This window comes from Streptomyces sp. NPDC058246 (assembly GCF_042881985.1).
Classification (GTDB): domain Bacteria; phylum Actinomycetota; class Actinomycetes; order Streptomycetales; family Streptomycetaceae; genus Streptomyces.
On sequence record NZ_JBHVWZ010000005.1, the window covers coordinates 287,474 to 345,144 of the forward strand.

The 57,671-nt window shown below is 70.2% G+C and carries 42 protein-coding genes (2 of these 42 running past the window's edge); 11 read left to right on the plus strand and 31 right to left on the minus strand.

Annotated features, from left to right (window positions below):
• Positions 1-1,672 carry the 3' portion of an ATP-binding protein gene (locus tag ACFVXA_RS10360; protein ID WP_390024601.1) on the plus strand. Its footprint begins 260 nt before the window's first position, so only the last 1,672 of its 1,932 coding nucleotides appear in the window; its start codon lies beyond the left edge, outside the window; the stop codon is at positions 1,670-1,672.
• Complete coding sequence (locus ACFVXA_RS10365; RefSeq protein WP_390024603.1) at positions 1,669-2,349, plus strand: response regulator; 681 nt, start codon at positions 1,669-1,671, stop codon at positions 2,347-2,349. Before ACFVXA_RS10360 ends, ACFVXA_RS10365 begins: the two co-directional genes overlap by 4 nt.
• 51 nt (positions 2,350-2,400) lie before the next feature.
• Here the strand turns inward: ACFVXA_RS10365 and ACFVXA_RS10370 are convergent, their stop codons facing one another.
• Genes ACFVXA_RS10370 through ACFVXA_RS10380 form a run of 3 tightly spaced genes read right to left on the minus strand, consistent with a single transcriptional unit; the run spans position 2,401 to position 5,194 of the window.
• A complete protein-coding gene (locus tag ACFVXA_RS10370; RefSeq protein WP_383740316.1) occupies positions 2,401-3,465 on the minus strand; it encodes an ABC transporter substrate-binding protein in 1,065 nt (354 codons plus the stop codon).
• A 48-nt stretch (positions 3,466-3,513) separates the two neighbouring features.
• Entirely contained in the window at positions 3,514-4,389 is an 876-nt protein-coding gene (locus ACFVXA_RS10375) for an ABC transporter permease (RefSeq protein ID WP_389751705.1), read from the minus strand.
• Positions 4,379-5,194 (minus strand): ABC transporter ATP-binding protein, encoded by an 816-nt coding sequence (locus ACFVXA_RS10380; protein WP_362017087.1) that lies wholly within the window; start codon positions 5,192-5,194, stop codon positions 4,379-4,381. Before ACFVXA_RS10380 ends, ACFVXA_RS10375 begins: the two co-directional genes overlap by 11 nt.
• Positions 5,195-5,354: 160 nt before the next feature.
• Here ACFVXA_RS10380 and ACFVXA_RS10385 point away from each other — a divergent pair, with 160 nt between their 5' ends.
• On the plus strand, positions 5,355-6,047 hold the full coding sequence (locus ACFVXA_RS10385; RefSeq protein ID WP_383740322.1) for a response regulator: 693 nt from the start codon (positions 5,355-5,357) through the stop codon (positions 6,045-6,047).
• Positions 6,048-6,121: 74 nt separating this feature from the next.
• On the opposite strand, the gene ACFVXA_RS10390 is transcribed toward ACFVXA_RS10385, so the two are convergent.
• From ACFVXA_RS10390 to ACFVXA_RS10415, 6 genes are all read right to left on the minus strand, one after another.
• A complete protein-coding gene (locus ACFVXA_RS10390) occupies positions 6,122-7,714 on the minus strand; it encodes a cation acetate symporter (RefSeq protein ID WP_383740324.1) in 1,593 nt (530 codons plus the stop codon).
• Entirely contained in the window at positions 7,711-8,199 is a 489-nt protein-coding gene (locus ACFVXA_RS10395; protein WP_362017081.1) for a DUF485 domain-containing protein, read from the minus strand. The genes ACFVXA_RS10390 and ACFVXA_RS10395 overlap by 4 nt, the downstream gene beginning before the upstream one ends.
• A 104-nt stretch (positions 8,200-8,303) precedes the next feature.
• Positions 8,304-8,993, minus strand: a complete 690-nt coding sequence (locus ACFVXA_RS10400) for a response regulator (protein WP_383906568.1) — start codon at positions 8,991-8,993, stop codon at positions 8,304-8,306.
• On the minus strand, positions 8,990-10,141 hold the full coding sequence (locus ACFVXA_RS10405) for a histidine kinase (protein WP_383906565.1): 1,152 nt from the start codon (positions 10,139-10,141) through the stop codon (positions 8,990-8,992). The genes ACFVXA_RS10400 and ACFVXA_RS10405 overlap by 4 nt, the downstream gene beginning before the upstream one ends.
• Entirely contained in the window at positions 10,138-10,680 is a 543-nt protein-coding gene (locus tag ACFVXA_RS10410) for a DUF1453 domain-containing protein (RefSeq protein ID WP_383906561.1), read from the minus strand. The genes ACFVXA_RS10405 and ACFVXA_RS10410 overlap by 4 nt, the downstream gene beginning before the upstream one ends.
• Before the next feature lie 307 nt (positions 10,681-10,987).
• Positions 10,988-13,111: a type IIA DNA topoisomerase subunit B gene (locus tag ACFVXA_RS10415; RefSeq protein WP_383906558.1), complete on the minus strand. Its 2,124-nt coding sequence runs from the start codon at positions 13,109-13,111 to the stop codon at positions 10,988-10,990.
• A gap of 440 nt (positions 13,112-13,551) precedes the next feature.
• Between ACFVXA_RS10415 and ACFVXA_RS10420 the strand changes: the two genes are divergently transcribed.
• Entirely contained in the window at positions 13,552-13,782 is a 231-nt protein-coding gene (locus ACFVXA_RS10420; RefSeq protein WP_121406526.1) for a hypothetical protein, read from the plus strand.
• Between the two features lie 326 nt (positions 13,783-14,108).
• Here the strand turns inward: ACFVXA_RS10420 and ACFVXA_RS10425 are convergent, their stop codons facing one another.
• The 7 genes from ACFVXA_RS10425 to ACFVXA_RS10455 form a co-directional block, all read right to left on the minus strand.
• The gene (locus ACFVXA_RS10425; protein ID WP_362017070.1) at positions 14,109-15,014 is read right to left on the minus strand and encodes a serine protease; all 906 of its coding nucleotides are present in this window, start codon (positions 15,012-15,014) and stop codon (positions 14,109-14,111) included.
• A 131-nt stretch (positions 15,015-15,145) separates the two neighbouring features.
• The gene (locus ACFVXA_RS10430; protein WP_362017068.1) at positions 15,146-16,681 is read right to left on the minus strand and encodes an RNA polymerase sigma factor; all 1,536 of its coding nucleotides are present in this window, start codon (positions 16,679-16,681) and stop codon (positions 15,146-15,148) included.
• 418 nt (positions 16,682-17,099) lie between these two features.
• Positions 17,100-17,987, minus strand: coding sequence for an FCD domain-containing protein (locus ACFVXA_RS10435; RefSeq protein ID WP_362017066.1), 888 nt, complete (start codon positions 17,985-17,987; stop codon positions 17,100-17,102).
• A 162-nt stretch (positions 17,988-18,149) separates the two neighbouring features.
• Complete coding sequence (locus tag ACFVXA_RS10440; RefSeq protein WP_383740336.1) at positions 18,150-19,910, minus strand: ATP-binding cassette domain-containing protein; 1,761 nt, start codon at positions 19,908-19,910, stop codon at positions 18,150-18,152.
• A 122-nt stretch (positions 19,911-20,032) separates the two neighbouring features.
• The gene (locus ACFVXA_RS10445) at positions 20,033-20,791 is read right to left on the minus strand and encodes an NUDIX hydrolase (RefSeq protein WP_362017062.1); all 759 of its coding nucleotides are present in this window, start codon (positions 20,789-20,791) and stop codon (positions 20,033-20,035) included.
• 140 nt (positions 20,792-20,931) lie between these two features.
• Positions 20,932-23,091, minus strand: a complete 2,160-nt coding sequence (locus ACFVXA_RS10450; protein WP_390024606.1) for a glycogen debranching N-terminal domain-containing protein — start codon at positions 23,089-23,091, stop codon at positions 20,932-20,934.
• A gap of 501 nt (positions 23,092-23,592) precedes the next feature.
• Positions 23,593-25,266 (minus strand): DUF4192 domain-containing protein, encoded by a 1,674-nt coding sequence (locus ACFVXA_RS10455; protein WP_390024608.1) that lies wholly within the window; start codon positions 25,264-25,266, stop codon positions 23,593-23,595.
• Positions 25,267-25,409: 143 nt separating this feature from the next.
• Here ACFVXA_RS10455 and ACFVXA_RS10460 point away from each other — a divergent pair, with 143 nt between their 5' ends.
• The gene (locus ACFVXA_RS10460) at positions 25,410-27,614 is read left to right on the plus strand and encodes a RecQ family ATP-dependent DNA helicase (RefSeq protein ID WP_384024507.1); all 2,205 of its coding nucleotides are present in this window, start codon (positions 25,410-25,412) and stop codon (positions 27,612-27,614) included.
• A 221-nt stretch (positions 27,615-27,835) separates the two neighbouring features.
• Entirely contained in the window at positions 27,836-28,471 is a 636-nt protein-coding gene (locus ACFVXA_RS10465; protein ID WP_390024610.1) for a hypothetical protein, read from the plus strand.
• Positions 28,472-29,145: 674 nt separating this feature from the next.
• On the opposite strand, the gene ACFVXA_RS10470 is transcribed toward ACFVXA_RS10465, so the two are convergent.
• The 3 genes from ACFVXA_RS10470 to ACFVXA_RS10480 form a co-directional block, all read right to left on the minus strand.
• On the minus strand, positions 29,146-29,772 hold the full coding sequence (locus tag ACFVXA_RS10470; protein ID WP_383740350.1) for a hypothetical protein: 627 nt from the start codon (positions 29,770-29,772) through the stop codon (positions 29,146-29,148).
• Positions 29,773-29,840: 68 nt separating this feature from the next.
• Complete coding sequence (locus ACFVXA_RS10475; RefSeq protein WP_383906547.1) at positions 29,841-30,542, minus strand: ribonuclease HII; 702 nt, start codon at positions 30,540-30,542, stop codon at positions 29,841-29,843.
• Between the two features lie 81 nt (positions 30,543-30,623).
• Complete coding sequence (locus tag ACFVXA_RS10480; protein WP_390024612.1) at positions 30,624-31,247, minus strand: TetR/AcrR family transcriptional regulator; 624 nt, start codon at positions 31,245-31,247, stop codon at positions 30,624-30,626.
• Positions 31,248-31,421: 174 nt separating this feature from the next.
• On the opposite strand from ACFVXA_RS10480, the gene ACFVXA_RS10485 reads away from it, so the two are divergent.
• The gene (locus tag ACFVXA_RS10485; protein WP_383740357.1) at positions 31,422-32,978 is read left to right on the plus strand and encodes an MFS transporter; all 1,557 of its coding nucleotides are present in this window, start codon (positions 31,422-31,424) and stop codon (positions 32,976-32,978) included.
• A gap of 126 nt (positions 32,979-33,104) precedes the next feature.
• Here the strand turns inward: ACFVXA_RS10485 and ACFVXA_RS10490 are convergent, their stop codons facing one another.
• From ACFVXA_RS10490 to ACFVXA_RS10505, 4 genes are all read right to left on the minus strand, one after another.
• Positions 33,105-34,577 carry a DUF4153 domain-containing protein gene (locus ACFVXA_RS10490; RefSeq protein WP_390024656.1) on the minus strand — a complete coding sequence of 491 codons (1,473 nt, stop codon included), beginning with the start codon at positions 34,575-34,577 and terminating at the stop codon, positions 33,105-33,107.
• 565 nt (positions 34,578-35,142) lie between these two features.
• A complete protein-coding gene (locus ACFVXA_RS10495) occupies positions 35,143-36,072 on the minus strand; it encodes an ADP-ribosylglycohydrolase family protein (RefSeq protein WP_390024614.1) in 930 nt (309 codons plus the stop codon).
• Positions 36,073-36,084: 12 nt separating this feature from the next.
• Positions 36,085-36,744, minus strand: a complete 660-nt coding sequence (locus ACFVXA_RS10500) for a histidine phosphatase family protein (RefSeq protein WP_383740366.1) — start codon at positions 36,742-36,744, stop codon at positions 36,085-36,087.
• Between the two features lie 227 nt (positions 36,745-36,971).
• Positions 36,972-37,577 (minus strand): DUF4937 domain-containing protein, encoded by a 606-nt coding sequence (locus tag ACFVXA_RS10505; protein ID WP_362017042.1) that lies wholly within the window; start codon positions 37,575-37,577, stop codon positions 36,972-36,974.
• A 155-nt stretch (positions 37,578-37,732) separates the two neighbouring features.
• Here ACFVXA_RS10505 and ACFVXA_RS10510 point away from each other — a divergent pair, with 155 nt between their 5' ends.
• Positions 37,733-38,266 (plus strand): TerD family protein, encoded by a 534-nt coding sequence (locus ACFVXA_RS10510; RefSeq protein WP_362017040.1) that lies wholly within the window; start codon positions 37,733-37,735, stop codon positions 38,264-38,266.
• Between the two features lie 390 nt (positions 38,267-38,656).
• Here ACFVXA_RS10510 and ACFVXA_RS10515 read toward each other — a convergent pair whose 3' ends face one another.
• Positions 38,657-41,551 carry a vitamin B12-dependent ribonucleotide reductase gene (locus ACFVXA_RS10515; RefSeq protein WP_362017038.1) on the minus strand — a complete coding sequence of 965 codons (2,895 nt, stop codon included), beginning with the start codon at positions 41,549-41,551 and terminating at the stop codon, positions 38,657-38,659.
• Between the two features lie 150 nt (positions 41,552-41,701).
• Complete coding sequence (gene nrdR / locus ACFVXA_RS10520) at positions 41,702-42,265, minus strand: transcriptional regulator NrdR (RefSeq protein ID WP_362017035.1); 564 nt, start codon at positions 42,263-42,265, stop codon at positions 41,702-41,704.
• Between the two features lie 519 nt (positions 42,266-42,784).
• On the opposite strand from nrdR, the gene lexA reads away from it, so the two are divergent.
• On the plus strand, positions 42,785-43,561 hold the full coding sequence (lexA, locus tag ACFVXA_RS10525) for a transcriptional repressor LexA (RefSeq protein WP_189188217.1): 777 nt from the start codon (positions 42,785-42,787) through the stop codon (positions 43,559-43,561).
• A gap of 591 nt (positions 43,562-44,152) precedes the next feature.
• Here the strand turns inward: lexA and ACFVXA_RS10530 are convergent.
• The 5 genes from ACFVXA_RS10530 to ACFVXA_RS10550 all read right to left on the minus strand — a co-directional run bounded on the left by ACFVXA_RS10530 (position 44,153) and on the right by ACFVXA_RS10550 (position 53,080).
• Entirely contained in the window at positions 44,153-46,129 is a 1,977-nt protein-coding gene (locus tag ACFVXA_RS10530) for an ATP-dependent DNA helicase (RefSeq protein WP_384024516.1), read from the minus strand.
• A gap of 88 nt (positions 46,130-46,217) precedes the next feature.
• The gene (locus tag ACFVXA_RS10535; protein ID WP_390024616.1) at positions 46,218-48,284 is read right to left on the minus strand and encodes an IucA/IucC family protein; all 2,067 of its coding nucleotides are present in this window, start codon (positions 48,282-48,284) and stop codon (positions 46,218-46,220) included.
• 57 nt (positions 48,285-48,341) lie between these two features.
• Positions 48,342-49,127, minus strand: a complete 786-nt coding sequence (locus tag ACFVXA_RS10540) for a GNAT family N-acetyltransferase (protein ID WP_383740379.1) — start codon at positions 49,125-49,127, stop codon at positions 48,342-48,344.
• A 39-nt stretch (positions 49,128-49,166) separates the two neighbouring features.
• On the minus strand, positions 49,167-51,140 hold the full coding sequence (locus tag ACFVXA_RS10545) for an IucA/IucC family protein (RefSeq protein WP_390024618.1): 1,974 nt from the start codon (positions 51,138-51,140) through the stop codon (positions 49,167-49,169).
• A 389-nt stretch (positions 51,141-51,529) separates the two neighbouring features.
• On the minus strand, positions 51,530-53,080 hold the full coding sequence (locus tag ACFVXA_RS10550) for a diaminobutyrate--2-oxoglutarate transaminase family protein (RefSeq protein ID WP_390024620.1): 1,551 nt from the start codon (positions 53,078-53,080) through the stop codon (positions 51,530-51,532).
• A gap of 407 nt (positions 53,081-53,487) precedes the next feature.
• On the opposite strand from ACFVXA_RS10550, the gene ACFVXA_RS10555 reads away from it, so the two are divergent.
• Together ACFVXA_RS10555 and ACFVXA_RS10560 are read left to right on the plus strand one after the other, a co-directional pair.
• Positions 53,488-54,717, plus strand: a complete 1,230-nt coding sequence (locus tag ACFVXA_RS10555; protein WP_362017028.1) for a hypothetical protein — start codon at positions 53,488-53,490, stop codon at positions 54,715-54,717.
• Between the two features lie 376 nt (positions 54,718-55,093).
• On the plus strand, positions 55,094-56,278 hold the full coding sequence (locus tag ACFVXA_RS10560; protein WP_390024622.1) for a trypsin-like serine peptidase: 1,185 nt from the start codon (positions 55,094-55,096) through the stop codon (positions 56,276-56,278).
• 115 nt (positions 56,279-56,393) lie between these two features.
• Here the strand turns inward: ACFVXA_RS10560 and hflX are convergent, their stop codons facing one another.
• Positions 56,394-57,671, minus strand: partial view of a GTPase HflX gene (gene hflX / locus ACFVXA_RS10565; RefSeq protein WP_383906531.1) — the 3' portion only. The gene runs 225 nt beyond the window's last position; only the last 1,278 of its 1,503 coding nucleotides appear in the window; its start codon lies off the right edge, out of view; its stop codon occupies positions 56,394-56,396.

Genomic DNA, 57,671 nt, shown 5'->3' on the forward strand with positions numbered 1-57,671 from the left:
CGAGGCGGAGCGGATTCGGAAGGCCACCAAAGCCGAGTACATCGTGGTCATGAACATGAAGTGGATCCGCTGGTCGCACACCGATCCGACGCAGATCGGCAAGAAGGTCTCGACCGACCCCCGTCAGGCCCTGGCAGGCGACGAGGTCATGGAGATCGACAACGGCACTCTCGGCCGCTCGGCCCGTGGCAAGGTACCGCTGCGCGACGCCGACAACCGGATCGTCGGTGCGGTCTCGGTCGGCATCAAGTACGACAGTGTGCGCGCCCGGCTGATCGATGCCATACCGGGCCTCCTCGGATACGCGGGCGGGGCCATGGCCGTCGGTGCGCTGGCCGCGTATCTGATCTCCCGAAGAGTGCAGCGACAGACCCGTGACCTGGCCTTCTCCGATATCTCGGCGCTGCTAGCGGAGCGCGAGGCGATGCTGCACGGCATCCGCGAGGGCGTCGTAGCTCTGGACCGCGGCGGCCGTGTGCGCCTCCTCAACGACGAGGCGCAACGTCTGCTGGGCGTCGACGCCGAGGCCATCGGGCAGCCGCTCGACGACGCGCTCGGCCCGGGCCGTACGACCGATGTGCTGGCCGGGCGCGTCACCGGCACCGACCTGCTCACCGTCCGCGGACAGCGGGTCCTGGTCGCCAACCGCATGCCCACCGACGACGGCGGCGCCGTCGCCACCCTGCGCGACCGCACCGAGCTGGAGCAGCTCGGCCGCGAACTCGACTCCACGCGCGGCCTGATCGACGCGCTGCGCGCCCAGGACCATGAGCACGCCAACCGCATGCACACGCTTCTGGGACTGCTCGAACTGGAGATGTACGACGACGCCGTGGAGTTCGTCGGCGAGGTCGTCGGGGACCACAGGGTGACGGCGGAACAGGTCACCGAGAAGATCCACGATCCGCTGCTCGCCGCCCTGCTGGTCGGCAAGGCGACCGTCGCCGCCGAGCGCGGAGTGGCTCTGTGGATCTCGGACCGGACCCTGTTGCCGGACCGGTTGATCGACCCCCGGGGGCTGGTGACCGTCGTCGGGAACCTCGTCGACAACGCGCTCGACGCCGTCGCGGGCACGCCGCACGCGCGCGTGGAGGTCGAATTGCGGGTTGATGGGCGAACCGCCGTACTGCGGGTACGCGACACCGGGCCCGGAATCCCGGAGGAGCGGCGCGAGTTGATCTTCACCGATGGGTGGACCACCAAGAAGCCACCGGCCCACGGCAAGCGCGGAATCGGCCTCTCCTTGGTGCGCCGCCTCGCCGAACGGCAGGGCGGCAGCGCGGAGGTGGCCGAGGCGGACGGCGGGGGCGCCGAGTTCACGGTCGTACTGCCGGAGGCCCTGACGGAACCCGAGCTCATCCCAGAACCCGAGCTCACCCCGGAGCCGCGGCGCGCGCCGGAGCAGGAGCGCGCGCCGGAGCAGGAGCGCGCGCCTCATCCCGAGGATCCGATCACTCCGGCACCGGGCCTGGCGCCACACTCGGAGGGTCCGATCACTCCGGCACCGGCCCTCGCGCCACGCTCGGACGATCCGGCGGCTCCGGAATCGGGCCTGGCGCCGGAGCACGACCGCCCCCAGCGCGTGCCGAAGCCGACGCCTGCACCACAGACACCCGCCACCCCCGTCACCCCCGCCACAGACGCCGAGCACGACAAGGAGCAGTCGCGATGATCGAGGTCCTGGTCGTGGACGACGACACCCGGGTCGCGCGGGTCAACGCCGCCTACGTGGAGAAGGTGCCGGGCTTCCACGTCGCGGGCGAGGCACACAGCGCGGCCGAAGCGCTGCACCGAATGGAGTCGCTGCCGCATCTGGACCTGGTCCTCATGGACCACTATCTGCCGGACGAGACGGGCCTCGCGGTCGTCCAGGAGATGCGTCGGCGCGGCCATCAGACCGACGTGATCATGGTGACCGCGGCGCGTGACATCTCGACCGTCCAGGCGGCGATGCGGCAGGGCGCGCTTCAGTACCTGGTCAAGCCGTTCGCGTTCGCGGGACTGCGCGCCAAGCTGGAGGCGTACGCGGGTCTGCGCCGCACCCTCGACGGCGGCGGGGAGGCCGAACAGTCCGAGGTGGACCGGATCTTCGGCGCCCTGTCGGCGAGCGCGGAACCCGATCTGCCCAAGGGCCACTCCCCCAGCACCGCGGAGCTCGTACGCCGTGCCCTGGTGAACGCCGAGGGCCCGCTGTCGGCCCAGGAGATCGCGGAGGAGACCGGACTGAGCCGGCAGACCGCCCAGCGCTATCTGAAGCTCCTGGAGCGCACGGGGAGGGCCAGGCTGACCCTCAAATACGGCGACGCGGGCCGCCCGGAGCATCGCTACGTCTGGGCGACCCGCGTCTGAGGGCACGGCTGAGGAGGCGGCCACCCACCGTGAAGGCGGCTGCCGTCGTACTCAGCCCGTGGCCGCCTTCTTCACGAACTCCGTGGTGTACGTCTTGCTCAGGTCCACCTTGGCATTCTTGATGTTGGGGTTGAACGCCTTGAGGACCTTCTCGACGGTCTCGGGCCCGTCCTGGGGCATCACGCCGTCGTTGGTGAACATCGGCAGCGTGGCCTTGATCGCCCCGGCGTAGAGCGTCTTGTCGCCCTGGGAGTAGTCGGCGGGCATCTTGGCGGCGATGTCGGACGCGGTGTGCGTGGACATCCACTTGAGGGTCTTGACGAAAGCGTTGACCAGCTTCTGGACCGTCTCCTTGTGGCCGTTCACCCAGTCCGTCTGCATGTAGAGGCTGGACGAGGGGTACGGTCCGCCGAGCGCTTCCTGCGACCCCTGCGGCGTACGCATGTCGATGAGGACCTTGCCGAGGTTCTTCTGGAGAACCGTGGCGACGGTCGGATCGGTCGTCATACCGCCGTCGATGGCCCCCTTCTGGAGGGCGGAGACGAACGTCGGTCCGGCGCCGACGGCGACCGGCGTGAACTCGCTGACCTTCACACCGTTCTTGACCGCGAGGTACTTGGTGAGGAAGTCGGTCGAGGAGCCGAGGCCGGTGATGCCGAGCTTCCTGCCCTTGAAGTCCTTGGGCGAAGTGATGTCCCCCGCACGCTTGTTGGAGACGATCTCCACCTCGCCGGGCGCGTGCGAGAACTGGACGACGGACTCCACGGACTTGCCCTTGGTCTGCAGGTCCAGGGTGTGGTCGTAGAAGCCGACGGCTCCTTGGACCTGCCCGGAGACCAGGGCGGTCTCGGCCTGGACACCGGCCGGCTCGCTCAGGAGTTGGACATCCAAACCCTCGTCATTGAAGTAGCCGAGCCGCTGCGTCAGCATCGCGGGCAGATAGATGACCTTGTCCAGGCCGCCGACCATGATCTTGACGTGTTCACCCTTGCCGCCACCCCCGTTGCTTCCGGAGTCGGCCGTCGAACTGGCCGCGTCGTTGGCGCAGGCGGTGAGCGAGGTGAGAGCGAGCAGACCGGCGGCTGCCAGCGCGGAGTATCTGGCGGTCTTGCGCATGGTGGGTCACGTCCTTGTGAGAGAGAAGAGTGGGTGCGTACGACGGGATCAGCGGTCGGAGTCCGACGGCTTCCACCGGAAGATGCGGCTCTCGGCGAAGGTCAGCAGCCCCTCGGCGAGCAGGGCGACGACCGCGAGGATGACCATCGCGGCGTACACGCCGGCCGCGTTGAAGGTCCCCTGCGACTGCGCGACGAGCAGGCCGATGCCCTTGGTCGCCCCGATGTACTCGCCGACGATGGCGCCGATGAGCGCGAAACCGAAGCTGACGTGCAGGCTGGTGAAGATCCACGAGGTGGCGGACGGGATGACGACCTGAAGCGTCACCCGGCGGTCGCTCGCACCGAGGATGCGAGCGTTGGCCACGAGGTTGCGGTCCACTTCCCGGGCGCCCTGGAAGGCGTTGAAGAACACTGGGAAGAAGACGAGCACCACGGCCGACGCGACCTTGGAGGCCGGTCCGAGCCCGAACCAGATCACGAAGATCGGTGCGAGGACGATCCTGGGTATGGAGTTGAGCACCTTGATGTATGGACCAAGGACATCGGCGAGAAAGGCGATACGCCCGAGCGCGATACCGAAGACCACACCGGCGATCACACCGATGACCCAGCCGAGCAGCGCCTCATGGAGCGTGTACCAGATCTGCTCGCCGAGCGAGCCGAGCGCGGTCCCATGCATCACCCACGTGTAGATCTGGTCCCAGATCTTCGACGGCATGGAGAAGTTGAACGGGTCGATGACCTTGGCCCGTGAGAGCACCTCCCACAGGCCGAGCACCGCGACCAGGAGCAGCGCACGGGCGGTGCCCACCACGATCTTGCGTCGGCGCGCGGCGCGGGCGCGGGAGTGCGCGCGGTCCGTCTTGGCAGGCTCGGACACGGTCGGGGCGACGACGGCCTCGGGCAGGGTCTCAGGCGACATGGGCCGCACCTCTCTCGCGGGTGATGCGGACCTCTTCGCCGAGGGACTCCCAGATCTCGCGGTAGATCTCGATGAACCGCGGCTCCAGACGCACCGATTCGACCTTGCGCGGCCGCGGCAGATCGATGTCGAAGACCTGCTTCACGGTGGCGGGGCCGGCGGTCATCACGACGACCTTGTCGGCGAGCGCGATGGACTCTTCCAGGTCGTGGGTGACGAAGACGACCGAGGCGCCCGTGCCTTCCCACAGTTCGAGCAGCTCGTCCGACATCAGGGCCCTGGTCTGTACGTCGAGCGCCGAGAAGGGCTCGTCCATCAGCAGGATCTCGGGGTCGTTGACGAAGGTCGCGGCGAGGGCGACACGCTTGCGCTGGCCGCCGGAGAGCTGGTGCGGGTAGCGGTCCTCGAAGGCCGAGAGCCCGACCCGGGCCAGCCATTCACGAGCCCGCCGCTTCGCCTCGGCCTTGGGCACGCCACGGAAGCGGGGCCCCGCCATCACATTCGACAGGACCGTACGCCAGGGGAAGGTGGCGTCCTGCTGGAAGACGAAGCCGACCTTGTCACCGACGCCGGCGACCGGCTCACCGGCGACCAGGACGTCGCCCTCGGTGGGCTCTTCTAGGCCGCTCACCAGGGTCAGCGTCGTCGACTTCCCGCACCCGGTGGGGCCGACGACGGCCACGAACTCGCCCCGGCCGACGGTCAGGTCCAGTTCCCTGACCGCCGTGTGCAAACCCCCTGACGGGGTCTTGAAGATCTTGCTCGCGCCCCGCAGCTCGATGGCGGGGCTGGTGTCTGCGCTCATGGCCCGGGAACGTAGATGTGGCGGGGCCACAGCATCAGTCTTCTGGGCGCATGGAGTTCTTTTGCTTGCAACAGCCTGTTGTGCTCATTTTGCTCGCGCTACAACAGCGGAGCCGAAACACGGGCTTAACGCTCGCCAGGGCTTGAGGGAAAGAGGCCCGATGATTGACGTCCTGGTCGTGGACGACGATTTCCGCGTCGCCGAGATCAACGCCAAGTACGTGGGTAAGGTTCCCGGCTTCCGGGTGGCCGCCCGCGCGCACAGTGCTGCCCAGGCCCTGGCAGCCGTCGAGCGCGCACCCATCGACCTGGTGCTGCTCGACCACTATCTGCCCGACCGGACGGGCCTCGAACTGGTCCACCGGATGCGCGAACGCGGCCATGGCACCGACGTGATCATGATCACCGCGGCCAGTGACGTGACGACCGTCCAGGCCGCGATGCGCCTGGGCGCCCTGCACTATCTGGTCAAGCCGTTCACCTTCGCCGCCCTGCGCACCCGACTCGACTCGTATGCCGCCCTGCGCCGCACCGTCGACCGGGTGGGCGGCCGCGGCGTGGCCGGCCAGGAGCAGGTCGACCGGATCTTCGGCGCTCTGCGCACCGCGCCCGTGCCCTCGTCACCGGGGCTGCCCACCGGTCACTCGGAGCCGACCACGGACCTCATCTGCGATGTCCTGCACCGCGCGAGACACCCGCTGTCGGCCCACGAAGTCGCCGCCGAGACCGGCCTCAGCCGCTCCACCGCCCAGCGCTATCTGCGCCACCTCGAACAGGCGGGCCGCCTGCGCCTCTCGCTCAAGTACGGCGACACGGGACGCCCGGAGCACCGGTACGCCTGGGTGGCCCCTTAGCCCCTCGCGTACGACTGTTCCGTACGTACCTGGTGGGCTTCCCCGGTTCGCCGCTCACACCGCCGGAGGCGGCCTCACACGGCCCCGGCGCCCGTGAGCGCGCGCACCTCGATCTCGGCGTGCTTGGCCTCGTCCGGCGGCTCCGCGGAGGTGACCGTGCCGAGCCAGCCGGCGAGGAAGCCCAGAGGGATCGAGACGAGGCCCGGGTTCTGCAGCGGGAAGTACTGGATGTCCACGCTCGGGAACAGCGATTCGGGGCTGCCCGACACCACGGGTGAAAGGAGCACGAGCAGCAGCGCGGGTACCAGGCCGCCGTATACGGCCCACACCGCGCCGCGCGTCGTGAAGGACCGCCAGAACAGTGAGTACAGCAGCACGGGCAGGTTCGCGGACGCGGCGACCGCGAAGGCGAGGCCCACCAGGAAGGCCACGTTGAGATCGCGGGCGAGCAGCCCTAGCGCGATCGCGACGACACCGATCCCGACGGCCGCCGCTCGCGCCACGGCCACCTCGCTGCGCGGCTTCGCGTGCCGCCGGCGCAACGACGCGTACAGGTCGTGGGCCACCGACGCCGAGGAGGCGAGCGTGATTCCGGCGACGACCGCCAGGATGGTGGCGAAGGCGATCGCGGCGACGATCGCGAAGAGAACCGTTCCTCCCGTGGAGTTCACGCCGCCGCCCAGATCGAGTGCCAGCAGCGGGACCGCCGTGTTCCCGGCCGCGTTCGACCCGCGTACCGCCTCGGGGCCGACGAGCGCGGCCGCGCCGAAGCCCAGCACGATCGTCATGAGGTAGAAGCCCCCGATGAGCCCGACCGACCAGACCACCGAGCGGCGCGCGGCCCTCGCCGTCGGCACCGTGTAGAACCGGGACAGGATATGCGGCAGCCCGCCCGTGCCGAGCACGAGTGCGAGACCCAGGCTGATGAAGTCGAAGCGCGCGGTCCAGCTCCCGCCGTACTTCAGCCCGGGCGCCAGGAACGCCGCACCGTGTCCGCTGCGCTCCGCCGCCGCATGCAGCAGCTGGTTGAAGTCCCCGTGGAAACGCACCAGGACGAGCACGGTCAGCGCCATGGACCCGCTCAGGAGCAGCACCGCCTTGACGATCTGGATCCATGTGGTGGCCCGCATCCCTCCCAGCGACACGTAGATCACCATGAGCGCGCCGACGCCGATCACCGTCCAGTTCCGCGCGGCCTCGCTCGTGCCCCCGAGAAGCAGCGCGACCAGGCTGCCCGCTCCCACCATCTGCGCCACCAGATACAGAACGGACACGGTCACCGAGGACGTTCCCGCCGCGATCCGCACCGGCCGCTCGCTCATCCGCGCCGCTACCACGTCGGCGAGCGTGAACCGCCCGCAGTTGCGCACCAGTTCGGCCACCAGGAACAGGACCACGAGCCACGCGACAAGGAACCCCACGACGTACAACAACCCGTCGTAGCCATAGAGCGAGATGAGTCCGGTGACGCCCAGGAAGGAAGCCGCCGACATGTAGTCGCCGGAGATGGCAAAACCATTCTCCATCGGCGAGAACAACCGCCCTCCGGCGTAGAACTCCTCCGCCGAACCATGCCGATTGCGGCTCACCCACGTCGTGATCGCCAGCGTCACCGCCACAAACGCGCTGAACAGCAGCAGGGCGAGCGTCTGATGGTTGCCGGTCACCGCTCATCCCCTCGGACGTTCCGCGTCAGCTCCTGGGTGTCCCAACGCAGGTCGAGCGCGGCCCGGTCCCTGCGCAGCCGCGCATGCCGCGCGTAGGCCCAGGTGAACAGGAACGTCGTGAGGAACTGCCCGAGCCCCGCGACCAGCGCCACGTTCACCGAGCCGGCGACGGGCCGGGCCATGAAGCCGGGCGCCGTCGTCGCGGTCACCACATAGCCCACATACCAGGTGAAGAACACGGCCGTGCCCGGCACCACGAACCTCCGGTACCGGCTGCGCACTTCCTGGAAGGCGGCGCTGCGCTGCACCTCCAGATAGACGTCGGCCGCCCCGCCCGTCCGTCCTTCGTGCTCCGGGCGCGCGGGCGGCACGGCGGGAGCGGGCGCACCCGTGCCGTCCAACTCACCCCAGCCGGAGGCGAGCGCGTCGTACCAGGGGTCGTCGAACCGGACCTTCCCGGTGTCGCCGCCGTCGTGCTTCTCCACCGAACTCTCCTTGTCCGCGGCCCGTTTCGACCGCGTGCCCAAGGATGTGCAGATCGGGAAGATCCCGGACTCTTCTCCCCGTGGTCTTCACCCCATCAGGTGACTCAATCCGCCGGTGGCCGTACCAGACCCTTCCCATACGCGTAACGGACTGCCTGAGCCCGGTCCTTGAGACCGGCCTTGGCGAAGAGGTTGTTGATGTGGGTCTTCACGGTGGCCGTTGAGACATGCAGCTTCCGGGCGATCTCATGGTTGCTGAGCCCCTCGGCGATCAGCAGAAGTACCTCTGTCTCGCGCGTGGTCAGCCCGTCCGGCGCCTCCGCGGGCGGGGCCGGATCGCGTTCCGGCTCCGACAGCCGCTCCAGCAGCCGCCGTTGGACGCTCGGCGAGAGCCCCGCGTCCCCGGACAACACGCTCTCCACCGCCCGTACGATCTCGTCGCCTCCCGCGTCCTTGGTGAGATAACCGCGGGCTCCCGCTCTGAGCGCGGGAAACAGTGACTCGTCGTCCGCGTACGTGGTGAGCACCACGACCTGCGTCCCGGGGTGCTCGGCTCGGATGCGCCTAGTGGCCTCGACACCATCGCAACGGGGCATGCGCAGGTCCATCAGCACGACGTCCGGTGCGAGTTCGGCGACCAGCGCCACGGCCTCGTCCCCGTCACCGGCCGCTCCGACGACCTCGATCCCGGGCAACAACCCCAGCAGCATCACAATGCCCTCGCGCACCACGGTCTGGTCGTCCGCCACCACGACCCGCGCCGGCTTCCTGCCCACCCCCTCGGTCTCCGTCATACAGGCACCTTCAGCGTCACCGCGAACCCCTCCTCGTCCGGCCCGGCCTCCAACGAGCCACCCAGCAGCTCGGCACGCTCCCGCATGCCCAGCAGACCGTACCCGGCTCCCGAGCCGCTGAGTTCGCCCGGCGGGCCGCCCGAGTCCCGTACGTCCAGCGTCACTTCGCGCTCGCCGTAGTCCAGCCGTACGTGGACCTTGGCGCCCGGAGCGTGCTTGCGTACGTTCGTCAGTGCCTCCTGCGCGACTCTGCGGACGGCCTGCGAGGCCTCGGCGCGCAGCGCCTGCCGTGCGCCTGTCACGGTGACGTCGGCGCCGTCGGCCGTGGCGACGAGTTCGCTGAGGAAGTCCTCGAGCGGGGACATGTCTCCCCGCAGCGCGGAAAGTGCCTGCCGCGTCTCCGCGAGCCCCTCCCGGGCCATCCCCCGCGCCGCCACCACCCGTTCGAGGATCGTCTCCCGGTCCGCGCCCCGCTCGATGAGCAGCCGGGCCGCCTCCAGATGCACGAGCTGCGCGGAGAGGCTGTGGGCCAGCACATCGTGGATATCCCGCGCGATCCTGGCCCGCTCGGCGAGAGCCGCCGACTCCGCCTCGGCCGCACGCGCCGCGCGCTCCTGGGCGAGCAGCCGATGGGCACTGCCCCGAGCCTCGGCGTCCAGGCGCAACACGTATCCGCCCAGGATGAGGCCCGCCGTCGTGGCCACGGTGGTCAGCCAGACATCGTTGTTGACCGCCGCGTACGCGCCCATCGCCACGGAGGTGACGGGCAGGGCTGCTGCAAGAGGCAGCCGCTCGATGGCGCTGATGGCGCACCCGCACCACAGGACCAGCGCAGGCACCCGGAAGCCCGCACCCTGTCCCACCGTCGCAATCGTGAGAAGGAGTGTGAGCAGTGCCAGAGACGGCAGCAGACGGTGTTCGAGCGTAGTCCGCCAGAAGCCCCATGCGGCGACCGCGCACACGAGGATTCCCACAACGCCCGCGGCCGCACCCCAACCGTCCAGGTGACTGTTGGCGAAGGTCGTCCCGATGAGCGCGCCGAGGGCGATGGCCCGCGTGGTCCAGGCGAGCGCGCGCCGCGCCCTGGGCACTCCCTCTCGGGAGAGTGCCTCGCGGGAGGGCCACCGCTTCCAGGCGTTCTCGGTCACACACGCTCCTTCCACGCGCCCTGCGGGACGTCGTCACCGTACGCCGGGCTCTGCTCGTACGCCGGGCTCTGCTCGTACGCCGGGGCCAGGGACTGAGACCTCCAGACCAGCAGACCGGAACGGACGAGCAGGGTGGCCGCGAGCGCGAGCAGCAGAGCGGAGGAGCCCTGGTGCACACCGAGCAGGGCGCCGATGCCGAACAGCCCCACGCGCAGGCCTATGCCCACGATCCAGACGGCCACGCTGGCCTTGGTGCTCTTGCTCCACACCGAGCCGTCCGGTTCTGCCCATATCCGCGTGGTCCACGCCCAGCCGGCGCCGGTGGCCAGCCCTATGAGCAGCTCCGCACCCAGTAGCACGATGGCCTCGGTGCGATGGTGGGCGTCGATCATCCCGGGCTCACGCGCCGCGATGAAGACCAGGACGGCGGGCACGACCCACCAGCGCTTGTCCGTGCCGACCCGGCTCGTGCGGAACTGGCGCGCGATCACCAACACGACAACAGCGCAGATCACCAATGCATTGACGAGCCCGGACATCACGGCCTCCGTGGGCGAGGAAGAGCGGTAGCGGCAGCGGGAGCTGTCGACGCCTTCGACGCTACGGAAATCGGCTGGTCAGCAGATCGGAGCCAGGGTGGATCACGGGTGGATCCCAGACCACCCCGACCCTCCACCCAGGGGTGGAGGCCTCCGCCGACTTCCGGCGCCCGGGACCGGGGGCCCGGGCAAGGCACCGCCCCGGGCAGGGGGCCGGGGCAGAGGCAGGGGGAAGTCTCTTCGCCCCTGCCCCTGCCCACCTCGTAGATCACACCGGCAGGCGAACCACCCAGTCCAGCGGCAGCGTCTACGCGTCGATACGCGACCGGTCCAACGTCGCCGCCGAACTGGAGATGAACTCCTTGCGCGGAGCCACGTCGTTCCCCATCAGCAGATCGAACACCTGCTCCGACGCCTCAAGATCGGAGATGTTGATCCGACGCAGCGTCCGGTGCCGGGGGTCCATCGTCGTCTCGGCCAGCTGGTCGGCGTCCATCTCGCCCAGACCCTTGTAGCGCTGGATCGAGTCCTTGTACCGCACGTTCTTGCGCTGCAGCTCCAGCAGCGTCTCGCGCAGCTCACGGTCCGAATACGTGTAGACGTACTTGTCCTGCCCCTTCTTGGGCTGACTGAGCTCGATCCGATGCAGCGGCGGCACCGCCGCGAACACCCGCCCCGCCTCGACCATCGGCCGCATGTACCGCTGGAACAGCGTCAGCAGCAGAATCCGGATGTGCGCGCCGTCGACATCGGCGTCGACGAGAAGGATGATCTTCCCGTAGCGCGCCGCGTCGATGTCGAAGGTCCGGCCGGACCCCGCCCCTATGACCTGGATGATCGCCCCGCACTCGGCGTTCTTCAGCATGTCCGTCACGGACGCCTTCTGAACGTTGAGGATCTTGCCGCGGATCGGCAGCAGCGCCTGGAACTCTGAGTTCCGGGCGAGCTTGGCCGTGCCGAGCGCGGAGTCGCCCTCGACGATGAAGAGCTCGCTGCGCTCCACGTCGTCACTGCGGCAGTCAGCGAGCTTGGCGGGCAGCGAGGAGGACTCCAGGGCCGTCTTCCGGCGCTGCGCGTCCTTGTGCTGGCGGGCCGCGATCCGCGTACGGGCGGCGGCGACGGCCTTCTCCATGACGACGCGCGCCTGTGCGGCGGCGTCCCGCTTCGTGGAGGTCAGGAACGCCTTGAGCTCCTTGGAGACCACATTGGTCACGATGCGGCGGGCCGCCGAGGTGCCGAGCACCTCCTTGGTCTGGCCCTCGAACTGCGGCTCGGCGAGCCGCACGGTGACGACCGCGGTCAGGCCCTCCAGGGCGTCGTCCTTGACGATGTCGTCCTCGGCGACGCGCAGCAGCTTCTTGGCACGCAGTACCTCGAGCATCGTCTTGGTGACGGCCTGCTCGAAGCCGGCGACGTGGGTGCCGCCCTTGGGGGTGGCGATGATGTTCACGAACGACTTGAGGGTCGTGTCGTAGCCGGTGCCCCAGCGCAGGGCCACGTCGACGCCCAGCTCCCGGGTGACCTCGGTCGGTGTCATCTGTCCGTGGTCGTCCAGGACCGGGACGGTCTCCTTGAAGGAGCCCTGCCCGGAGAAGCGGAGGATGTCGCAGACCGGCTTGTCACTGGCCAGGTACTCGCAGAATTCGCTGATGCCTCCGTCGAAGCGGAAGGACTCCTCGCCCTTGCTGCCCCCTTCACCGAGTCCGTACTCGTCGCGGACGACGATGGTCAGGCCCGGCACCAGGAAGGCCGTCTGGCGGGCGCGCTGGTGCAGGTTCTCCAGCGAGAGCTTGGCGTCCTTGAGGAAGATCTGGCGGTCGGCCCAGTAGCGCACGCGCGTGCCGGTGCGGGTCTTGGGGATCCGCTTGATCTTGCGCATCCCGCTGGTCGCCTCGAAGGCCGCCTCGGGGCCGTCCGCCTTGAACACCCCGGGAGTACCCCGCCGGAAGCTCACCGCATGGGTCTGGCCGCTGCGGTCCACCTCGATGTCCAGGCGGGCGGAGAGCGCGTTCACCACGGAGGCGCCCACGCCGTGCAGGCCGCCGGAGGCCGCGTACGAGCCGCCGCCGAACTTGCCGCCGGCGTGCAGCTTGGTCATCACGACCTCGACGCCGGACAGACCGGTCTTGGGTTCCACGTCGACCGGGATGCCGCGGCCGTTGTCCCGCACCTCCACCGAGCCGTCGTCGTGCAGGATGACGTCGATGTGGTCGCAGTAGCCGCCGAGGGCCTCGTCCACGGCGTTGTCGATGATCTCCCACAGGCAGTGCATCAGGCCGCGACTGTCGGTCGACCCGATGTACATGCCAGGGCGCTTGCGCACGGCCTCGAGCCCCTCGAGGACGAGCAGGTGCCGCGCGGTGTAGTTGGAACCGTCCCGGTCTGCTCCGGTCAGCAGCGCTGTGGACGGCACGGACGTTTCGGCGGTCACGCGGTTCGCTCCTCGCTGAATTTCAGATGGGACCCTTTTGGGTAAGGGCCCGGCTTCGGTCGCCGCTCAGAGGGTACCGAGGCCTGGTAGAGCCGTTGTAACGCCACCCTCGCATGAACTCAGACTAGTCCAGGCTCGCATGGGTGTTCGATCCCTCGATGGAGTGAAGTACATATCACGTTCCCTTCCAGGCATGAACCATTTAGGCTCCGGGCACGTCCTCATGAACAACCGGCAAGCCAGCCGGGAGGGCCGACCCTGACAGACAGCGCGAACCCGTAAGACACGAAGACACGTAATACGGCTCATTCGCCGCCACCCGGCAGCAGACAGCCGCCCCGGAGAGAAATTTTCGAGGAAAAGCCACGAGCGGGAACGTTTTCGGCCTGGTTGGATGTTGACCCTGGTACGACAGCTCGTCGAGCTAGAGAAGAGGCGACGTGACTACTGTTCTGACCCCCGCGAGCCCGCTGACGGCCGCTGACCGCTGCGACCGTTGCGGCGCCCAGGCATATCTGCGCGTCGTCCTCCTGAGCGGCGGAGAACTGCTCTTCTGCGCCCACCACGGTCGCAAGTTCGAGCCGGAACTCAAGAAGATCGCCGCTGAGATACAGGACGAGACGGAGCGACTGACGTCCGTTCCCGAAAGCGTCAACGACGAAGAACGCTGACACTTCGCATCAACGACGAGCGAGTGCCGGCATCAGGCCGGTGTACGGGCGGCCACTCCCTGGACACAGGGAGTGGCCGCCCGTACTCGTACCGCATCGCCCGGGGCGCTAGCGTCTTTCCGGCCCAGCACCCCATAGGCTCCCCCGAGCCGCGAGGGCAGCGCCCCAGCGTCTCTCACCGCCGTCCGGACCACCGTGTCACGGACGGCCCCAGCGCGCCTGAACACGCCGTCCAGCGGCTCCCACAGCGCGCCTAGGACAGCCGGAGAACCTGTCCAGCAGGGCCCCGGGCCACAGCAGGCCCCGTCGGACGCCTGGAGCAACCTTCAGCGGCTCCCGTGGCGCGCGCCCTGGACCGTACCCGCTGCCGCGGGCCCTGCCGTCACAGGTCCCTTCGTACGCCTGGACCACCGTGCAGTGTTTCCACCGAGCGCCCGGGTCACGTCCGACACCCGCGTATAGACCCCTGGGCTACCAGGCCGCCCGCAGCCGATGCCCCACGACACCAGGCCGATGAGCCGCCCCTGGGCGACCAGCGGCCCGCCGCTGTCCCCCTGGCAGGCGTCCCGGCCGCCCGCGAGCTTCCCGGCGCAGAGCATGGACTGAGCCTCGTACTTACCGTCGGCGCTGCCCGGATAGGCCCGCTGGCAGGCGGTGTCCGGGAGCACGTCCACGTGCGCGGCGCGCAGACTGTGTACGTAGTCGCCCCCGCCCGTCGTATCGCCCCAGCCGTAGACCACGGCGGCCGTGCCCGGCTTGTACGCGGTGTCCCCTGAGGACGCCGTATGGATGACCGAGCTCTCGGGAAGGGGGGAGCTGAGTGTGAGGACGCCGAAGTCCCCGGCGTTCGTATAGCTGTCGTACTGCGGGTTGACCCAGATGTCACGGACCGGGATCTCCTTGCCGTCGCTCGACAGCAGGTCTCCGCGGCCCGTGATGACCTTCAGGTCACGTACCTGTCGCGGTGGCACCCCCAGGACGTCCGCGCCCAGGCAGTGGGCCGCGGTCAGCACCGTGGACGGGCTGATCACCACTCCTCCGCAGAACTGTCCTGCACGCGTACCCCCGAACCGGTCACGGCTGGACAGTGCCACGGTCCACGGGCTCTCGGAGATCTCCACCGGATAGCCGCCGATGACGATGCTGTCGGCCGCCGCCGGAGCGGGGCTCGCCAGTGGTATCACGGAGGCGGCGGCCGCGAGGGCCAGCACTGAGGCAAAGGGACGGCGCATGCGCGTTCCTCACTCTGGGATGGTCATGGAACACCCAGAGTGATCCAGCGCACGCGGGCACGCATTCCGCGCACACGTCGAGGGCCCGACCCCCTGCGGGAGTCGGGCCCTCGGTGACGTACGGCCGAGACCTAGTCGAGGTAGTCGCGCAGCACCTGGGAGCGCGACGGATGACGCAGCTTCGACATCGTCTTGGACTCGATCTGGCGGATCCGCTCACGCGTCACGCCGTACACCTTGCCGATCTCGTCGAGGGTCTTCGGCTGACCGTCGGTGAGACCGAAGCGCATCGAGACAACGCCTGCCTCGCGCTCGGACAGGGTGTCGAGAACGGAGTGCAGCTGCTCCTGGAGGAGCGTGAAGCTGACCGCGTCGGCCGGGACGACGGCCTCGGAGTCCTCGATGAGGTCACCGAACTCGCTGTCGCCGTCCTCGCCCAGCGGGGTGTGCAGCGAGATGGGCTCACGGCCGTACTTCTGGACCTCGATGACCTTCTCGGGGGTCATGTCGAGTTCCTTGGCCAGCTCCTCCGGGGTGGGCTCGCGGCCCAGGTCCTGGAGCATCTGACGCTGCACGCGCGCGAGCTTGTTGATGACCTCGACCATGTGCACCGGGATACGGATGGTGCGGGCCTGGTCGGCCATGGCGCGGGTGATCGCCTGACGAATCCACCAGGTGGCGTACGTGGAGAACTTGTAGCCCTTGGTGTAGTCGAACTTCTCGACCGCGCGGATCAGACCGAGGTTGCCCTCCTGGATGAGGTCCAGGAAGAGCATGCCGCGGCCGGTGTAGCGCTTGGCCAGGGAGACCACCAGACGGAGGTTGGCCTCCAGGAGGTGGTTCTTGGCTCGGCGGCCGTCCTCGGCGATGATCTCCAGCTCGCGCTTGAGCTTGGGGGCGAGCTTGTCGGCGTTGGCCAGCTTGTCCTCGGCGAACAGACCGGCCTCGATGCGCTTGGCGAGCTCCACCTCCTGCTCGGCGTTGAGCAGCGGGACCTTACCGATCTGCTTGAGGTAGTCCTTGACCGGGTCGGCGGTGGCACCGGCAGCGGCAACCTGCTGCGCCGGCGCGTCGTCCTCGTCCTCGTCGGACAGTACGAAGCCGGCGCTCTCGGCACCTTCGGGCTCGTCGCCCTTGCCGGGTGCGGGGGTCTCCTCGACCGCCTCGTCGTCGACCAGCTCGACGTCGTCCTTCTTGGCGGTGGTCTTCTTGGCCGCCGTCTTCTTGGCGACCGTCTTCTTCGCGACGGCCTTCTTGGCGACCGTCTTCTTGGCAGCGGCCTTCTGTGCGGGCGCGTCCTCAGCCGGATCGCCCGCGGCGGGCATCGCCGGATCAGCCGTGGCGGTGGCCTTCTTGGCGGTCACCGTCTTCGCCGCCACGGTCTTGGTGGCGGTGCGCTTGGCCGGACTCTTCGCTGCGACGCTCTTTCGGGTGCGCTTGGGCTCCGCGGCACTGACCATCAGCGTCACACCCTCTTCCTCGAGGATCTGGTTGAGGCTGCGCAGTACGTTCTTCCACTGAGTGGCCGGAATCTGGTCAGCTTCGAAGGCCCGACGCACGTCATCGCCGGCGATCTGCCCCTCAGCCTTTCCCCGCTCAATGAGCGCCATGACAGAGACGGACTCGGCGATCTCCGGCGGGAGCGTACGGGATGTGCTGGCCGACACGAACAACCTCTCGGAACGTTGGAAAACGGCTTCCGGCCCCGTCCACTGTGGACAGGAACCGACGACCGCCGACTTGGGGATGGGTCGACGGCGCGGGCGGGGGCCGGGAAGATGCACAGCGCCGTTACCGGCGTCCGTATTCCCTCCGCGGCTGTCACCTCTTAGGTCATCGCGCTGTTCCGAAGAGCGTTACGCCCAATCCGCGTGGCCCGAGTCACACCCCGTAAGCGGTCAAAAGCGTCCAGATACGGTCAGACAAGGTCAGCCGATGACCCACGTCCGCCTCGCGCCGCCGGACCCCGCCGGGTCCAGGAATGGATCCGACGGGGTCCCGACGGGCGACGGTTCACCGGCCATGCGGTGCAAGCGATGCCATGAGAGGGCACACGCCCCGGACCGCGCCGCCCTCGGTGCGCGGTCAGTGCTCGCGCGGCGCGGGCACCACGCGCTCCACATCGGGGTGGACGGTGAGCAGTTGGCGCATGGCCGCCTCGGCCGCCGCTCCATCGGCCGCGGCCAGGGCGTCGACGATGCGGGCGTGGTGCGCCAGAGAGACATCCGTCGGCCGGTCACAGCCGGTGACGGGGTTGCCGGAGACCTGGAGCGCCGCCGACACGATCCCGGAGAGGTGCTCCAGCATCCGGTTGCCCGCGAGCTGGATGAGCATCGAGTGAAACTCCGCGTCGGCCCGCGAGAAGGTGAGCGCGTCACCCTGTGCCATGGAGTGACCCATGATCTCGACCATGTCGCCGAGCCGCTGCTGGGCCTCCTCACGTCCGTGCCCGGCCGCGAGGCGTGCGGCGAGCGGCTCGATGGTCCAGCGCAGCTCGCTCAGCTCACGTCGCTGGTCGTCGCGCTGCGGTCCGAAGGCCCGCCATTCGATGATGTCCGGGTCGAGGAGGTTCCAGTCGCTGACCGGGCGCACCCGCGTGCCGACGTTCGGCCGCGCGCTGACCAGTCCCTTCGCCTCCAGGACGCGGAGCGACTCGCGGACGACGGTACGGGAGACCTCGAACCGCTGGCCGATCTCCTCGGGGACGAGCGGACGGTCCGCGCCCAGGTCGCCGGAGACGATCATCTGGCCCAACTGCTGGACGAGTTGGCCGTGCAGCCCGCGTCCGCGGCTGCCCGCGGTACGTCGGCCCACACGGCCGAGCTCCGGGTCCGCGCTCTCCCACGCGGGGGCACCCATGCGGTCGACGCCAGGGGCCTCGGCATAGGGGTAACGGTCGAGTTCGCCCGGTCCGGCCAGGCCGGAGTCTGCGGAGCGGGCGGCGGTCATCATGGTCTGCGCAAGGGTACTCACGGATCCTTTGTCGGCGCTGGCTCCAACTCCCTTGAGGTCTTTGGTGAAAAGCACACGAAAGGGTGATCGCTCACCCCGTCGCAATTGACGCCTTATCGGAAAGAAATGGGCTTTCTTCGGGGAGTTGTGCGCAGGGCGGGAACCGAAGGGCGCGGACGGTCGTCATCGGGCCCTGCTCCGCAGGGTCGTGAGCAGATATGCGCAGAGCAGGGCGGTCAGCGACAACATGAGGGCACTGCCCACGGGTTGGACGATCACCCGCACCACGGCCTCCAGATAGCGCTCGCCGCCGAACGGCCACGGCATCAGCAGCAGCTCGCGCAGCCTCCCCGGGAACCCCGCCGCGGTCCGTACAGAAGGCCCTGCCAAGGCCTTTTGTACGAGGGGTACGACGAGGATCGGCACGGCCAGCACCGCGGCGAGCCCGGCGGCCGTGGACCGGAAGATGCCCGCGGCCAGCACACCGGCCCAGGCGCAGCCCACCACGAGGCCGATCCAACTCGCGCTCAGGGAAAGCCACTCTGCGGGAACTCCGGTGAGCTCCCTTCCGTAGACGAGGTAGAGCAATTCCAGGTCGCAGCCCACGGTGAGGAAGGCCAGCATCAGCGCGGTGGCCGTGGCGACGAGGAGTTTGGCGGCGAGCAGCCCCAGACGGCGGGGGACGGTCCCGCGATCCGCGGCCAGGGCGGGGTGGCGGAACTCCTCGCCGAATGCGACGGCGCCGAGCAGCCCCGCGCCGAGCGCGGCGGGCGGCAGAGGAAGTTCCTGCGGCCACGCCGCGAGGAGGCGCGGCTGGGGCGTGTGACCGATTCTGGCCAGGACGACGGACAGGAGGGCCGAGGTGACGAGTACGGCGGCGGTGGTCAGGTAACCCGTGCCTACTCCGGCGGAGCGCCGCAGTTCGTAGCGCAGGGGACGCAGCGGGCTCGGGGCCTGGCGTACGGCGATGGGCGGCGGGAGGGGCGGCAGGGCATTCGAGGCCAGCGTGTCGGCCGGGCGCGGCGCGTCGGTCTCGTGCGCCTCCTCCGCCGCGGACGGCGTGGCCACCGGTCCCATGTCACCGATTTCGTCGGCGAGTTGGTGGACGAGGATGCCGTGCCGGAAGGCGGTCTCGCCGATGTCGGCGCAGGTGCTGCCGTACACCGAGAGCCGATTGCCGTCCTCGCGGACCACCTCGACCGAGCGCTGTGCGGTGCGGGCCTCCTTGGTCAGCAGGGCACCGAGGCGGGCGGCGTGCGGGCTGCGGACGGCGACGCGGGGGCGGAGCCGGGTGCGGGCGAAGTCCGCCGCCTGCTGGTCGGCGACGAGTCGGCCCTCCTGCAGTGTGACGACCCGGTCGGCGGCTCGCGCGGCCTCTTTGGGGTCGTCCGTGGTGAACAGCACGGTGCCGCCCTGGTCGGCGTGCGCACGCAGAATTCCGTGCAGCCAGCGTCCTTCGAGGGCGGAGAGCCCGTCCGCGGGGTCGTCCAGGACAAGGGTGTGCGGGTCGGACAGAAGTGCGCACGCCAGGCCGAGTCGCCGGTCCATGCCGCGCGAGAGGGTGCCCAGGCGCTCGTCACGGAGGCCGACGAGCCCGACCACTTCGAGGACTTCGTCCGCGCGCCGAACGGGCACGCCGGCCGCCGCGCACAGCATGCGGAGTTGGCCGCGGACTGTCCGTGCGGGATGGCCGGGCACCTCGCCCAGGAGGACGCCGACTTCACGCGACGGATGGGCGATCCGATGCAGCGGGCGGCCTCTGAAGTAGGTGATTCCGCGACCCTGTTGGAGTTCGAGCATGAGCTTCAGCACCGTCGTCTTGCCCGCGCCCGGGGCTCCGAGGACCGCCGTGACATGGCCCGCGCGCGCCTCGAAGGACACGTCGTCGACGGCGAGCGGAAGCTCCTTGCGAGGGTTGCTGGTCAGTCCGATGGCCTCGATCACCCAAAGCAAGATAGCGTGACATTTCCGATTTTCCGGGCACCTTGAGCCTCGTCTCGGGCCTCACACCTCCTGCGGGCACACGACGGCCCGCCGTAGGCGGGACCTGCGTTCCCTGCCCCCGGTCAGACCTCGGGGCGCAGCATCGGCGGGTTGAGCAACGTGGCGCCCCCTGCGCGGAAGAGCTGGGCGGGGCGGCCGCCCTGGCGCGTGGTCGTGCCGCCCGTGGGCACCAGGAAGCCCGGCGTGCCCGTCACCTTCCGGTGGAAGTTGCGCGGGTCGAGTGCGACGCCCCACACCGCCTCGTACACGCGGCGCAGCTCACCCACGGTGAACTCGGTCGGGCAGAAGGCGGTGGCCAGCGACGAGTACTCGATCTTGGACCGGGCGCGCTCCACACCGTCCGAGAGGATCTGCGCGTGGTCGAAGGCGAGCGGCGCCGCCTGCTCCCCGTCACGCCCGTAGCCACCCTGCTGCAGTAGCTCTTCGACGGGCGCCCAGCGCGCACTGTTGGCATCGCCGCCCGCCCGGGGCGCGGGCAGGTCGGGGGCCAGCGCGAGATGGGCGACGCTGACCACCCGCATCCGCGGGTCGCGCTTGGGGTCGCCGTACGTCGCGAGCTGCTCCAGATGCGCGCCGTTGTCCTGCGCGGGCGCGGAGGGGTCGTGGGCGCGCAGCCCGGTCTCCTCGACCAGCTCGCGCGCCGCCGCCTGAGCCAGATCCTCGTCGGTCCGTACGAACCCGCCGGGGAGCGCCCACCGCCCTTGGAAGGGCTGCTCGCCCCGCCGTACCGCCAGCGCGCACAGGGCGTGGCGGCGCACGGTTAGCACGACCAGGTCCACGGTCACGGCGAAGGGCGGAAAGGCCGACGGGTCGTAGGGCATGCCGCGATCATAGTCGTCTGCCTGACGATAAACACTCCCTTCACCAGCCGCATCCACAGTTGATCCACTTCCGTCCGGTACGCCGCCCACCGACCGCCGCCGGCCACCGTCCGGGGACACGGTCGCAAACTCACACCCCGTCAGACCCCCAACTGCAGTCCGTCGGCCGCCTCCTCGACCATGGCGAGGCCGAGCCTGCTGACACGTACGGAGAAGGGGGCGCCCGAGATCCGCAGTCCCGTCAGTCCGATCTCGCCCAGCGGCGCACCGCGGACCGGGCGCAGGGTCACCGTCCCGGCGGGGGCATCGGGGCGGATCCCGGCCAGGGAGGTGAGCAGCAACACCCCTGCGGCCGCGGCCGTGGCCGCCGGTCGGCACGCCGCGGGATGGGGCAGCGGGGCGCTCTCCTCCGTCCGCTGCTCCCCCGCGTACATCTCGGGCAGCCGGTGGCCGAACGTCTCGGCCGCCGCGAGGACGCCCCGCAGCAGCGAACTCGCCTCCTTCTCGTAGCCCGCTGCGGCCAGCCCCACAGCGGCGACCACGGTGTCCGGCACCCGCACCGCGCCCCCGCGATGACCGAAGGGGTTGTACGCCGTCTCCTTCGCCCCCAGGCTGCGCAGCCCCCATCCCGAGTCCATGGCCGGGCCGCCGAGCAGCCGCGCGAGCTGCTCGGTCCGCGCCTTGTCGAGGAGGCCGGGGGCCAGCGCCCCGGAACCCAGCAGACCGGTGTCGAGCAGGTGGGCGGCACTCGAACCGAGGTGCGGTGCGAGGCGCCCGTCCCGAGCCCGGGCGGCCGCCGGTCTGCCACCTCCGCGGTCCTCGAGCCAGAAATCGTCGCAGAACGCCGCCCGCAGCTCTTGGGCCCACTGGCGCAGCCCCTCGCCACCGGGCCGACCATGTGCGTCGAGCAGATCGGCGCCCAGCAGCGCCGCCCGGTGAGCGTGTGCCTGTGTCTCGCAGCGGAGCGGCCCGCCGGGGTGCGGGTCGGGCAGATAGGTGCCGTCGCCGACGGTGGTCCGCAGCCACGTAAGGCACCGCTCGGCCGCGGGCAGCAGCTCCTCGACCTCCCGGTCGGGTAGCCCCCAGCGACGGGCCTCCGCGAGGAGTACGGGGAAGAGCAGGGTCGCCTCGGTCGCCGCGCAGCTTGGCGGCAGATGCGGTCCTCCGTCCCGGAGCGGCCCGGGAATCAGGCCCGACCGCGCTCCAGGACCGGCGAGTTGAGTACGGGCGAGAGTGCGCAGGGTGCCCACGGCGAGACGAGTGCCGAGGGGCAAGGCCATCCGCGCCGCGACCAGTGCCTCCGCCGGTGCCAGGCCGCACCGCCAGGGAGCCCCCGCCGCGAGGTACGTGTCCGCAGGATGCCGGGGATCGCGCAGCAGCAGTGCCTGGAGATCCTCGACGCAGGTGCGCAGGAGTGCCGGGACTCTGGGGTCGTCTCCCGTAGCCCTGGCCTGGGCGAACGGGCTCGCCGCGCCGCGTCCCGCCGCTTTGATGGGTCCCCCACCGTCCGGCCGGACGTGCAGTTCCACGCTCCGGGTGCCGCCCGGCGGCAGTTCGAGCTCCCAGCGCAACAGCCCGGCGGAGGCCAAGGCGTCGGTGGGCGGCGGGTCCGCGGTGACGGCCGCATGCCCCGTGGGGCAGGACCAGCGCAGGCCGGAACCGTGGACGCTGGCGGGCAGTTCGGGTCCGGCTCGGCCCGCGGCGACCGAGCCCAGTTCCGCGAGGTCCGTGCCGAGGGCGACCTCGACGGGCAGGCGCAGGGTACGAGGGGCTGAGCTCTGGAGGGTGATCCGCTCGGTGCCGTCCGCGTAGCGCATCCGTTCGACGACGACGTCCGGGTCCGGGCCGGCGTCGCGGGACGCACGCAGCGTCCCCACGAAGCGGGCTCGGTCGGCCCCGACCATCCGAGCCTGCACGGCGAGCGGTTCCCGGCCGGCGACCCGCACCTGGCATCGGGAGAGCATGCGCCGACCCGCTCGGTAGAACCCCTCCAACCCCTGGCCGGTCAACTGCCCCGTCTCGGTGGAGATCGCCAGACCAGGCAGGGAGACGCAGATCAGGGCCCTGTGGGCGGGCGGCAGGTCCACGGTCCGGCGCGGCACGGGAAAAGCCGGCTGGGGCGCCGCCTGGCCGCCCGCTCCCGCCAAGGACGGCAAGGCGTTGTCCCTCTCCGCGAGCGGAGCCGATTCCCTTTCCTTGGTCGGGGTCGGCGGATCGCCCCGACGGGTTGCCGGATGCGGGATCTTTCGCAGCGGCGGGCGGTCGCCGTCGGGGGCCGAGGACGGGTGGGGCAAGGACATGGGACAGCTTCCTCCGCGCTCGGTGCGTCTTGAGCGCGCTCGGCGCCGGGTGGGGGGCTCCGTAGGGTCGGGGGCGATGCGGCGGCGCGGCGCGGCCACGGGTTCCGCCACTCAGGTGAACGGAGCGGCCCTGCCTGGGGTCACGCCTTCGGTCTGGGAAGCCGACCGAATGGCGGCGGGACGGGACCGAGTCGCACGCCGGCCCCCGGAACAAAGTCGGGCAGCCGCTCCCTCGCCCACCCGAAAGCAGACCCCGCGACAGAGCCGCGCACCAGCTCGCTCGCCCCCTCGAGAACAGCGCCCGCCACCGAGCCGGCCGTCCCCCCGCTCCCCCAGCCGGAAGCACACGCCACCGGCTCCCTCGCCCACCCGAGCGCAGACCCCGCCACCGGGCCGACCAGCCCCTCCCGCGCCCGCGCGAAACCAAACCCGGTAACCGGGCCAGCCACCCCCTCGCCGAGCCTGATCCGGCCCGCCCCGCGCCCACGGCGGTTTCCATGCTCACGTGTCCTCCCCTGTGTCGTGCCTGCCGCCCTCGCGGCGCGCCCGTGGCCGACTGCTCGTGCTCTCGGCCGCGCGCCCCGGCCCGTCGCCGGCGGGCGAGGCCTTGTCGGAGGGGCGGCGTCGGCGGACGCTCTCTGCTCCGGGGCTGCGTCGACCTGGACGGGCCCCTCCGCCGTGCCCGTCAGAGCGCGTCCGGCGCCGGCTCCGGGTGCTGACTCCCGCACTCGGCTGCCGGAGACTCGTCGGGGGCCCAGCCGGTGCGAGCGGCGCCGTGAATTCACTGGGCTGCTCCGTTTCCGCCGCCGCTCGGCCTGTGCGCTCGGCGCGGAGGCAGCGGCGGACGGACTCCGGGTCCAGGCCCTCGTTGCACGCCTGGTGCAGGAGGCGGGCGAACAGGTAGTCGGGGTCGGCGCCGAGCGCCATGGCGAGGGCCTCCCGGGCCTCCAGTTCGTCGCCCGTGGACCAGGCGACCCACCCGGCGAGGGTGAGGGGCGCCGCTGCGTGCTCGTGGTACGGGCCGACGCAGCGGCGGGCCAGCGCTCGCCACAGGCGCAGGGCCGGGCCGGCCTCGTCGCCCTCCATCCACTCCGCGGCGCGATCACGGGTGGTGCGGTCCTGAAGACCGAGGATCAGGGTGGCGGCTTCCTGGTGCTCCAGGAGCCCGTCGTCGCGAAGGTCCGCCGGACGCGTGCCGGGCACCGGTGGAGCGTCGCCGAGACGCCTCATGATCCGCCGGGCCAGTTCGAGCGCCTCCTCGGCCACGGCGGCGCGGCTCTCGCCGTCCAGAATCCTCGGGACCAGCGCCATACTCGCCGTGTCGAGCGCGGCCTCCTGCTCCAGCGCGGCCGCCACCTCCCACGGCAGAAACCTGGCCGTCAATTCCCTCAGCGATCCGCGCACTTGGAGACCTGCGTACGTCGCGGCGGCGGCGAGGACGGACGTGCCCGGCAGCCCCATCGACGCGCCCTCGGGCGGACAGCACCCCTGCCCGGGGCAGGTGTACGACCAGAAACGGCCGTCGGAGATGCAGAGGGCCTCGATCACCGGAACGTCGAGGCGACCGCACGCCGTGCGCAGCAACTGCGCGAGCGGGCGCAGGCGTTCCATCACCTCCCGCCCCGATTCGCCGCTTCCGGGTTCCTGGCAGAGGTAGGCGACCATGCTTTCGGGCCGGGCACCTCTGCGCTCGCTACCCGTCACCAGCCCCCGCGCCAATTGCTCGGCCACGGACGGCCAGTCCTCCGCGTGGGCGGGGATTCCGAGGCGCGCTCGGCCGCCGAAACGGCCGCGCCGCTCTCGGTCGTGCAGGGCCACCAGCACGATGCTGTCCTCGGGCCGGTACCCGAGCAAGTAGGGCAGGGCGTCGGCCAGTTCGGCGGGGGTGCGCAGGGTGACCTGATGCTCGGCGCCGGGAACGCCAGGACCGCCTGCAGCCCCGGGAGCGTAAAGGGGACCGGGGATACCGGGATCAACGCCAGCACCGTGAGCGTTAGGGGTACGGGGGCCCGGAGTACCGGGAGTCACCGGAGTACCGGGAGTACTGGACGCATCGCGCCCCGCACACCCGGTGTCCTCGTCCCGAGTGCAAGGCCCGCCGTCCCCGTCCCGTGCATCGAGCCCGAAGATGTCCTCGTCGCCGGGCCTGTCGGCTGCTTCGTCGTGATTCGTCATGCCGTGACCATCCCGCGGATCACGGAATTCCGCTTCGACCTGTGGATAACCATGATCATGGACACGACATAAACCGTCATGGGTTTTCCACAGCTCGACGGCCTCGTTCGCGCGATGTCCGACCCATCGGGTTGCATGGGGCCATGACCAACGAAGACCCGCGACCCTCAGCCACCGAAAACCCGCGTACCGCCACCGACCAAGACCTGCGAGCCGCTGCCGACGCGGTACTGGCCCGCCTGGTCGGGGCCCAGCCAGGCGAGGCCCGGCTGCGCGAGGACCAGTGGCGCGCCATCGAGGCTCTGGTGGCCGACAAGCGCAGAGCCCTGGTCGTGCAGCGCACCGGCTGGGGCAAGTCCGCGGTGTACTTCGTCGCGACCGCCCTGTTGCGCGAGCGGGGCGCCGGGCCCACGGTCATCGTCTCACCGCTCCTCGCGCTCATGCGCAACCAGGTGGAGGCGGCAGCCCGCGCCGGAATCCACGCGAGGACGATCAACTCCTCCAACACCGAGGAGTGGGAGACGATCCAGGCCGAGGTCGCCGCGAGCGAGGTCGACGTCCTCCTGGTGAGCCCGGAGCGGCTCAACAATCCCGACTTCCGTGATCAGGTGCTGCCCAAGCTGGCCGCGGCGACCGGGCTGCTCGTGGTGGACGAGGCGCACTGCATCTCCGACTGGGGCCACGACTTCCGGCCGGACTACCGCAGGCTGCGCACCATGCTCGCCGACCTCCCGCCCGGCGTGCCCGTGCTGGCCACCACCGCGACGGCCAACGCGCGCGTGACGGCCGACGTGGCCGAGCAGCTGGGCACCGGAGCCAGCACGGACGCACTCGTGCTGCGCGGGCCGCTGGACCGGGAGAGCCTCAGCCTCGGTGTGCTGCGGCTGCCGGACGCCGCCCACCGGATGGCCTGGCTGGCCGAGCATCTGAAGGACCTGCCGGGCTCGGGCATCATCTACACGCTCACCGTGGCCGCTGCCGAGGAGGTGACCGCCTTCCTGCGCCAGAGCGGCTACACGGTGACGTCGTACACCGGGAAGACGGAGAACGCGGACCGTCAGCAGGCGGAGGAGGACCTGCTCGCCAACCGCGTGAAGGCCCTGGTCGCCACGTCCGCGCTGGGTATGGGCTTCGACAAGCCCGACCTGGGGTTCGTGGTGCACCTCGGCTCGCCCTCCTCCCCCATCGCCTACTACCAGCAGGTGGGGCGCGCGGGCCGTGGTGTGGAGCATGCCGAGGTGCTGCTCCTTCCAGGCAAGGAGGACCAGGCGATCTGGGAGTACTTCGCCTCGATCGCCTTCCCTCCGGAGGAGCAGGTACGCCGCACGCTCGACGTCCTGGCCCGGGCCGACCGGCCCCTCTCGCTGCCCGCGCTCGAGCCGCTGGTGGAGCTGCGCAGATCCCGCCTGGAGACCATGCTCAAGGTGCTCGACGTGGACGGGGCGGTGCGCCGGGTCCAGGGCGGCTGGATCTCCACGGGCACACCGTGGACGTACGACACCGAGCGCTACGCCTGGGTCGCCAAGCAGCGCGCGGCCGAGCAGCAGGCGATGCGGGACTACGTGACGACGACCGGCTGCCGGATGGAGTTCCTGCGGCGGCAGCTGGACGACGAGGGGGCGGCGCCGTGCGGACGCTGCGACAACTGCGCGGGAGCGCGGTTCGAGCCCGCCGTGTCCCCCGCGGCGCTGGACGCGGCCAACGGCGAGCTCGGCCGCGCAGGCGTCGAGGTCGAGCCCCGGAAGATGTGGCCGACGGGACTTCCGGCGGTCGGCGTCGACCTGAAGGGACGTATCCCGGCCGGCGAACAGGCCGCTCCGGGGCGCGCTTTGGGGCGACTCTCGGACATCGGCTGGGGCAACCGGCTGCGCCCCATGCTCGCCCCCCAGGCTCCGGACGGCCCCGTACCGGACGATGTCGCCAAGGCCGTCGTCGGTGTGCTGGCCGACTGGGCGAAGGGACCCGGCGGCTGGGCCTCGGGGCGGCCCGACGCGCAGCCTCGCCCGGTCGGCGTCGTCACCGTGGCGTCGCGTACGCGGCCGCGGTTGATCCAGTCGCTGGGCGCACGGATCGCGGAGATCGGCCGACTGCCGCTGCTCGGTTCCGTGGAGTACGTCGGAGAGGTGTCGCAGATCTCCCGGAGCAACAGCGCCCAGCGGCTGAAGGCGCTCGACGGAGCACTGACCGTCCCTCCCGAGCTGGCGGCCGCCCTCAAGGAGGCGGCCGGCCCCGTACTGCTCGTGGATGACGCCACGGAGACCGGCTGGACACTCGCGGTGACCGCGCGCATGCTACGCCGAGCCGGTGCCCAGGGGGTGTTGCCGCTGGTCCTCGCCGTACAGGCGTGACGCACGCATCGCCGATCGGAACAGTGGGCATGGATATAGCCGACGCATCGCCCGAAAACGGTCTGTGGCCCCAATTGCTCGTTGCCGCAACCCAGTTCGACAGGAAGAATTGAAGTCCGCTCCCCGCACGGCTCGCCCGTGGTCCGGTAGGGCTCTGCTGCGGCGTGCGCTCCCAAGTCCGACCCCGCCCGCAGTGTGGGCGCGTAGCCGAAGGGAGGACCGTGACCTTCGGATTCGCTCCGTCCTCGACGGCATCCATGTCGTCGTCTGCCGACCTGTCCGCCGCTTCCGCCAACCCACTGGCCCGGATGCTCGAACCCGCCGAGTGGGCCTCAGCCGGGATTCCGCTGCTGCGCAATCCGCGGGAGGTCGTCAGCGGACTGCACGCGCGGCACAGTCCCAGTCCTTCGACCGCGGTAGTGGCTGTCCTCGATCCGGACGATCGGCTGGCGGCCAGCGCCTCGTTCGTCCGGCGCCCGGCTCCGGCCGACGGCTGGATGTTCCGCAACGCGCTGCTCGCGCAGCTGCGCCGGGTCATTCCGCACGACCTGCGGCGCCGCACCCCGGTGCGCACGGCAGTGCTGCTGTACTGCCGCGACGGCGACGCGCGCTGGACGGAGGAGGACGGGGCGTGGATGTGGGGGTTGCGGGATGCCTGCACACTCCACGGGCTGCGCTGCGGGGCGTACATCACCCTGACGCGTGACGGCTGGCAGGTCCTCGGCGAGGGCCGCGGCGGACGCCGACCCAACGCGGACTCACCGCCGGAGCCCTTCGCCACGGCCGAGGCGCTGCCGCCACTGCCGCGCACCGGAGGCGTCGCGTCGGAGGTACTGCGCCGGGCAGCCGCCCGCTGAGCCACCCGCCGCGAGGCGCTGCTCCGGCCCTGGCCGGTGCACGGCCCGCGCGACCCTGCCCACCTCACACCAGGCAGCCGCGTCGGCTCACTCCCGGGCAGCCGAACCAGCCAACCGCGGGAGACGATCCGGACGCTGCTGCAGCGGCCCTCGATACAGCGCCGCACCACAGGCCCGCTCCCGGCATGATCGCCGGACGTACGAGACAGACCTCCGGCACAGACCTCCGGCCCGAGCGAAAGACGCACGGCTCAGGCGTCGGGCGTACGGCTCAGGCGTCGGGCGCACGACTCAAGCGTCGGGCGTCCAACGCGACGGGGGCATCGGGCGTACGCCACAGGCACACTCCGTGCACCGGTACGCGCTGCAGGCGCGCCCGAACGACCGCCGTGACCGCCGTACAGGTGCCGCCGCAGCGGCACCCTCAGCGTCCTCCGAACCGAACCGAACCGAATCGAACCGCACCGCACCGCACCGCACCACAGCGCAGCGCACCGCAGCGATCCGTACACCCAACCGACCCGGACGACGCACCACGGCGACGAACCGCGGCGACGAACCGGGAAGACGAACCGGGACGACGAACCGCAGCGACGGGCCACAACGACAGACCGCGACGACGCGCCCCGGGCGCAGGAAGCCCGAACGAATCCCGGACGGCGTCCGGAACCCGCTCAGACCCCTGCGCCCAGCACCGAGTTGATCTGCTGCGGGTCGCCGCAGACGATCAGCAGGGCGCCGGCCCGACCGAGGGCCAAGGGCAGGGCGGTGGCGGCGACAGCGGCGGGACCGCCGTTGACGGCGACCACGACCACGGGACGGGACGCGGCCCGGCCCGCGACGGAGGCGTCGGCGTAGAAGACGTCGTCGCCCGCGTCGTGCTGCGCCCAGTACGCGGCCTCGCCGAAGGAGAGTTCGTGCGCGGCCCACGGGTGGGGTTCGCCGGTGGTGATCACCAGCACCTCACCTGGGGCGCGGCCCGACTCCAACAGCAGGTCGACGGCTTCTTCGGCGGCGTCCAGCGCGCCCTCGGCCGAGGCCGGGATCAGCTGGATCTGCGGGGTGGCGGCAGCGGGTGCGGCCGCCGGTGCGGACGGTCCCGGCGTCGCCACGACCGGCTCGCGCGGGGTGCGTTGGGCCGGCATCGGCCGGACAGGACCCGGGCGGCCGGGACGCGGCGGGGCCGCGGGACGGGGTCCGGGTACGGGACGGGGGGTCGGCGCGGTGCGGCCACTGGCCGGAGTGGCGCGGGGACCCTGGGCACTCTCGTGAATCTGAGGCTCCTCGGGAATGAGAGGCATGAGCTGATATTTATCAAACGCCGGTGCGACTCGCGTCGGCGGGTGGCACATGAGTGCGAGCGGAATCGTCAGAAATCGAAGCCGAGCTGACCCTCGATCTCCGGAACGTTTCCGTCCGCCCAACTGCGGACCTTCTTGAGGTGCCGCCACTGGGGCAGCGCATCAAGATACGCCCACGACAACCGGTGGTACGGGGTGGGCCCCCGCTCCTCCAGCGCGGCTTTGTGGACCGGCGACGGGTACCCGGCGTTGTCCGCAAAACCGAAGTCTGCATGGTCGATACCCAGTTCGGCCATCATTTTGTCGCGCCGAACCTTGGCGATCACCGAAGCCGCCGCCACGGCGACGCAGGACTGGTCGCCCTTGATCACCGTACGGACCCGCCAGGGGGCGCCGAGATAGTCGTGCTTCCCGTCGAGAATGACCGCGTCGGGGCGGACCGGCAGGGCTTCCAGGGCGCGTCCGGCCGCCAGGCGCAGCGCGGCCGTCATGCCCCGGTCGTCGATCTCCTCCGGAGAGGCGTGCCCGAGGGCGTACGAGGTCACCCACTTCTCCAACTCCGGGGCGAGCGCGGTGCGCCGCTTGACGGTCAGGAGCTTGGAGTCGGTGAGCCCTTCAGGCGGACGGCGCAGCCCCGTGACGGCGGCGCAGACGGTGACCGGGCCGGCCCACGCACCGCGGCCCACCTCGTCGACACCGGCAATGATCTTCGCCCCGGTCGTGGCGCGAAGGGAGCGCTCGACGGTGTGGGTGGGTGGTTCGTACGGCATGGCGCCCTCAGCCTACGCCGCCCGGAGCCCCTCGCGACACCCAGGTTCCCCGGGCGATCCGGGCATCCGCGCCGGAGTCGGTCAGGCGGCCCGGCGGCGCAGCAGCGGGACCATCAGCTGGTCGATCATCTCCTCCAGATCCCGCTCGCTCCATTCGCTCGCGCACACCTTGGTGCGGTACATCAGCATCGCCGGGATGACGTCGAAGACGTAACTGTTCGCGGCGTCGGGGCGCACTTCTCCCCGCCCGATACCGCGGTGGATGACCTCGCGAAGCAGGCGCATGGTCGGCTCGACGACCCCTTCGACGATCACCCGGTTGAAGAGCTCGGCCTGGGAGACATCGCATTCGTGAAGGACGGAGCGCAGCGCGAATCCGGGCTGCGAGAACATCGTCTCGCGCACTCGCCGGCACAGTTCGAGCAGGTCCTCGCGGACGTCGCCCAGGTCGGGTGCCTCCGTCAGGCTCGGCAGCCCGGCCTGGAGCGCGTCCGCGACAAGGTCCTCCTTGGACGGCCAGCGACGATAGACCGCGGCCTTGCCGGTCTGGGCGCGCGCGGCCACGCCCTCCATCGTGAGGCCGTTCCAGCCGACCGTGCCGAGCTGCTCCAGCGCGGCGTCCAGGATCGCGCGCTCGAGTACGGCACCGCGTCGGCGCGAGGAGGCCGTCCGAGCGGGGGCGGCCGTCCAACGCGAAGTAGCCATCTGAGTGTCTCCGTTGCGCAAGGGGAGCGGGGTCTTCCGGGGAGGGGCGAGCGAAAGAGTGTGACATCAGGGGCAGCGAATTCAGTGAACGCTTGCGTTCACTGTTGGGGACTCACTACCGTTGACGCGGCAGTGAACGCGAGCGTTCACTAACGCACTTGTGGGGGACCCATAGTGACAACCTCTCAGTTGATTCAGGATCCAGAGCGTCCAAAGTCGGGAGCGGCCCGCCGGGAGGGGCACCCCGGCATCGCGCTCGCCGTCATCGCGGCCTGCCAACTCATGGTGGTACTCGACGCGACGATTGTGAACATCGCGCTCCCGCACATTCAAGACGCGCTCAAGTTCAGCACGACCGACCTGACGTGGGTGGTCAGCGCGTACACCCTCACCTTCGGTGGCCTGCTGCTGCTCGGCGCCCGGGCCGGTGACATCCTCGGCCGGCGCCGGGTCTTCATGGCCGGCATCCTGCTGTTCACCTTCGCCTCGCTGCTCGGCGGACTCGCCCAGGAACCGTGGCAGTTGCTGGCCGCCCGGGCCCTCCAGGGCGTCGGTGGCGCGATCGCGTCGCCCACATCGCTGGCGCTCATCACCACCACCTTCCCGGAAGGCCCGGAGCGGAACCGGGCCTTCGCCGTCTTCGCCACGGTCTCGGCCGGCGGTGGCGCGATCGGTCTGCTCGCGGGCGGCATGCTCACGGAGTGGCTCGACTGGCGGTGGGTGCTCTTCGTCAACGTACCCATCGGTGTCCTGATCGCCGTACTCGCGCCGATGTACATCAACGAGTCCGAACGCCATCCCGGACGCTTCGACTTCGCGGGTGCGCTCACCTCGACGGCCGGAATGGCGTCCCTGGTGTACGGCTTCATCCGTGCCGCGGAGGAGGGCTGGCGGGACAGCCTCACGATCGGGTCGTTCGGCGCGGCCGTGGTGCTGCTGGCGGCCTTCGGGATCACCGAGAGGCGGGCCAAGGAGCCCATCACACCTCTGAGGATGTTCGCCGACCGCAACCGCTCGGGCACGTACGTGATCATGCTGAGCCTGGCCGCGGCGATGTTCGGCATGTTCTTCTACATCGTGCTCTTCGTGCAGAACGTGCTCGGGTACAGCCCGATCTCGGCGGGCGTGGCCTTCCTTCCGGTGACGGTCGCGATCGCGATCGGTGCGGGTCTGTCGCAGCGGTTCCTGCCGGTGCTCGGCCCCAAGCCGTTCATGGTCGTCGGTTCGACTCTCGTCGCGATCGGACTCGGCTGGCTGACCTTCATCAGCCCTGACAACTCGTACGTCGGCGGGGTGCTCGGCCCGATGCTGCTGTTCGGCTTCGGCATGGGCCTGAACTTCGTGACACTGACGGTCACCGCGGTCTCGGGTGTCGCCCAGCACGAGGCGGGCGCGGCCTCGGGACTGCTCAACGTCACGCAGCAGGTCGGCGGTTCGCTCGGCCTCTCCATCCTCACCACGGTCTTCGGCTCGGCCAGCCGTGACGAGGCGGAGAAGCAGATGCCGAAGTTCCTGACGGGCGCCTCCCCCGAGCAGAAGGCGGAGTTCGCCAAGACCCACCAACTGCCGGCTCCTTGGGGTCACCAGGTGCTCGCCGAGGGCATTTCGACCGCCTTCATACCGGCGGCCGCGATGGCCGTGCTGGCCCTGATCACCGCCGCACTGGTGATCCGGGTCCGCAGGAGCGACCTGGACGCCCTCGCCGGCACGGCAGGCCCTGCCGCGGGCTGACGGCGGCGCTGCGGACGGCCGGACCGGCGTCCTCGTCGTCGGGCTACCGACGCCGGTCCGGCCACCCGCGGTACGACACCGAGGGCGCCCCTCAGAAGGGGTGCCAGTACCCCGGGAAACCGGCGCTCAGCGATACATGAGGTCGTCCGCCACCCGGCTGCACGCACTCCAGTCCGGGTCCTTCGCCGGAGGCCGGTCGTGGAGGATGTCCCGGGCCCGCGCCTCGCCCCAACTGGTGGCGTACCAGGGTGCGTCAGCCGCTTCCAGGTCGTACGCGATGGGCCGCAGCGCGCAGGAACGCAGCGGCTCCTTCAGCCTGTCGAGGGCGGGTACGGCGTCGGCGGACAGGTCGCGCGCGTAGTCGAGGTCGAACTTGCCCGTGTCCTCGTACCGCTGGACGTTGCGCTCGGCGATCAGACCGTCGGGCGACAGCAGCCCGAACGCGAGCACACCGGCCGCCGCACTGGCCGCGACGGCTCGCGGCAGCCAACGCGCGCCCCAGACGCCGGCCGCCATGATGAGCACGATGACCAGGCCCAGCCAGAGCTCCACGGCCACCACCGAGACCCTCAGCCGCGTCAGTCCATAAGCCTCCACATACATGTCCATACGTCGCACAGCCGATGCGACGACAACGAGCGCAAGACCGCACAGAGTTCCCAGCACACCCCGCACCAGCTTCCGGTCGCCCGCGTCGTCGCGTGGTGCCCAACGCAGCGCGAAGACGATGACGAGCAGGGTCAGCAGGGTCACGAGGAGCAGCTGCCAGAAGCCCTGCCGCGCGTATTGCGCGTAGGTCTGACCGGTGTTCTTCAGTACGGCGTCGTATCCGCCGAACAGCACGGCGAGCTGGACGGCGTTGAAGGCCGCGAAGAGGACGGCGAGCACGATCAGCGGCAGCGCCCACTCGAAACGGCCACGAGGGCGGCCCTCGGGCACCTCGACCCCGTCCCACTGGACCGGCGCCGCGGCCGTATGAGCCGCTGCGAGCGCTCCGACCAGGCCGAACACCAGGAGCACGGCGTGCCAAGGGCCTCCGGAGACCGAAGCGTCCGGCACCAGATCGCCGAGCAGGTCGGCGAAGGCGGCGTCGGCCCCCGCGAACAGCGCCCCGAAGACCAGCAGCAGGACCGCGCTGACCGCGAGCGCGCGCAACCCCGCCCCCACGCTCCGGCGGGCGCCGCCGAACCGTTCCCGCAGTCCTCGCCAGCCCCAGGCGGGGCCGGTGACCAGGGAGTTGAAGACACCGATGGGGCCGAGCAGGACCGCGGGCCAGGTGCGGCCGCCGTGCAGGGCGAGTGAGCCCAGCGCGATCGCCGTGACGACGGCGAGGAACGAGGGCCAGTCCGCGTCGCGCAGGGCGGGCACGATCAGCAGACCGAGGCCGCCGACACCCCACACAAGCGTCCACGCGCGCGTGCGTCGTCCCGCGGCCCGCCCGGCGAAGTACGCGGCGAGCGCGGCCGGGATCGCGACCAGCAGGAGATTGAGCGCCAGACCGTCACCCAGGAGCAGCATGCTCAGCAGGCCGGTGGCGAGCACGGCCCACAGCGTGGCCGTACGCACCGGTGCCGGCGACCTGACCTGAAGGCCGGCCAGCCATGACTCCCTGCCGTCCTCCGCCACCCCCGCTTCCCCTGGCTTCTCTGCCACCCGCGGCTCCCCCGGCTCCGCCGGCTCCCCCACTTCCCCCGGCTTCTCTGCCACCCGCGGCTCCCCCGGCTCCGCCGGCTCCTCCGCTTCCCCCGGCTCCTGGCCTCTCGGCTCGGGCGTGGACGCTATGTCGGACACGGGACCCCTCCCAGCCGGCCTCTGGGCAGCCCACGTCACGCCACTGCGGCGGAAGGCTGCTGCCGGTGTCTCGTCGGCGAACGCCCGTCATGATCAACAGGCGGCGTGGCGGACAGGGTATCCACGGGCAACACGGCTCGGAGAGGGGCGGCAGGGCTGTAGCAAGCCTGTGACAGTGGCATGCCAGTCAATTCGGCCCCGGGGTCACGGCGGCGCGCGCCCTACGCCCCCTGCACCCGTGCACCCGTGCACCCGTGCACCCGTGCACCCGTGTCAGACCGTACGGCACCGGTCTCGGCCCGGGGTCGGCCTCGGTCTTGGCCGAGCCGTACACGCCCATCGAGCCGTACACACCCATCAGACCGTACGAAGCCTAGGCGCCACTCACCGTACGGCCGTACGCGGGACCCGGCACCCACTCCGGCAGCCCCTCCGTCCGCTCCGCCCACACTCCCGGTGGCGCCCCCGCCTTCCCGGAGGCGACGACGCCGCCCACGATGGCGCAGGTGGTGTCCACGTCGCCGCCGGCCTGGGCGGTGACCCAGAAGGCTTCTTCGTAGTCGCCGAGGGCCCGGGCAGCCGACCAGAGGGCGAACGGGACGGTGTCGTGTGCCGACGTACGCCGTCCGCAGCCCAGTACGGCTGCCACGGTCGCGGCGTCGCCGTAGTCCAGCATGTCCCGGGCGCGCCGCAGACCCGCGCCGACGGCGCTGCGCGGCACGAGCGCGACGACGCCGTCGAGCAGCGCCTCGGCGCTCGGCGGTCCCGCCGGGTCGGCGGCCAGCGCCGCGGCCGCGGCGACGGCCATGGCGCCGACCACGGCCTCGCGGTGCTGGTGCGTGGGGTACGCGGAGATCTCCGCCTGGTGGGTCGCCTGCTCCGGGTCGTCCGCGTACCAGGCGCCCAGGGGGGCGATCCGCATCGCGGCGCCGTTGCCCCAGGAACCCTGGCCCTTGAAGAGGGCGGACGCCAGCTCGCGCCAGTCGCCACCCTCCCGGATCAGCCGGAGCAGTCTGTTGACCGCGGGGCCATAGCCCCGGTCGAAATCGTGGTGCTCGGCGAAGGATCGGGCCAGTTCGTCCTGGTCGATGCGGCGGTGCGCGGCCAAAACGGCCACTACGGAGCAGGCCATTTCGGTGTCGTCGGTCCACTGCCAGGGACCGGACGGCAGCTCACGGCGCTTGAGCAGCGGGTAGTTCGCGGGCACGAAGAACTGTGAGCCCAGCGCGTCTCCCACCGCGAGTCCGCGCAGGCTGGCCAGGGCGCGGTCCAGGCGCCCGTCGGGAGAGGAGTCAGCGGTCATCGCCCTGCCACTCTATCCGGTGACTCCGTACGATTCCGGATCACGCCATTGGTCAAACGGCCGGTCAAGGGTGTACCTGCCGTCCTCCCCCAGAACGAGCATCCGTGTCTCCCCGTTCCCCGGATTCGACAGGGACTCGAATTCCGCGACCGTCCAGTGGAACCAGCGCATGCAGAACAGCCGCATGGCCAGGCCATGGGTCACCAGGAGCACGTTCGGCGGGTGGTCGGGGGCCTCGAAGCTGCGGTACAGGCTCTCCAGGAAACCGCCGACCCGGTCGTACACGTCGGCGCCGGACTCGCCCTGCGCGAAGCGGTAGAAGAAGTGCCCGTAAGCGTCCCGGTATGCCTTCTGGAGGCGTACGTCGTCGCGGTCCTGCCAGTTGCCCCAGTCCTGCTCGCGCAGCCGCGGCTCCTCGCGCACCCGTACGAGTTCGGGGTCGAGGTGGAAGGCGCGGAACGTCTCGTGCGTACGGCGGTAGGGGGACACGTAAACGCTTACGCGCTCCCGTCCGAAGAGGTCCCGCAACTGTTTGCCGGTGTCCTCCGCCTGCTGCCACCCCTTCTCGGTCAGCGCCAGACCGTGGTCGGGCTCGCGTTCGTACACGGTGTCATCGGCATTGCCCACCGACTCGCCGTGCCGGACAAGGACGATGCGCCGCGGTCGTGCCATGCCACGACCCTAGATCGTGTCGCGCCCGATCGAGCACTCGTACGGGCCTCATACGGCGTAGGTCACACAGCTCCCGCACACGGGGACCACGACAGATGGCCCCTGAGACCGCCCGAAAAAGGCTTCACTGGTCGCTCGGTACCCACTGGTCCCTGGGACCGTCGAGCCCCTGGGACCGTCCACTCCCCCGGACCGTCCAGCCCCTGAGACCACCCCCGGCTGCCCCCTCAGACCGTCCAGCTGGGCTCCAGTTCCACGATGTCGCCGGCGAGGGCCGCGACGTCGGCCTCGATCTGGGCGCGCAGCGCGAGCCGTTCCACCCGCTCGGCGCGGTACTTGCCGTGCTCGGCGGCCGACTGCCACATGGAAAGGATCAGGAACTCGTGGCCGGGTCCCTCGCCGAACAGGCCCCGCAGCATGCCCGGCGAGCCCGCCATCGCGGGGTTCCAGACCTTCTCCTGCATCAGCGCGAAGTGCTCGGTCCGTTCCTCGTGGATCCGGCAGTGGGCCACCCGCACCAGGTCGGCGTCCGTGAAGCGCGGTTCGAATCCGGTCTTCACGTCGAATCGGTGATCGAACAGTTTGACCTGGGAGTCCTTGAAGGTGCCCGACTGCGCGGCAGCGAGCCGGTCGTGGGAGCGGGCCATGAAGGAGTCGTAGAAGGCGCGGCTTTCCCAGAAGGCGAAGATGTGCGCGACGCCGGACCGCCCCCGGCTCCATCCCCCGCCCTGTCCCCGGAAACCCGGCTCCCCCAGAAGCCCCGCCCACTTTCGCTGCCCGCGTTCGAAACCGCGGCGGTCCACCACGGTGCAGCGAATCCACTTGACCAGCACCGCGCCATCGTAAGGCCACCGAGCGTGGCGCCGGTCACGCTCCGGCGGAGTACACCCGCGCGAGCGCCCCGGCGCACGTGGCACGATGGAGAATCGGCCCTGACCGCAGGGTAGTTGGGCCAGGCAACACTTGGGGAACGGGGAGGGGAGATCCGGTGAACGGTCTCAACAAGGGCATCCGCAAGGTCGAGCTGGCGGTGAAGTGGGATCCGAGTCCCGTCGGTCAGCCCGCGACCGATCTCGACATCATCGCGGCGACCTTTCTGGCGTCGACCCCGCACGAAAGCCCTGCCTACGTAGTGCACTTCGACAGTCGCTCGCCCGACGGAACCATCTATCTGAACCGGGACAGCAAGGACGGCAAGGGCTTCGGCTGGGACGAGGTCATGACGCTGGAACTCGACCGCCTGGACAGCCGCTACGCGCGCGTGGTGGTCGGCGTTCTCATCCAACAGCGCGCGGGACACAAGACGTTCGCAGGCGTGCGCAACCCCGCCTTTCGCATGCGTGAGGGCTACACCGTCCTGGCGGAGGACGACTTCGGCGAGGTTCTCGGGTCCACGGCCGCCACCATCGGTGAGTTCGTCCGCGACGACTCCGGAGAGTGGACTTTCCACCCGGGCATCCACGGTTACGACACGGACCCGGTGCACTTCGCCAGGGTCATGGGAAGCCACCAGGAGTCCTGAGCAGGTCACTCACCTCTGACGCGCGCCCTTCCGCGGCTCTCGACCAACCGATCTCCTCGGCGGCCCGCGAGCCCACGTGGGGAGAGGCCGTCATCAGCCGGCCGTCCAGCCGGGGACCGTCGGCAGCCCCTGCTCGAGACGCGGAGCAGCGCCGCGTCATCGGGTGGCACGTCGTCCTGGCGCCATATGACGACCTCGAAGGAGTCGCGATGCGCGCCGGGGAAGCCAAACCGGTGGTCGGCTAGTGGGGGAAACAGAAATATCCCGGGCTTCCGGAAATGGCCGCTACGGACGTCGCCGGAGCGCGTTCCGCAACGCCGAGGGCGGTGCAGCCGACGTACCGGCTCCACCGCCCTCACCAGCTAGTTCACGCCCAGCGGGCGACCAGGATCAGCTGCAGCCGCTGGTCGATCCGCACCCCTCGCAGATGTAGCAGGAACCGGCTCGCTGCATCTTCGTACCGCAGGAGAAGCACAGCGGGGCGTCGGCCTGGATGCCCAGTTGCATCTCCACCAGTTCGGCACTGGTGTGCACCTGCTTCGGGGCGGGCACCACCGCCTCGACCTCGGCCTTGGGGGTGGCGACGGCCTTCAGTTCCTGCGCGCGGGGCGCGGACTGGGCCAGACCCTCGACGTCGACCTCGTCGTCGGCGGGCTCGTAGGAGCCCGTCTCCAGGTGACGCTGACGCTCCTCGGCGGAGTGGATGCCGAGCGCGGAGCGGGTCTCGAAGGGCAGGAAGTCCAGCGCCAGGCGACGGAAGATGTAGTCGACGATCGACTGCGCCATCCGCACATCCGGGTCGTCCGTCATTCCGGCCGGCTCGAAGCGCATGTTCGTGAACTTCGAGACGTACGTCTCCAGGGGCACGCCGTACTGCAGACCCACCGAGACGGCGATCGAGAAGGCGTCCATCATGCCCGCGAGGGTCGAGCCCTGCTTCGACATCTTCAGGAAGACCTCGCCGAGACCGTCGTCCGGGTAGGAGTTGGCGGTCATGTAGCCCTCGGCGCCGCCCACCGTGAAGGAGGTGGTGATGCCGGGCCGGCCCTTGGGGAGGCGCTTGCGGACCGGGCGGTACTCGACGACCTTCTCGACCGCGGTACGGATGGTCTCCTCGGCCTTGGCGGTGACCTCGGTCTTCTCCTTCTCCTTGGTCTTCGCGGAGAGGGGCTGGCCGACCTTGCAGTTGTCGCGGTAGATCGCGAGCGCCTTGACGCCCATCTTCCACGCCTCGAAGTAGACCTCTTCGACGTCCTCGACGGTCGCCGTCTCCGGCAGGTTGACCGTCTTGGAGAGCGCGCCGGAGATCCAGGGCTGGATCGCGGCCATCATGCGGACGTGGCCCATCGCGGAGATGGAGCGCTCGCCCATGGCGCAGTCGAAGACCTCGTAGTGCTCGTGCCTGAGGCCGGGGGCGTCGACGACATTGCCGTTCTCGGCGATGTGGGCGACGACCGCCTCGATCTGCTCCTCCTGGTAGCCCAGGCGGCGCAGGGCCTGCGGCACGGTGCCGTTCACGATCTGCATCGAGCCGCCGCCGACCAGCTTCTTGAACTTGACCAGCGCGAGGTCGGGCTCAAGACCGGTGGTGTCGCAGGACATCGCGAGACCGATGGTGCCGGTGGGCGCGATGACCGAGGCCTGCGCGTTGCGGAAGCCGTTCTTCTCGCCGAGGTGCAGGACGTCCTGCCAGGCCTCCGTGGCGGCGGCCCAGATCGGCGTGTCCAGGTCGTCGACGCGGACGGCCACGGCGTTGGCGTCGGAGTGCTGCTTCATGACGCGCTGGTGCGGCTGCGCGTTGCGGGCGTAGCCGTCGTACGGGCCGACCACCGCGGCGAGCTCGGCGGACCGCTTGTACGAGGTGCCGGTCATCAGCGAGGTGATCGCACCGGCGAGGGCGCGGCCGCCATCGGAGTCGTACGCGTGCCCGGTCGCCATCAGTAGGGCGCCGAGGTTGGCGTAACCGATGCCCAGCTGACGGAAGGCGCGGGTGTTCTCGCCGATCTTCTGGGTCGGGAAGTCCGCGAAGCAGATCGAGATGTCCATCGCGGTGATGACCAGCTCGACGACCTTGGCGAAGCGCTCGACCTGGAAGGACTGGTGGCCCTTGCCGTCGTCCTTCAGGAACTTCATCAGGTTCAGCGAGGCGAGGTTGCAGGACGTGTTGTCCAGGTGCATGTACTCGCTGCACGGGTTCGAGCCGTTGATGCGGCCGGACTCCGGGCACGTGTGCCAGTGGTTGATCGTGTCGTCGTACTGGATGCCCGGGTCGGCGCAGGCCCAGGCCGCCTCGGCCATCTTGCGGAAGAGCGCCTTGGCGTCGACCTCCTCGATGACCTCGCCGGTCATGCGGGACGTCAGGCCGAACTTGCCGCCCGACTCGACGGCCTTCATGAACGTGTCGTTCACGCGGACGGAGTTGTTGGCGTTCTGGTACTGGACGGACGTGATGTCGTCGCCGCCCAGGTCCATGTCGAAGCCCGCGTCACGCAGGGCGCGGATCTTCTCCTCCTCCTTGACCTTGGTCTCGATGAAGTCCTCGATGTCGGGGTGGTCGACGTCGAGGATGACCATCTTGGCCGCGCGGCGGGTGGCGCCGCCCGACTTGATCGTTCCCGCGGAGGCGTCGGCGCCGCGCATGAAGGAGACGGGACCCGAGGCGTTGCCGCCCGAGGAGAGGAGCTCCTTGGAGGAGCGGATGCGGGAGAGGTTCAGGCCGGCACCGGAGCCGCCCTTGAAGATCATGCCCTCTTCCTTGTACCAGTCGAGGATCGACTCCATGGAGTCGTCGACGGACAGGATGAAGCAGGCGGAGACCTGCTGGGGCTGGGGCGTCCCGACGTTGAACCAGACGGGGCTGTTGAAGCTGAAGATCTGGTGCAGGAGGGCGTACGCCAGCTCGTGCTCGAAGATCTCGGCGTCGGCGGGCGAGGCGAAGTACTTGTAGTCCTCGCCGGCCTTCCGGTACGTCTTCACGATGCGGTCGATGAGCTGCTTGAGGCTCACCTCGCGCTGCGGGGTGCCCACGGCACCGCGGAAGTACTTGCTGGTGACGATGTTGACCGCGTTCACCGCCCACTCGGCGGGGAACTCGACGCCACGCTGCTCGAAGTTGACCGAGCCGTCGCGCCAGTTGGTCATGACGACGTCACGGCGTGCCCACTCCACCTCGTCGTACGGGTGCACGCCGGGGGTGGTGTGGATGCGCTCGATGCGCAGCCCCTTGCTGGCCTTGGTGCCCTTGGCGCGGGAACCTCGTGCCGGACCGCTCGCCGTCTCTGTCATGCCGCCTCCCTGTATCAGGCTAAAACGCCCTGAAGTGCCCCGTTCTTCCCGTGGCACGGTGTGTGTCTGGTGCTGCGCGCGCCGCATACGCGGCCGCCCGCAGCAGGTCTGTGGTCGCCGCCGACGAGCCGACCCGAGTCGGCCTTCCCGTCAGTCGGCGGCGCTGGCGGGCACGGGGACCTGGACAGTCCCTCCGGACCCGCGGTCGCTTTCCGGGCGCTCCGCGGGGGCGTCTTCGTCGTCCGCCCCATCCGCAGCGGGGCGCCGCCTCGTCTCTTCCCTGAGTTCCGCGATGGCGGCCTCGAAGTCCTCGAGCGAGTCGAACGCCCGATAGACGGACGCGAACCGCAGATAGGCGACGAGGTCGAGTTCCTGCAATGGGCCGAGTATGGCCAGCCCCACGTCGTGGGTGGTCAGTTCGGCACTTCCGGTGGCACGCACCGCCTCTTCGACCCGCTGGCCGAGCTGGGCGAGTGCGTCCTCGGTGACGGGCCGCCCCTGACATGCCTTGCGCACGCCGTTGATGACCTTGGTACGGCTGAAGGGCTCGGTCACGCCGGAGCGCTTGACGACCATCAGCGAGCACGTCTCCACGGTCGTGAAACGACGGGAGCAGTCGGGGCACTGGCGGCGCCTGCGGATCGACGTGCCGTCATCGGTCGTACGACTGTCGACGACACGGCTGTCGGGGTGCCTGCAGAAGGGGCAGTGCATGGCTCCAACCCTCCTTCACAGCACGACTCATAGACCTCGTGAGACCTCTCGGGCCCCTCGAAGCAGCCCCAAGCATAGGCGATGGCCGGAGGCTCGAAGACCCGGGGGACCACAACACTTGGGCTGCTCTTGCAATCCAACCACTAGATGTGGGGATCGGCGCGCAAATGGGCCCACCACGCGCGTGTCGCACACGTATTGGCATGTGCCGCACGGCCATACCGATCCCGGACACGCGGAGATACCGTGGTGGCCGTGCAGATAGGGGGGCCGGTACCCGGTTGACGGGGTACTGGATGGCAGACTGGGCCGCGGCACACATCTGCCGGCAGGGTCATCGCCCCGGCGGTGAAGAGTACAACAATGGGTCCTTTTGTCCGCCGACTGCTGCGCAAGCCATACACCTCGACACATGATCGCGTCAGGTAATCCGCGTTTTTTCACTCGAACGTGTGTTTGGCGCAACCTTTCGAAAGCAACTACCGTTGTCCAGCAGGGAGACCATCGAGAGGGGCCGACGTGACCACCACCGCAGACAGTGCCACCATCACTGCCCAGGACCGCTCCCAGGGCCGACTCGAGCCGGTGCATGCGATGAACGAAGCCGTGAACCATGAGGGACCCAAGCGCTCCCTGCCGGGCCGACCTCCAGGCATCCGGGCGGACAGCTCCGGACTCACGGACAGGCAGCGCCGGGTGATCGAGGTCATCAGGGACTCTGTGCAACGGCGCGGCTACCCGCCGTCGATGCGGGAGATCGGACAGGCGGTCGGCCTTTCCAGCACCTCCTCGGTCGCGCATCAGCTGATGGCACTGGAGCGCAAGGGCTTCCTGCGCCGCGACCCGCACCGCCCGCGCGCGTACGAGGTCCGGGGGTCCGACCAGTCGTCGGTGCAGCCCACGGACACAGCGGGCAAGCCGGCCGCGTCGTATGTACCGCTCGTCGGCCGGATCGCCGCCGGTGGCCCGATCCTCGCCGAGGAGTCCGTCGAGGACGTCTTCCCCCTCCCGCGCCAGCTGGTCGGTGACGGCGAGCTGTTCGTCCTGAAGGTCGTCGGTGACTCGATGATCGAGGCCGCCATCTGCGACGGGGACTGGGTGACGGTCCGCCGCCAGCCGGTCGCGGAGAACGGCGACATCGTGGCCGCCATGCTCGACGGCGAGGCCACGGTGAAGCGCTTCAAGCGCGAGGACGGGCACGTGTGGCTGCTGCCGCACAACTCCGCGTACCAGCCGATCCCTGGCGACGAGGCGACCATCCTCGGCAAGGTCGTGGCAGTGCTGCGGCGGGTGTAACCACCTGCGAAGGGCGGGACGCTCCGCCCCGCCCCTGACCGGGCCCCGGAACCACCTGCGCCGGTTCCGGGGCCCTGCGTTTTTCTGGCCGAGGGCCTTGGGGGGTGCGTTTCTGGCCGGGGGCTTTGAGGGTTAGGCGTTTCTGACCGGGGGCTTTGAGAGTTAGGCGTTTCTGTCCGGGGGCCTTGAGGGGTAGACGTTTCCGTCCGGGGGCCTTGAGGGGCAGACGTTTCTGTCCGGGGGGCACGCCCGGCGCAGCGAGCTTCTGCGCGGATCGGTGCCCAGACGCCAGGTAGCTCGAGCTCTGGGGGTTGGGGGGCTGGGGGCGGAGCCCCCAGGTACGGGATGGGTAGGGGCGGCGGGGGCGAAAACGTCATTGCTAGGCACAGCCCTTCCTGGGCCCAGCGAGCCTCTGAGCGGCGGGGTGCCGGGGCCCATAGGGCGGTGATGAAGCCAGATGGCACCCGGGGCAGTGGTGAACAACGGGTCCTCCCGGCGTGGGAGAACTCGCCGTCGGGGCGACCGCCCCCTCCCCGGCGGGGATGCCGGGCCCGGGCCCGCGGCGGCGCGGGACAACGCGCCGCCCAGGCGCTACGCGTCCTCCGTCTTCCGCGCCGCCTCATCGATCGCCGCGAGCGACCTGCGGACCTGGTTGCGGTCCGTCGTGTACCAGAAGTTGGGCAGTGATGCCTTCAGGTAGCTGCCGTAGCGGGCCGTGGCCAGCCGCTGGTCCAGCACGGCGACGACACCCCGGTCCCCCGACGCTCGTACGAGCCGGCCGGCCCCCTGGGCCATGAGCAGTGCGGCGTGGGTGGCGGCGACCGCCATGAAGCCATTGCCGCCGTTGTCCTCGACCGCCTTCTGGCGGGCGCTCATCAGCGGGTCGTCGGGGCGCGGGAAGGGGATCTTGTCCATGACGACCAGCTGACAGCTGGGGCCCGGGACGTCCACGCCCTGCCAGAGCGACAGTGTGCCGAAGAGGCAGGTCTTCGGGTCGGCCGCGAAGTTCTTGATCAGCTCGCCGAGCGTCTCCTCGCCCTGCAGCAGGATCGGGTACTCGGGGATGCGCGAGCGCAGCTCCTCGGCGGCGAGTTGGGCGCCCCGCATCGAGGAGAACAGGCCGAGCGTGCGACCACCCGCGGACTGGATCAGATCGGTGAGTTCGTCCATCATGTCCGCGCGGTCGCCGTCCCGGGCCGGCCGCGACAGATGCTTGGCCACATAAAGAATGCCCTGCTTGGGGTAGTCGAAGGGCGAGCCGACGTCGATGCCCTTCCACTGGGGAAGATCCTCCCCCTCCGTGCCCTCCGGGGCGAGCCCCAGCGACGCTCCCACGCCATTGAAGTCGCCGCCGAGCTTGAGCGTCGCGGAGGTCAGGACGACGGAGCGGTCGGTGAAGAGCTTCTCCCTGAGCAGCCCGGACACGTTCATCGGAGCCACCCGGAGCGAAGCGCCGAAGCGGTCGTGTCGCTCGTACCAGACGACGTCCCACTCGGAGCCGTTCGTGATGCGCTCCGCCACGTCGTGCACGGACTCCACGGAGGCCAGGGCCTGCTTGCGCACCGCGTCCTCGTCCTGGACGGACTTGTCGCGCGTGGAGCCGAGTGCCGAGATCACCGTACGGGCGGCGTCACGCAGTGCCATGAGGGCGTACCCGAGGTCCTCGGGGATCTCCTCCAGGCGGCCCGGCAGCGCCAGCTCCATGAGCCGCTCGAACCCCTCGGCGGCGGTCTGGAGCTGGTCGGCGGCCTTCTCGTTGACCAGCTTCGCGGCGCGCCGGACGGCGCGGTTGACCTGCCCGGGGGTGAGCTCGCCGGTCGCCACGCCGGTGACCCGGGAGACCAGCTCATGGGCCTCGTCGACGATCAGCACCTCGTGCTGCGGGAGGACCGGCGCGCCCTCGATGGCGTCGATCGCGAGCAGCGCGTGGTTGGTGACGACGACCTCGGCGAGCTTGGCGCGCTCGCGGGCCATCTCGGCGAAGCACTCCGCTCCGTAGGCGCATTTCGTGGCGCCGAGGCACTCCCGGGACGACACGGACACCTGGCCCCAGGCGCGGTCGGAGACGCCGGGCGTGAGATCGTCGCGGTCACCGGTCTCGGTCTCGTCCGACCACTCGCGCAGCCGCAGCAGATCCTGACCCAGCTTGCTGGTGGGCGCGGCCGCCTCGAACTGGTCGAAGAGGCCCTCCTCCTCTTCCTGCGGCACACCCTCGTGCAGGCGGTGCAGACACAGATAGTTCGACCGGCCCTTGAGCATCGCGAACTCGGGGCGGCGGCGCAGCAACGGATGCAGCGCGTCGACCGTGCGCGGGAGGTCACGCTCCACGAGCTGGCGCTGCAACGCCAGGGTGGCGGTCGCCACGACCACGCGCTCCCCGTGCGCGAGCGCGGGCACCAGGTAGCCGAGCGACTTTCCGGTGCCGGTGCCCGCCTGGACCAGCAGGTGGGAGCTGTCGTCGATGGCGCCCGCGACGGCTTCGGCCATGGTCGCCTGGCCAGGGCGCTCCGTGCCGCCGACGGCGGTGACGGCAGCATGCAGGAGTTCGGGGAGTGAGGGCTGTGTCATAGCTCTGCCACCCTACGGGGCGCCACTGACAATCGGGCGATCAAGGTGGCGACGACGGACGTGATCAAGACGGGCACGGGAAGCGTGATCACGGCTGGTGGAGAGGGTTCGGCACGGTGCCGTGCACGGCGGCGTGCGGGCGCTCGGGGCGGTCACGGTAGCCGTCCAGATGCAGCCTGTTGCGGTTCAGACACAGGCGCTCGATACGGGGAGTGAGCAGGTCGAACATCTCGTAACGCTCCTTGAGCTCGGGGAAGCGCGTCTGGTGGCGGATGATCTCCGCTCGTACGAGGGACCAGAACTCATCCTCCGGAACCCCCAGTTGCTCCTCGCAGAGGGGTGCGAGATAGCGGAACACCCCTACGAAGAGCCCGGAATGGATGAACTGGGTCAGGAAGGCGGGCGGCTCGGTGAGCAGCACCCGCCGCACCTCGTCCGGCATGGAGGCATGCTCGGGCAGGGGCTCCGCGCTCACATTGACGTCGTCCACGAAGTCCTTCACCGCGAGACGGACGGGTACGTCATGGTCGTCGAAGACAACGATCGCGTTCTCTCCGTGTGGGCTGAACACAGTGCCGTACCGGTAAAGGCAGTGCAGCAGCGGCGGCAGGAGCGCTGCGAAGAGACGACGCAACCAGACCCTCGGAGCCAGCCCCGAGCGCGCGACCAGCTGCGCCGTGAAGGTACGGCCCTCCGGGTCGGTGTACAGAAGCGCGGCCAGGGTGCGGGCGCGTTCACCCGGAGCCAGGTGGCGGGAGACCGGCTCGCGCCAGATCGCTCCGAGCAGCTCCTTGTACTGATAGGGCACTTCGGGGAGGGCGTCGTAGACCGGATGTCCCACGGTCACCGAGGCGACCTCGCCGAGCAGGATCACCCCGCAGGTGTCGCGCAGGAACGGATCGGCGTCGCGCAGGCCGTGCATCCAGGCCGTGACCGCGGGAGCAGCGAGCGTCCGTTCCGTCGGAAGGCCGCGCCACACCAGGGTGTTGAGGACCGACAGCGGCAGCTTCAGGGTGTGCCGGTCCGGGCGCGAGACATTGACGAAGCTACGGATCGACTGCTGGGGCAGACGCAGATCACCGTCCGAGTGCAGCGGCACGATCGCGTCCGCGGCGACATGGGATGCGAAGAGAGGGAGCACGACGTCGTCCCACTGCCAGGGGTGCACGGGCAGATAGAGGTACGACTCCGGCGCGAGCCCCCGCGCGCGCAGCACCGCGTCGAAGGACTCCCTTGTGTCAGGGGCGAGTTCGCGCGCGTAGAGGCGTTCCGCGGTGTCGAGGGTGGCGACGCCTCGGTAGGTGGCGAGCGTGGTGTGTACCGCGATCCACGGAAGGGGCATCGCTCGGCGGCCCTCGGGCGCCCAGTCGGCGGCGTCTCGCGCGGAGAAGCCGAGGCGGCCCTTGTTGAGCACGATCCAGGGGTGCCCGGTCTGGTGGCCCTCCAGCTCCGCGTATCCCAGGTCTGCGAGCTCCTCCGCCGCCCAGGCATTGTGGTCGATGCGCGTGTCCGCGGCGAGCGTGGTGCTCAACTCTCGGATGGCATGGCCGAGCGTCGATCCGTCGAGCCCCAGCGTGCCGCGCGCACGCGTGAGGAAGCCGACCGGGTCGGTGAAGGATCGGGGCTCCGCCCCTCCCTCCGCGAGGGTGAGCGAATCGGGGTCCACGCGCCAACTGTCGTACGCGGTCCGACGCGCGCGGAAGGACAGGCTGCCGCCGGCATCGAGACGGAGGGTGTAGGGCCGGAGGGCTTGCGAGGCGTGGGCGCGGCGGCTGTCGGCCGGGGCGGGTTGCTGCTCTGGGGCCGGGACGGCGGGGGCCGGGACGGCGGGAGGCGCAGAGGCCGGGGACAGGGCTGAGGGCGCGGATGGGGCCGATGTGGCGGACGGGACCGATGCCGGGGACAGGGCGGAGCCCGGGGACAGGGCGGAGGGCGCGACCGGCGTCCGCTCCGGCTCCGGCTCCGGCTCCGGCTCCGGCTCCGGCTCCGGCTCCGGCTCCGGCTCCGGCTGGATGATCCCCTCGTACGCGAACTCGCCGATCATCTTGGCGAGCAGGCGCCGTCCGGCCTGCTCCCACCGTTCTTTCCGCAGCTCAGGAGGGTCGTACAGGGTGGGCAGCGGTTCGGAGGCCGGGGTGGGGGACGAATTCGGCACGGGGACTCCTCGGCAGGGAACCGGATCGAGGCGAGCGGTGTACTAAAAGTGATGGCGCTACAACAGATCGCGCAGGGCCCGGTCTCGGACCATGAGGGCTGCCCGTTTGTCGGGCAGATCGACCTCGGCGGAGAACCGGAAGCCGGCGCTCAGGAAGGCGGATACGGAGGGGGTGTTGCGCAGGTCGGGTTCAGCGACGACACGAGCGCATGAGGGGCGCTGGTCCAGTACGTGGTCGGCGACGGCTCTGAGCAGAGTGGAGCCGAGACCTCGCCCACGGTCGGCGACACCGCCGATGAGGAGGTGAATTCCGGTGTCGTGCGGTCGGGCGGGGTAGTGCCGAGCCAGGAGATCGAGGTCCGCGCGGTAGATCTCCCAGTAACTCATCGGCGTGCCGTCCAGCACTCCGAGGCAAGGAACGCTGCGTCCGTCCCCGTCGAGTTGGCGGCGCAGATGCTCCTCCGCCACGGACTCGGGCCCCGCCAGTCCCCAGAATTCCGCGACGGTGGGGTCGTTCATCCAGCGGGTGATCAGCGGGAGATCGCGTGCGATGCGCACGGGCACCAGGTGGAAGACCCCCACGGCCGTGGTGGTCGGCCCCCAGCCGCCGACTCGGTCGAGCAGGTCGTCGGCGGCCGGCCCCCTGCCCGGTGCCTCGGCTTCCTCGGCGAAGAGCGCGATCAGCTCTTCGGGGAGGCGCAGGTCGAGGGTGTCCTCGCTGTCCGTGCTCGCACCGGAGCCCGAACCGGGGCCAGAAGCGGGACCCGGACGGGGCCCCGAGTCGGTGCCGAGTTCGGAGGTGGGGGCGGTACCGGCGTCGGTGCTCGCATCGGTGGGAGGCACGGCGACGCTCCTCTCAGGAGACGGGGTGGGTCATGTTCCTCAGGAATGAAGGGGGTTGGCGATGGTGACGTAGACGGACTGGGTGTCGACGGGTCCGACGAGTTCGTCGAGGCCGTGCAGCCGGGTGAGGAGGTTGGCCTTGCAGCGCAGGACGGGTGAGTCGAGCAGATGGGCGGGCAGGGGCGTACGCAACCGAGCCGGGCCGGTGGCCACGTCGGCGAGGAAGCGGCGGAAGGCGGCGATCAGCAGTTGTTCGTCGGCGAGGCGTTGGGAGCCGAACGCGCCGACGAGCCCGAGCACGTTGTTGATGGCGAGGTAGTAGGCGAAGCGTTCGTCGGTGACCTCGTCCGAGACGAACGTGTCACTCTGTTCGCCGATGCCGGGCAGCCGGGCGTCGAGTTCCGCGCGCCGTGACTCGCGGAAGTAGTAGCCCTGGTTGTCCCGGTACCGGGCCCCCTTGGGCCAACCCTCGGGATCCAGCAGGAGCAGGGTGTTCTGCTGGTGGGCTTCCAGCGCGATGCCCGCCTCGCTGTCCAGCCACAGCACGGGGCGTACGACCTGCTCCAGATAGCGCAGGAACCACTCGGTGGCGACGGCGCCGCGCGGGCGGCCGGTGTGTCCGGCGAGGCGCGTGACGATCTCGGTGAGCCGGGACCGCATAAGGGGCCGCCCCTGTACCGGATTCTCCGCGCCGGGCTGGGCGTGCGGCCGCGGCGAGACCAGTCCCGCGACGCAGCCGACGTCGTCCGTCGGGCCGAACGGGTTGTGCCGGATCATCACGTCGAGCCCGGCCAGCGGGCTGCCGTCCGAGCCGTTGACGGCTAGCCAGGCAGGGTCGCGGACGATGTCGAAGCCCGGGTGGGCTGCCTGCCACTGCTTGAACAGGCCGCCGCGCAGCAGACGATGGACCTCCACACCGCGGTGAAGTTCCTTGCGGAGGTTCTCACGACGGGAGTTGGTGATGCGCAGGCCCAGCGACAGCTTCAGCATCGCGGGAGCGCCGGAGCGGTAGACGGTGCGGACCGAGGAGGTGGGGTGCCATGGAGAGCCCTGCGGGCCGAGGTCCTGGAGCAGCCCGGCGTCCAGCAGGGCCGCGGTATCGCGACGGTGCCGGACCTCGCGCATCTGCCAGGGGTGCAGCGGCAGGGTGGCGTATCCGTCGGGCAACGACAACCCCGCGCCGGCCAGCCGCGTGGTCAGTTGCTCCGCCGGGACGAGACGGCCGCGCTCCGTCCATGCCGAGTCGGCCGCCAGCACCGAGGGGGCGACCGCCATCCAGTGCAGGGGGAAGGAGCCGCGCAACTCGGGTGAGTACAGGCGGGCTTCGGCCTCGGAGAGCCCCTCCCGGCCCTTCGGTGTGGGGTGCAGCGGGTGCCCGAGCAGGAGCGACTGTTCGGCGGTGAGAAAGAGGTCGGGCTCGTCGGCGGAGTGTTCTCTCCGGTGGCGGATGAATACGGCGGTGCGCCGCACGGAGTCGGCGACGCGCCCGACGAGGTCGGCACCCTCACCGGCCGGGCTGTGCGACGCCTGCGGGGCAATGGTCGTGGCCGCCGGGTCCACAGCCGTGGCTGCCGATGGTCCGGTCGCCGCTTGCCGCGCGAGCAGTGCCGCCACCGTGACCGCGTCGGCGGGCGGTGCCTCGTCCGGGGCGTCGGCGAGGTAGGGGAGGCCGAAGCGGTGCCAGCCGGAGGAGGACCAGTAGTGGACGGGGGCCACGAGGGTCGTGCCGCTGGCGGGGAGGGGGATGCGGAGGGTGCCGTCGTCGGGGGCGGGCAGGTTGTTCTCCCGTACCCAGCAGCGCAGCAGGTTCTCGACGGCCGCCGCCTGGGCCGCGGTCTGTGCGTCGGGATGCTCCAGCAGGTCGGCGGTGGCGCCGCGCAGCCGCTCGGACACCCGGACCCCTTCCTTCTGCCGGGGGACCGATTCGACCCCCGTCACGAACGGGGTCTGCGTGCCGCCGGCCGCTCGCTCATGGGTGTGGGGACGGCCGTCGGGTACGGGGCTGGCGTTCACGAGGGTTCCTTGGGGGGCGTTCGGGCTCGTGCGGCGACGAACCGGGGCGGTACTGGCGTGCGTGGGGCTTTGGCGTTCCTGGTTGGTTCGGTGGGGGTGGAAGTAGTGGTTCGCGTGAGGGTGGAAGGAGTGGTTTGAGTGGAGGTGGAAGGGGTGGTTCGGGTGTGGGTGGAAGTAGTGGTTCGGGTCGAGCGGGTGGGTGGAGGTCGCGATGAGGGATCTGGACTGCCGGGGAGACGAACGCGTGTCCAGGCGGGGCGCCTCGGGTCGGGCTGTGCCGCCTGAGCGCGAGTGCGGTCCCGCAGCTCCGGCGTCGTACGACGCCCACCGCGGTCGTCGCACCGACCGACGCTCCTCGATCACTGCGTGGTCGCCCGGCGATCGCGGCACTACGGCGTCCGGCCGCGCCCCGGCCGGGGTACGTCACCGCGGGGCCCACCCCCGCCACGCTGCCCGCCTTCTCTGCTTTCGCCCTCGGCACCACGAGCCCGGCCTCCGCCGCTCCCCCGGTCTCCGGCCGCCACCGCCGCTACCGCGTCCGCGAGCCGGTCGAGCACCGCGGTCGCCTGTTCGTCGGTGATGGTCAGAGGGGGGAGAAGGCGCACCACGCTGGCATGGCGGCCGCCCAGTTCGACGATCAAGCCCCGGCGGAGGCACTCGCGTTGGACGGCGGTGGCGAGTTCGGGGGCGGCGGGTGGGGGGCTGTCGGGCGCGGGATGCGGGGTCGCTTCGAGGTCGACGAGTTCGACACCGATCATCAGGCCCCGGCCGCGTACGTCGCCGATGCAGGGGAACGCGTCGGCGAGTGTGCGGAGTTGGGCCAGCATGCGGGCGCCCAGGGTTCCGGCGCGCTCGGCGAGACGGTTCTCTCGGACGAATGCGAGGGTCGCGGTGCCCGCGGCCATGGCGAGTTGGTTGCCGCGGAACGTGCCCGCGTGGGCGCCGGGTTCCCAGACGTCGAGGTCGTCGCGGTAGACGACCACGGCCAGGGGCAGGCTGCCGCCGATGGCCTTGGAAAGGACCATCACGTCCGGTGTGATGCCGCTGTGTTCCACGGCCCAGAAGGCGCCGGTCCGGCCGACCCCGGTCTGGACCTCGTCCGCGATCAGGGGGATGTCCCGTGCCGCCGTGATCTCGCGCATCCTGCGCATCCAGGCATCGGGGGCGGGAATCACGCCGCCCTCGCCCTGGACGGGTTCGAGGATCATCCCAGCGGGGTGCGGCACGCCCGATTTGCCGTCGTCGAGGACCGACTCGGTCCAGTGCGCGGCGAGTTCGGCGCCCCGGGCGCCGCCGACACCGAACGGACAGCGGTAGTCCTGCGGATAGGGGAGGCGCGCGACGCGCACCTGCGTCGCGCCCCCGGATGCTTCCAGCGCCCCGGCGGTCATCCCGTGGTACGCGCCGGTGAACGCGAGCAGCCCCGTACGCCCGGTCGCCGCGCGCACCAGCTTGAACGCGGCCTCGACGGCGTCCGTCCCGGCGGGTCCGCAGAACTGGACCCGCGCGCGGGCGGCGAACTCCGGCGGCAGCGTGCGGAACAACTCGGTGGTGAAGGCGTCCTTCACTGGCGTGGCGAGGTCCAGGACATGCAGGGGCGCCCCCGAGTCGAGGACCTTTCTGATCGCCTCCAGGACCACTGGATGGTTGTGTCCGAGGGCCAAAGTCCCGGCGCCCGAAAGGCAGTCGAGATAGCGGCGCCCGTCGGCGCCTTCGATCGTCAGCCCGCGCGCCCGCACGGGAACGATCGGAAGGGCCCGCGCATAGGTGCGTGCTGCCGACTCGCGCGCCGACTGGCGCCGCAGAATCCCCTCGTGCGCCGCGCGCGCCCCCTCGGGCGCTCCGGACGCGCCCTCCCGCGCTCCCTCGTCACTCCCCCGCGCTCCCTCGGCACCCCCGGGCGCCCCCACCGGCACCACCGCAGACTCGGTCACGGCCACGACTACAGATCCTCCCGCTGTCCCGAGGCGAGTTGGCAGGGGGCTCTGAACGCAGGCAGCAGGCCCCCCGTACGTACCAACGACGCCGCGCGCGCGGGGAAGCGGGTGAGTCGAAGATCCTTGCCGTGACGGAACCGTTGCCGTTCCGTCGGCTGTCCCCCACAGCGACCGCATAGTCTTTGATGCCGTTCAGCCGTGCCGGAGGAACCGCTCGGACGCACCGGCTGATCAGCGCCGACCGGCGCCCGCGGTGCCGCACCACGGGAGTTCGGCTCGGCGCATCCGTACAAGGCTGCACGTTCCGACGGCGCACAAACGCCTAGGAACGCGTAGGAAACGCGTACGAACGCGCAGACACCGCACCACCCGCAGCACACAGTTCCCATACGCCCAGGGGGAGTTACACCATGCGATCCATACGCCCGCCCTTCGCCGCTCGTCGAGGGAGGAGCGCGCGCCGCAGAACGTCCCCCGTGCTGGCCGCCGTCGGCCTCACCGCGGCCCTCGCGCTGACCGCCACCGCCTGCAACTCGGGCGACGAAAAGGCGAGTGGCGAGGCCACCGCGTCGGCCACCCAGAGCGGCGACGACAAGATCAAGATTCCGAACGACATCAAGAACAAGCTCAAGCAGCACGGCATCGACATCGACAAGTGGAAGAACGGCGCCTGGAAGAACTGGGACAAGGACGACTGGCTGCGCGAGGCCGACGATTACATCAACCCGATCATCAAGGGGCTGTGGGACCCGGACCGGATGCGCGGCGCCGACGACCCGGACAAGAACAAGGGCGTCGACGACAACGACCTCTCCGGTGACCAGGGCGTCACCGACCCGGACCCGGCCCCCGTGACCGCGCAGGCCGTGCAGACCGCGTACCACGACAAGGTGCCCGAGGCCGGCAAGGTGTTCTTCGACTCCCCCGAGGGCACCATGGTCTGCTCGGCGACGGTGGTCGAGGACCCGGCACACCCGGGCAAGTCCAACCTCGTGTGGACGGCGGGCCACTGTGTACACGCCGGCAAGAAGGGCGGCTGGTACCGCAACATCGCCTTCGTGCCCTCGTACAACGACTCCGGCAAGACGGCCGCCCAGCTGGAGAAGGCCACCCGTCAGGAGGTCGCTCCGTACGGTGTCTGGTGGAGCGACTGGGCGCAGACCTCTGACCAGTGGATCGAGCAGGGCGGCTCCACGGGCGGCCAGGGAGCCCCGTACGACTTCGCGGTGCTGCACGTGACCCCGGAGAAGGGCGGCAACGGCAAGTCCCTGGAGGAGACGGTCGGTTCGGCCCTCCCGGTGAACTTCAACGCACCGGCCGTGCCGAAGGTGTCGAGCATCACGGCGACGGGCTACCCGGCCGCGGCGCCCTTCGACGGCCAGAAGCTGTTCCAGTGCACGGACAAGCCGGGACGGTTGTCGGTCGCGCAGTCCGACCCCACCATGTACCGCATCGGGTGCACCATGACCGGCGGTTCGTCCGGCGGTGGCTGGGTGGCCACTGGCTCGGACGGCAAGCCCGCTCTGGTGTCCAACACCTCAATCGGGCCGGTCAAGTTCGGCTGGCTCGCGGGCCCGCGTCTGGGTGGCGTGGCCAAGGGTGTGTACGACTCGGTGAGCAAGAAGTTCGCCGGTCAGTGACCGGGCAGTGACGCGTACGACGTCAGGACGTAGACGCGTACGACGTAACGACGTAACGACGTAACGACGTAACGACGTAACAGGGTACGGACGGACGGCGATGGGCCTGCTCGGGAAGCGGGCGCACAGGTGAGGCCTGCTCGGGAAGCCGGCGCGCATACGGTGAGATCTGCTCGGGAAACCGGCGCGCACGGCGTCTGGGCGCAGAGAGCCCGCGCTCAGGAACCTTCACCGGCCCACCGCCGTTCGTCCCCCATCACGCAACCACGCAGGCACAGTGGGGTGTCGCGGCCGGGCGGTTCCGCGGAGAGGCGCACACTCCACGCCTGACGGGCACATGACATAAATGCAAGGTTCCAACGGGGGTCACAGCACTATGCGTTCCTCAAGAAGGCGGCGCGCCTTCGTCGCCGCCACCGGCCTGACCGCGGTCCTCACACTGACCGCCACCGCCTGCGACTCGGGCGACGACAAAGCGAGCGGCGATTCCACCGCCTCCTCGTCGCAGAGCTCACACGACGGCGACAACAAGATCAAGATCCCGGACGACATCAAGCACAAGCTCAAGCAGCACGGCATCGATGTCGACCAGTGGCAGAAGGGCGGCTGGAAGAACTGGGACAAGGACAAGTGGCTCAGTGAGGCCAAGGACTTCGTCAATCCGGTGATCGCGGGCCTGTGGAAGCCCGAGCGGATGAAGTCCGCCAAGGAGCCGGACAAGACGATCTCGGCGAAGGACGCGGCCGCCGACCAGGGCATCAGTGACCCGGAGCCCGCGCCGGTAGAGGCCAAGGCCGAGAAGACCCCGTATCACGACTACGCCGCACCGGTCGGCAAGGTCTTCTTCGACTCCCCCGAGGGCTCGATGGTCTGCTCGGGCACGGTGGTCAAGGACGTGAACCACCCGGGCAAGTCCAACCTCGTATGGACCGCGGGCCACTGCGTGCATGCCGGCGGCAGCGGCGGCTGGTATCGCAACATCGCCTTCGTGCCCTCCTACAACGACCAGGGCAAGTCCGAGTCCGAGCTGGGCAACGCCACGGCGTCGGAGATCGCTCCCTACGGCCAGTGGTGGGCGGACTGGGCCGCCAGCTCGAACGAGTGGATCTCGGGCGGCGACGAGACGGGCGGCGCGGGCGCTCCGTACGACTACGCCGTGCTGCACGTGAAGCCGGAGCAGGGCTCCAAGTCGCTCGAGGAGACGGTCGGCAACGCGCTGGACGTCGATTTCTCCGCGCCGTCCGCCCAGGACATCAGCGCGATGGGCGCCTGGGGCTACCCGGCCGCACCGCCGTACAACGGTCTGAACATGTTCCAGTGCGTCGACAAGCCGGGCCGTCTCTCGCTGGACCCGACCCTGCCGACGATGTACCGCATCGGGTGCACCATGACCGGCGGTTCGTCCGGCGGCGGCTGGTTCCGCGTCGTCGGCGGCGAGACGAAGCTCGTCTCGAACACGTCGATCGGCCCGTCCGGCAACACCTGGCTGGCGGGACCGCAGCTGGGCAGGGGCGCCGAGGCGCTCTACAACAACATGAGCAAGGAGTACGGCGGCCGGTAGGCACTGTCCGCGCGTGGGCATGACGAAGGCCCGCCCCTTGAGAAAAGGGCGGGCCTTCGTGCGGCCCGTGCCAGGCCTTCACGCCCGTACGCCTACGACGGGCGGGCGTATGTCACTACCGGAGCGCCGGTGCCGGTTCCGGAACGTACGGCGTCAGATCCGCCGCGAGCTCCTCGTGCACCCGCACCTTGAGCAGCGTGCCCTCCGGGGTGTGCTCCTCGGAGATCACCTCGCCCTCGGTGTGGGCGCGGGCGACCAGCTTGCCGTGCGTGTACGGCACGAGCGCCTCGATCTCGACGGAGGGGCGCGGCAGCTCGTTGTCGATGAGCGCGAGCAGCTCGGCGATGCCCCGGCCCGTACGAGCCGAGATCGCGATGGAGCGCTTCTCGATCCGCATCAGGCGCTGGAGCACCAGCGGGTCGGCCGCGTCCGCCTTGTTGATCACGACGATCTCGGGGACGTGCGTAGCGCCGACGTCCCTGATCACCTCGCGCACGGCGGCCAGCTGCTCCTCCGGCGCGGGGTGCGAACCGTCCACCACGTGCAGGATCAGGTCGGAGTTGCCGACCTCCTCCATGGTGGAGCGGAACGCCTCGACCAGGTGATGCGGCAGGTGCCGTACAAAACCGACCGTGTCGGCCAGCGTGTACAGCCGCCCGCTCGGGGTCTCGGCCCGGCGCACGGTCGGGTCGAGGGTCGCGAACAGTGCGTTCTCCACGAGCACGCCCGCGCCCGTGAGGCGGTTGAGCAGGGAGGACTTGCCCGCGTTGGTGTACCCGGCGATGGCGACAGAAGGCACCTTGTTGCGTCGGCGCTCCTGGCGCTTGAGCTCGCGGCCGGTCTTCATGTCCGCGATCTCCCGGCGCATCTTCGCCATCTTCTCGCGGATACGGCGCCGGTCCGTCTCGATCTTGGTCTCACCGGGACCACGGGTGGCGAGGCCGCCGCCCTTGCCGCCGCCCATCTGACGGGACAGCGACTGACCCCAGCCTCGCAGCCTCGGCAGCATGTACTGCATCTGCGCGAGCGCGACCTGCGCCTTGCCCTCTCGGGACTTGGCGTGCTGGGCGAAGATGTCGAGGATCAGGGCCGTACGGTCGATGACCTTGACCTTGACGACGTCTTCGAGGTGGATCAGCTGGCCGGGGCTCAGCTCACCGTCGCAGATCACGGTGTCGGCACCGGTCTCCAGGACGATGTCCCGCAGCTCATTGGCCTTGCCGGATCCGATGTACGTGGCCGCGTCGGGCTTGTCGCGACGCTGGACGACGCCGTCGAGGACGAGTGCGCCCGCGGTCTCCGCGAGGGCCGCCAGCTCGGCGAGCGAGTTCTCGGCGTCCTGAATGGTTCCCGAGGTCCACACACCGACGAGCACCACGCGCTCCAGGCGCAG

What these genes read in the sequence shown, in the direction of transcription:
- ACFVXA_RS10400 (WP_383906568.1), bottom strand. Translation starts at nt 8,993, where the DNA reads ATGACGGAGACCGAGGGGGTGGGCAGGAAGCCGGCGCGGGTCGTGGTG.
- ACFVXA_RS10560 (WP_390024622.1), top strand. Translation starts at nt 55,094, where the DNA reads ATGCGTTCCTCAAGAAGGCGGCGCGCCTTCGTCGCCGCCACCGGCCTG.
- ACFVXA_RS10375 (WP_389751705.1), bottom strand. Translation starts at nt 4,389, where the DNA reads ATGTCGCCTGAGACCCTGCCCGAGGCCGTCGTCGCCCCGACCGTGTCC.
- ACFVXA_RS10455 (WP_390024608.1), bottom strand. Translation starts at nt 25,266, where the DNA reads ATGACGAATCACGACGAAGCAGCCGACAGGCCCGGCGACGAGGACATC.
- ACFVXA_RS10365 (WP_390024603.1), top strand. Translation starts at nt 1,669, where the DNA reads ATGATCGAGGTCCTGGTCGTGGACGACGACACCCGGGTCGCGCGGGTC.
- ACFVXA_RS10410 (WP_383906561.1), bottom strand. Translation starts at nt 10,680, where the DNA reads ATGTCCGGGCTCGTCAATGCATTGGTGATCTGCGCTGTTGTCGTGTTG.
- ACFVXA_RS10515 (WP_362017038.1), bottom strand. Translation starts at nt 41,551, where the DNA reads ATGACAGAGACGGCGAGCGGTCCGGCACGAGGTTCCCGCGCCAAGGGC.
- ACFVXA_RS10445 (WP_362017062.1), bottom strand. Translation starts at nt 20,791, where the DNA reads ATGCCCTACGACCCGTCGGCCTTTCCGCCCTTCGCCGTGACCGTGGAC.
- ACFVXA_RS10530 (WP_384024516.1), bottom strand. Translation starts at nt 46,129, where the DNA reads ATGACACAGCCCTCACTCCCCGAACTCCTGCATGCTGCCGTCACCGCC.
- nrdR (WP_362017035.1), bottom strand. Translation starts at nt 42,265, where the DNA reads ATGCACTGCCCCTTCTGCAGGCACCCCGACAGCCGTGTCGTCGACAGT.
- ACFVXA_RS10450 (WP_390024606.1), bottom strand. Translation starts at nt 23,091, where the DNA reads ATGTCCTTGCCCCACCCGTCCTCGGCCCCCGACGGCGACCGCCCGCCG.
- ACFVXA_RS10425 (WP_362017070.1), bottom strand. Translation starts at nt 15,014, where the DNA reads ATGCGCCGTCCCTTTGCCTCAGTGCTGGCCCTCGCGGCCGCCGCCTCC.
- ACFVXA_RS10495 (WP_390024614.1), bottom strand. Translation starts at nt 36,072, where the DNA reads ATGACCGCTGACTCCTCTCCCGACGGGCGCCTGGACCGCGCCCTGGCC.
- ACFVXA_RS10475 (WP_383906547.1), bottom strand. Translation starts at nt 30,542, where the DNA reads ATGCCGTACGAACCACCCACCCACACCGTCGAGCGCTCCCTTCGCGCC.
- ACFVXA_RS10470 (WP_383740350.1), bottom strand. Translation starts at nt 29,772, where the DNA reads ATGCCTCTCATTCCCGAGGAGCCTCAGATTCACGAGAGTGCCCAGGGT.
- ACFVXA_RS10370 (WP_383740316.1), bottom strand. Translation starts at nt 3,465, where the DNA reads ATGCGCAAGACCGCCAGATACTCCGCGCTGGCAGCCGCCGGTCTGCTC.
- ACFVXA_RS10380 (WP_362017087.1), bottom strand. Translation starts at nt 5,194, where the DNA reads ATGAGCGCAGACACCAGCCCCGCCATCGAGCTGCGGGGCGCGAGCAAG.
- ACFVXA_RS10500 (WP_383740366.1), bottom strand. Translation starts at nt 36,744, where the DNA reads ATGGCACGACCGCGGCGCATCGTCCTTGTCCGGCACGGCGAGTCGGTG.
- ACFVXA_RS10385 (WP_383740322.1), top strand. Translation starts at nt 5,355, where the DNA reads ATGATTGACGTCCTGGTCGTGGACGACGATTTCCGCGTCGCCGAGATC.
- ACFVXA_RS10555 (WP_362017028.1), top strand. Translation starts at nt 53,488, where the DNA reads ATGCGATCCATACGCCCGCCCTTCGCCGCTCGTCGAGGGAGGAGCGCG.
- ACFVXA_RS10480 (WP_390024612.1), bottom strand. Translation starts at nt 31,247, where the DNA reads ATGGCTACTTCGCGTTGGACGGCCGCCCCCGCTCGGACGGCCTCCTCG.
- ACFVXA_RS10460 (WP_384024507.1), top strand. Translation starts at nt 25,410, where the DNA reads ATGACCAACGAAGACCCGCGACCCTCAGCCACCGAAAACCCGCGTACC.